Here is a 57,671-nt window from a genome sequence, read left to right as displayed (position 1 = left end):
AGAATGTTATAGCTAAAATAGCTCCTCATGATTCGGTAGAAAGGTTTGAAGGCTTGGGAGTGACTGTAATAAAAGAGTATGCCCAATTAGTCGATAGATATACAGTCAAAGCTGGAGAAACTATAATAAAAGCTAAATATATAGTTTTGGCTACAGGTTCACAAGCTAAGGTGCCCCCTATAAAAGGTCTGGATGAAGTTAATTATTATACAAATGAGAATATTTTTGATATATCAGAGAAACCTCAGAAGTTGATTGTTTTAGGTGGAGGACCTATAGGAGTAGAGCTAGCTCAGGCTCATACTTTATTAGGTTGTGAGGTAACTATTGTTGAAGCTTTTTCTGATATTTTAAGTTTTGCAGATTCAGATTGTCGAAATGTAATCTTAAATGGATTTAAAGAGTTAGGTATAAATGTTGTCACAAACGCTAAGGTACAAGAGATTTATAAGGATAATGACACTATTTATGTAAAAACAGATATTAATGTTTATTCTGGAACACATCTTCTAGTAGCTACAGGTAGAGAGCCAAACATAAAGAAATTAAACCTTGAAGAAATTGGAATTGTTCATACAGAAAAGGGTGTGACGGTAGATTCATCACTAAGAACTAACTATAAAAATATTTATGCTATAGGAGATATTGCTGGTCCATATCAGTTTACACATGCAGCAGGATATCACGCAGGAATAGTTATTCAGAATATGTTGTTTAAGCTTCCTGCAAAGGTTGGTTATAAGAGTTTCCCTTTTGTAGTTTACACGACTCCAGAATTAGCTCAGACAGGTATGTCTATAAGTGAAGCTGAGAAGCAAAGTGCTAAAATTCTTACTATTGATTATGGTAGTAATGATAGAGCACAGGCTAATTTATCGACAGAAGGTTTGGTGAAAGTAGCTGTTGACAAAAAAGGTTATATACTTGGGGCTACAATTGTTGGAGAGAGTGCTGGCGAGCTTATAAATGAATGGACAATAGCTATTAAAAATAAATTTAAAATAAAGCAAATGACTTCACACATAGTGGCTTATCCAACTCTAAGTGAATTAAACAAAAGAGTTGCTGGGAGCTATTTTACTCCTATGCTTTATAGTAAAAAAGTTAAAATAATAGTTAGAATTTTATTAAAGATTTTTGGTAAAAGAATATGATAGAGCAAAAAGTTAGACCATGGTTTCAGAGATATTTTGTTGATATGGTAGCTATGGCTTTATCTAAATATTGTTCTCCAAGTAGTCTAACAATTGCTTCATTTATATTTGGTTTTATAAGTGCAATATTTATATTTATTGATATATATCTAAGCGTCTTTTTTCTTTTACTTTCGGGATATTTTGACATAATAGATGGAAGTGTTGCTAGGATACAAAAAAAATCATCATCATTTGGTACTATGCTAGATATTCTAAGTGATAGATTTGTAGAAGCTTTTATCATTATAGCTATATTTATCCATCAACCACATATTGCTTGGATTGGATTATTTATGATGATGTCAATAATAGTTTGTATTAGCAGCTTTTTATTAGTGGGAATTTTTAGTCAACAACAAAGTCATAAAAGTTTTTACTATAGTCCAGGGCTTATGGAGAGAGCTGAGACATTTATATTTTTTATTGTAATGATTCTTTTGCCTAGTACAGTTTTGTATTTGGGATTGATTTTCACTATATTAGTATTGTGGACAACAGTTTATAGAGCTTATGAGTTTTATTGTTATTCAAGTCAAGAAGGAGACTAATTTATGCAGAAGCATTTGAATAAAGTTTTTATAGCATATATGGGTGGATTAATAAGTGCTTTAATATTGGTATACATTTTTACTTTTATTGCTAAGCAACAGATTCCTATGTCAGAAGATTTTAAATTTAAGCTATATCGTTTAATGATCTGGGGTGGAGTTTGGGGTATTTTATTAGCATTACCTCTGTCTAAAAATATATGGGTTAAAGGCTCTATTGTTGGGCTAGCAGTTATATTTTTTAACTTCTTAGTGAAAATGCCTTTATCTGGTCAAGGTTTCTTTGCACTTAATGCAGGTACGGAAGTCTTTCTTATGAATATTATATTTAACTATTTGTGGGGATTATTGGCAGCTGTGATATATGCTAAGGTTGCCAAGGGATAAGACTCTCAATGGTTTTAGGAGCATAGATTATGCAAAAGTATCTGAATAAAGTTTTTATTGCTTATATGGCTGGGCTAGTAAGTGCATTAGTTATTGAGCTTCTATGGATTTTAGCAACCACACATAATTTAAATTTGACAGAAGAGCTTAAGTTTGAAATCTATCGCATGATGATCTGGGGTGGAGTTTGGGCAATCCTTTTTGTTTTACCTTTATCAAAAAATATATGGGTTAAAAGTGCTATTATTGCTCTAATAGTTATACTTTTTAATTATATGATAAGAATGCCTTATTCAGGAGATGGCTTTTTTGCATCAAATGCTGATAGTGAAGTGTTTTATGCTAATATTATATTTAATTGCCCATGGGCAATTTTAGCAGGCTTTATTTATGCTAAAACTATAGAGAGAGTATAATGAGAAAATATTTTGTAGCTGGTATTTTACTTTTTTGGGCTGTATTGGGTTTTTCGGCACAAAAAGCAGAAGAATGGAAATATTGGGATCATTCAGATAAAGACTCAAAACAAGTTATAGACTTTGATCCATGGCAGCAATTTCTCAATAAATATCTTGTTACTGTAGATGAACAGACATATGTGAAATATGATCAAGTTTCACAGAAAGATCAAGAAAGTTTAGAAAAAGCGATAGATGATTATAGTAAGTTGAATATATTGTCTTACAACACAAATCAGCAATTAGCATATTGGATAAATATGTATAATATGTTAACGGTTGATCTAATTCTAAAAAATAAAGGAATAACTTCAATTCGTCAAATTGATCCTAAATGGTTTGGGGCATCTACAGGAGTTTGGGATAAAACAGTAATTAAAATAGAAGGTAAAGATATTACTTTAAATGATATAGAGCATCGTATTTTAAGACCAATATGGCAAGATCCACGTATTCATGCAACCTTGAATTGTGCATCTATTAGTTGTCCAAATCTATCTACACAAGCATTTGAGGGAAATATAATTGATAAGCAATTATATGATGCTTTTAGTAATTTTATTAATAGTCCTAAAGGTGTAAAAGTTGATGGAACTGGTCTATCTATATCAAAGATTTTTTTCTGGTATCAGACTGATTTCGGAAGTAAAAAGTCAATGGCTGATTATATATATAATTATTCAAAAGATCCAAAAGTGAAAGAGTATGTTCAAAAGGCTCATAAAATCAATTATCAGAATTATAATTGGAATTTAAATATTTATAAAGGTCATTAATTTTTACTATTTATACTCGCCTAAATTCAGTTTTATACTTGTTTTTCTTAATATCGACACTATATGTATATTTGAGAAGGTTCATATAAGATTAATATTTAAAAAAGGTTTATATAAATGGCAGATTATTATTCATTACTAGGTGTCAGTAAGGGTTGTTCTGAGGCAGACCTTAAAAAGGCATATAGACGATTAGCAAAAAAGTATCATCCAGACGTTAATAAAGATGCTGGGGCAGAGGATAAATTTAAAGAAATTCAAACTGCTTATGAGGTTCTAAAAGATCCAGAAAAAAGAAAGCTTTATGATTCTTATGGTGATAATTGGGATAAGGTACAACAGGGAGGCTTTGGCGGAGGCCAAGGAGGCTTCGGTGGAGCAGGTGGTTCTTCGCAGAGTTTTAATTTTGAAGATTTAGGAGATATTTTCGGTGATCTTTTTGGTGGAGGCGGTGGCAGAGCTAGTGGCTTTGGTGGTCGTCAAAGAGCTCAAAAAGGTGAGGATATAACAATTTCTCTAAAATTGACTGTTGATGAAGCTTTAAATGGAGGTAAGAAAAATGTTACCTTTAGCTATCAAGAAGTTGGAGCTAATGGTGCGCCATCAATTAAGCATGAAAACGTTGATGTAACTATTCCAAAAGCGATAGGTAATGGTAAAAAGCTTCGCTTGAAAGGTAAAGGAGCAGCTGGTATAGGTGCAAATGCTCCTGCTGGTGATTTATTTATAAAAATTGAGGTAGCTAGTAGCGGAAACTATAAAGTTGAAGGTAATGACATTTATGAGCATATAAACATAACTCCTTGGGAAGCTACCTTAGGGACTTCATTAGAAATAGATACACCTTTTGGTAAGAAAAAAATGAACGTTCCAGAAAATACTCAGTCTGGACGTAAGATGAGAATAAAAGGTAAAGGTCTTGCAGGAGCTGATTTCTATGTTGTTTATGATGTTAAATTACCAGCAGCAGATACGGATGAAAAGAAAAAGCTTTATAATAAAATGAAAGAATTGATGGATTTTAATCCAAGATAATATTTCTCCTTTAGTCTTAATATGTTAAATTATTTCTTTTAAATAAATCTGTTTCCATGAAAAAAACACATATTCAACTAGTAACTTTAGCCATTATCACTATTATGGGTATGGATCTTATTGATACTACAGTTATGAATAATATTTTACCCAAAATAGCTGAAACTTTTGATGTTACGCCAGTTCATTTAAAGATGGGTATTAGCATATATATGATTGTCATGGGTATGTTTTTACCAATTAGTTCTTGGATTGCAGAGAAAATAGGCTATCGTAAAACTCTAATCTTTGCGGCAAGCGGTTTTGGTTTTTTTTCTATGATGACTGGTTTAGCAACATCTGATATCCAAATGTTTACATACAGAGGTTTTCAAGGTTTATTTGCTGCATTTTCAGCACCTGTTGCAAGCTTAGCGTATCTTAAATTTTCAGAAAATATGTTAGAAGGTACAGCATCATTATCTAACTATACTTTAATAATGGCAGTAGTAGGACAAATACTTGGAGGTATGCTCGCTTCGATCTCACCAGAGTCATGGAGATTAGCATTTTTACTACAAGTTCCTTTTGCGCTGTTTGCCATTTTTATTTTATATAAAATCTTTCCGAAAGAAAATTTACTAAATAAAGATAGGAAGTTTGACTTTTTAGGGCTAACAATAATTGGTTTATCAATCTCATTTTTGTTTATTTTAAGTGAGGTTCTTTTAAAAGATGTGGCAGTTTGGATTAAGATTAGCTTAGCTGTTGGTATATGTCTTTCAGTGTCCTTGTATGCTTTTGTTTATAGAAAAATCAAAGACCCCGTTATAGATTTTAGTATTTTTAAAAACTATGATTTTAAAATACCTTTTTATACAAACTTTCTATGTAGAATAAGTGTTTATTGGGTGTTTTTTGCTTGGCCTGTGGTTCTTTATAACCTAAGTCATTTAAACACAATTTATATATCTATCATGTCAGTATTTCTGATGCTGGGCACTATAGTGTCAAAGCAAGTAACCAAAAAGCTTATATATCATTATGGATATAAGATTTGTATGATAGTAGGTCTTATTGGGATAGCATTTGTTTTATCTTTATCCATAATTTTTGATATTCATTACCATTATTTCACTTTCTGTTTGATGGCTATGGCATATGGCTTTGTGTTGGGGATGTATCAAACTTCGTCTAATGCTGTAATGTACACTGTTATAGACAAAAGTAAGCTAGATAGTGTAAATACCCTTAAGAATTCCAGTAATATGATTTCATCAGCTTTTGCTTTGACTGCATTTACATTAGCATATGATTTCTATCATATGTTGGGTTCAGATCACCATTGGGAAAAAGTTTTCTCAGAAGCTTATTATGCAGTAGTACTTTCAGCAGCAATTATTCAAGTATTACTAGCTCTTTGGATATTTTTTGGAATGAGAAATATTAGAGAAAATTTATAGATAGATTTAATTCTCTGATTTATTTTTTATTATTGTCAAAATGTGCTAAATTAAAATATTAAGTGTTAGCTTTTTATATTTTTAATGCAAGAAGTCTCTTTTATTAAGCAGCTTGGGGGAGTTTCAATTATAGCAGGAACTGCCATTGGTGCGGGAATGTTAGGAATCCCTTTCGCAGTTGCAGCTACTGGATTTTATTTCGCTGTTTTCTTATTACTTATTGTTTGGATAGTCATGTATGCTACTGCGATGCTTCTAGTTGAAATAAGCTCTTCGCAACCCATAGGTGTGGATATGGATTCTATGGCCTATAACTTACTTGGAAAGTGGGGGAAAGCTTTCAATTTAGTGTTTTACTTACTACTTCTATATTCTTTACTTACAGCCTATATATTTATGGGAGGAGAGTTATTTTCGGACTATATTTTAAAACCTATAAGTGATGGTTTGAATGACTGGTCTAAAGTAGTTTTTTGTGTGATGTTTGGTTATTGTATATTTATGGGTACAAAAGCAACTTTTTACGTTAATAAATTTTTCCTATTTTTTAAAATTTTAGCTTTTGTGATGTTTGTTTTATTTATTATTCCAGATGTTAAATCCTCATTTTTAAAAGAAAGTCATTTTGGTTTTAGTTATGGGTGGTTTGCTATTCCTATTCTAGTTACATCCTTTGGTTTTCATATAGTTATTCCAGCTATTAGAAATTATTATAAAAATGACAAGGTCTTTAAGAAGGTAGTCAGTATAGGGGCAGTTACTCCATTTATAGTATATTTAATTTGGGTTTTTGTAACATTGGGCACAATTCCTTTAGCCGGATCTAACGGGTTTGTTGAGCTAGTTGAAAATGGTAGTAGTTTAGCTCAAGGCTATATGGCTCAAGATAAAATGTCTGTAATTCTATTTATTAAGTTTTTTGAAAATTTTGCTATCGTCACATCTTTTCTAGGCGTTGCACTAGCTTTATTTTCTTTTAATAGAGATCTTTATAATATTGAGGCAAAAACTACAGCTAAGAGACTTCTCATTTTATGCATAACTTTAGTACCACCTTTATTTTTTGCTATTTATTTTGTTAATAGTTTTATATCAGCATTAGGGTATGCAAGTATGTTTGTGGCTTTCTTACTAATAATTCAGCCAGCTATGATGGCATGGTCATTAAGAAAAGCTAATAAAACTAATAATCTTGTTAGTAAGCTATATTTATTAGTGATACTCTTAAGCGGAGCTGGTATTATTACATTGCAATTACTAGTTTCATTTGGTAAATTGGCGCATATATAATTTATAATAATTGTTTATTATTTCCTTACAAAATTAGGCTTAATTTTAAATATGAAAAAACCAAATTTCGATTTTAATAAAATAGATTATGATGAGAATTTCACTGCTAAAAAATATGAATTTAGCATCGATCAGTTAAATAAAGAGACAAATGAAATAAAAGACCTTTTTAAACTTATACAGTTAGTCAGGCTAGACAGAATAAAGAATCAAGAAGAATATACTAAACACAGAAGAAAGCTAATTAATGATAGAATGTCTTTAGAAAGACAAGTTATTGAAACAAAGAAATCATATAGCAAGCAGATAATGTCTTTGCATGAAGAATATAATTCTGTAAAATCTAATGTGGAGAAAGAGTTAACAGAGCTAAGGAAGAAGCTAAGTTAATTTTTAAGAGATACAAAGTTAGTCGGACAGTCGCGGTAGCTTTTGCTACTGAGGAAAGTCCGGGCTTTACAGAGCAGGATGCCAGATAACACCTGGAAGGCGTGAGCCTATGGAAAGTGCAACAGAAAATATACCGCCAATCTTTTTAGTTTGGTAAGGGTGAAAAGGTGCGGTAAGAGCGCACCGCATTGGTGGCAACACTCAATGGCATTGTAAACCCCATCTAAAGCAAGACCAAATAGTGCTACTATGATGTTGCTCGCATCGTAGCAGGGTAGGTCGCTTGAGCTTACTGGTGACAGTAGGCCTAGATAAATGACTGTCTATTACAGAACCCGGCTTATAGACTAACTTTGTTTTTTATTTATCTAAAAAGGGAAAAGAAAATAAATGCAAGTTATAGACTCTAAATTACTTGATAGTAATGGTCATATTAATGAGGACTTATTTTTATCTCAACTAAAGAGTTTTTTCCCAACAGATAAGCTATTTCTCATAGAATCAGCTATCAATTTATTAAAGAAAAATAGTAGTCCAACTGTTAGGCATATTACAGGAATAAATGTATACATATATGCCATAGAAATGGCTTATATCTTATTCCAAATAAAAGCTGATGAAGATTCTGTAGCATCAGGGCTTTTATATGATATATACAGTAGATCTGTTATTTCTGACGAAGATGTCGAAAATGCTTGCGGCACTTCAGTTTTGAAAATTCTTCAAGGCTCTAAAAAGATGACTGCAATTAAGATGTATCGTTCAGAAAGTATAAGCTTAGAGCAAATAGATACTTTCAGAAAAATGCTTCTTACTGTAATAGAAGATGTTCGTATAGTTTTAGTAAAAATAGTAGATAAGCTTTGCACTATTAGACATATAAAATCTTTAGAAAGTGAACAAAGGTTAACAATAGCTAGAGAGACTTTAGATATTTATGCCCCGTTAGCAAATAGGTTAGGGCTTTTCCAAATTAAGTGGGAGTTGGAAGACAGAGCTTTCTCATTTTTAAATCCGGAAGATTATAAAAAAATTGCAAAAGCTTTAGGTTCAACAAGATTAGAAAGAGAAAGTAGGCTTGAAAAAGCTAGGCAAGATTTAGTTATAGCTATAAATAAGCAGAATATTCATGCTGAAATAAATGGAAGAATTAAACATATATATAGCATTTGGAAAAAACTAAAAAATAAAGGATACACTGGCTTAGATAGATTGTTTGATATTACTGCTCTAAGAATTGTTGTTGACTCTATTGATCAATGTTATAAAGCTTTAGCTGTAGTTAATGACATATGGGAGCCTATAGCTGAAGAATTTACAGATTATATTGCAAGCCCTAAATCAAATGGTTATAAGTCTATACACACTGTTGTCTATGCATATGGTCAAGTATTAGAAGTTCAGATAAGAACTAAAGAAATGCATGAAGAGTCAGAACTTGGTTTTGCTGCTCACTGGAGATATAAAGAGGGAGTTAAGTTTGATCCAAGTTATGAGGCGAGAGTTATATGGCTAAGATCATTATTAGCATGGGAAAAAGATATCAATCAAGAAGAACAGTCGATATCTCAAGAGCTTAATAAAAGAGTTTATATATTTACTCCAGCTAATGAGCTTGTTGATTTGTCAATAGGTTCTACAGTTCTAGATTTTGCTTATTCTGTTCACACTATGGTTGGGCACAGAACTAGAGGAGCTAAGCTAAATGGTAGAATAGTTCCTCTAACTACAAAACTACAGACTGGTGATAAGGTAGAAATATTAACTAATAAATTACCAAATCCAAGTAAAGACTGGGCTTTAGAAAGTGAAGGATTCTTGTTTTCTCCTAGGCATAGGTCAAGAGTGACTAAATGGTTTAATGAGCAAAATAAGGAAGATAATATAGCTCTAGGCAAAGAGCGATTAACAAAAGAGTTAAAGGGTTATAATTTAAAAGAACCGGACTATACTGAAGTAGCGAAAAAGTTTAATATGCTTGATGCAGATACTCTTTTTGCTAGTGTTGAAAATGGAACTATTAGATTAAAAAGCTTAGTTAATCATATATTAGATAATTATTCAGCCGAAGAAAGAAGTGTCAAAAGAGGCTCTTCTTTTAAAAATGATAAGTCTGTTGATGCAAATAAGCCCAAAAGCATTCTAGTGTCAGGATATTCAGGGATGAAATATGTTTTTGCTAAATGTTGTGAGCCAGAGCCTAATGATGATATAGCTGGTTATATGAGTGTTGGTAAAGGAGTTGTTATCCATACAACAAAATGTCCAAATTTAGACTATTTAAAAGAGAAGAATCCAGAAAGATTTATTGAAGTTAAATGGATAAAGAGTAGTTAAGATTTTTTAGGTATATTTCCAGTATTTTTTGATTGTGTCATCCAGCCAGTAAACACATTAAAGGAAACATTGTTTGTAGAGTTTATATTCTTACCATCTTTAGTTTGTCCACCAACTGATAGTTTATGTTCACCAGGTATCGGTCTAGCTATTGTCCATTTTCCATCTGCATATTTAGCTGCAACAACATCTCCATCTATTATAAATTGTGGTTTATCATCTTTTGATAATACAGGGCTTGTTTTAATCTCTATAACATCCTCTTTAGAGAAGATTCCTTGCCCTTCTGATGGAGAGGTGATAGTGATAGGGTATCTATTAAATTCGTTTTGTAGAGTTTCATTTTGTTGTTTTGCCTGGGGAGAGCTTTCTAACTTAGATAATTTGGATTGATCTATCTCTACATTTTGATTTTCTGTATTAGGGTTTGCTATCTTAGATGCTTGTTGTGGTACATCAACAACAGTTGGCTTACCAACCTCAACTTCTCTATATTCAATATTTGTAGGAGGTTTCTTCTCGGAAAAAACAGTAGTTCCATCTTCACTTACCCAAGAATAAACTGGGTCAGCATATGAGAATGAGCTAAAAATTAGCGTTGCAAAAAATGATATTATGATTTTTTTCATAAAGTTCCTAAGAAAACTAATAAAAAAGTTAATCTAAAAGTGATTATATTATTAAAGTAATGACAAACAAAGTGTAAATGGTAAAATAAATATCTTAATTGATGTACTTAAAGGTTAAATTGTGGTTACTTTAGATTATGTTGTTCTAGAGACTATTGCTAATTTATTTTTATTAATATTTGCAATTCTTTTGCTGAAGGAAAAACGTTCTAGTTGGTTATTTCTACTAGTGCCTACTTTAATGAAAATATATATCTATGGAAAATATAGTGTACTCCTTTCAACAGTGTATTTGTCAGCAGAAATATTAGCAGTTTTATTTGTGGCAACTATTTGGCTTAAGAATAATTACTTCATCAGATTGAATAAAAAAATATTTATAAAAGCTTTATTAATATCAGCTTTATTATTAACTTTATGGATATTTGCAGTTTATAAATTGATAAATCCAGCAATACTCTCTTTTGAAATGCTTTTTGGTTTTGGGTATCTATGTTATATGATTTTTGTTATAGGCTGTGTGTTTTTAGCATTTAGAACTATATATAGTTTACTTATGATTGCTGTAGTATTTATAAGTTATGCTTTGTCATATGGGCAAGTGGCTATGGCGGCTAAAAATATGCCAGTTAATGGAACTTCATTTTCTATATGTTACGGACTATCTGCATTATTTCTTTTTATTGCGGGAATAGTTTTAGTTAGTAAATATACTCAAGTAAATAGATCTTTTAAATAGAGTAAATATCAAATCTATTTGCTTTACCTTTAAGTTGAGAAGTTGGTTGTTTATTCGCTAAAAAATCTGCTTTAATCGGCCTTTTAACGATTATTTTTTTTGCTATTTTTTTAATCAAAACTTTCTCTAAAAGTTCGGAATTATTTTCGTTTTCATTAAAAGCTATTTTATGAAAGATTTGCATTTCTTTTTTAACTTTTGCTGACTTTTTTCTTTCAGGAAACATTGGGTCTAGATATACACAGTCAAAAGAAGTATTTGTTTTAAGTATAAAATCACAACTATCAGTATTTAATAACTCTATTCGATTGGCAATTTTTTCTAGATGAGTATTCTTTTTTATTCTTTCTAATGCGTTATATAGTAATAGAAAAATATAAGTATCTTTTTCTATTGCAATTACTGAGTGGCCTCTTGATGCTAATGTAAAAGCATCTCTTCCAAGCCCTGCGGTTGTATCTAATATTTTGAGGATGCCTTTGCTTCTGCCTTCTACAGCTTGAATGACATTGCATTTTTTAGTTTTTGGATTGATCCTTTCTAAAATGTCAGGACTAGAAAAATCAATAGACAATTTTTGATTCATATTGTGCAAAACTAAAAACTCATTTTCTAAACATAAGAATTTTTCTGAATGATTATTAATACTAATGTCTATATTTTGATTTATATTTTTTATATAGGTCTGAGTTTCTTTATCTAATACTATAATCATTTCAAGATTTCTTTTTTGCTCTTGGGTGTGTTTTATCAAAAACTTCGGCAAGCTGCTGAAAATCTAAATGAGTATATACTTGAGTACTAGATATATCAGAGTGCCCTAGTAGATTTTTTACGGCAAGCAAGTCTTTAGATGATTCTAAAAGGTGTGTGGCAAATGAGTGTCTAAGCATATGGGGGTGAATATGTTTACTAGCATGTTTTTTTGCAAAAATTTCTAATCTTTTTTGTATTGAGCGATTTGATAAATGATCACCTTTATTATTTATAAACAAGTAATCAGTTTTGGGATTATACTCTTCTCTAATGTTAATCCATTTTTTTAATGTATTACTAGTTTTTGCTCCAAAGTAGACAACTCTTTCTTTATTTCCTTTTCCTAATACTCTTAAGCTTTGTTGAGAAAAATCTATTTTTGAGATAGTTAAGTTTGATAGCTCTGACAACCTTATTCCACAACTATAAATCATATCAAAAATAGCGATATCTCGAACCTCTATTTTTGAGCTCGGTTTTATATCTAATAGAAATGCTAGTTCATCAACATTAACGGTTTTTGGTAATGTTTTAGAATCCTTAGGAGCTTTTATGTCAAAAGTAGGATTGTTTTTTATAATATTTAGATCTATTAAAAAGTTAAAGAAGCTGCGAACAGAGCTTATTTTTCTCTGTAGAGTTTTTGATGAATCTCCTTTAGAATGACAGTCTCTTATCCAGCTTGTTATATCTGAAGATGAAGTATCCTTCATGTTATCGCTGTTTAAAAAAACATTTAACTGGTGCAAGTCTTTACAATAGCTTTCAATAGTTCGTGAAGAATAGTTTTTATGATATTTTAGATCGTCTAGAAATTTAGTTATTAAATTATCCACAGAATCTTAAAGTTTAGAATAGAACGCAAAGTATAACAATGATCCCAGAAATCCAGGAAATTATCCAGAGTATTTTAACTTTGCTAATTTTATAATTAAAATTTTCTTTTAAAGAGCTTTTTTTCACAACTATAAGTGAAGGGATAATCATTAACAATATGGCGATACATACTCCAACATAAGTCATAGCATATATAAATATATTTGGGTTCACCTGATTTATTATTAACGGTACAGAGAAGGTTAGAATTATTCCTATAGCTAAAGTAATATACTTGCTCTTTAATTTATCAAGATTATAGCTATCAATATTAAAGTGTAATAAAGATAGATTAACACTTAAAAAAGATGTCATGATAGCAACGTAGGTAAATACATGTAGAACTATATCAGTAGTTTTGGTATGTACCTTACTACCTAATGCTCTAAGAATATCACCTATATTTGCATCTTGGACAGGAGTTGTATCAAAAATTGATTGCATAAAACTTACTGGGCCATGTAATGGAAGAACTCCTAATATAGTTACAATCCAAATTAAATACAATATTAATGGAATAATACTACCTATGATTATCACCTTTCTCATATCTTTATGATTCTTATGTAGATAGTCAGATAAAGCTGGAACGATAATATGAGATGTAAAAGAAGTAGCAAAAATTGGAATAGCAATTAATAAGGAAACGCCTAATTCAACTGGAGATGCTAATAAGTTGGAAGTATCAATGTAATCATTCAAAACAAAACATAATATTATTAAAACTAATATTTTTAAAATAATAAAGAATCTATTCGCATAATCTACAATTCTAGTTCCAAAAGCTACAATACTTCCAAAAACTAACACAAAAATGATTGACCAAGCATTTTCATGTAGTGAAGGAAATGTTGATGTTAAAGAAGATGCTGCAGCTGAAATATATGCAGTACTAATGCAATACATAAGAACAAGGAAAGAAATAGAAGCAACAACCCCTCCGATCTTTCCAAGATAGCGTTCAGCAATGCTTTTAAAACTACTGCCATAAGGCATAGAGCAAGATACATCTGTGATTACTAAAGCAGTGTAAGTCATTATACTCCACATAATAATTATAATGAGAGAGCTTAGTACAAATCCCAGTTTTGCAGTTATAATTGGTAAAGCTAAAATGCCAGCACCAATCATGGTACCAACTATTATCATAATAGAACCAAATATTCTAATTTTGCTATTTTGAGTATTGTACATTTTAGAAATCTCTCTCTATAAAAAAGTATTAATGTGCTGCTGGTGTAGCAGAATTTTTCTTTTGTAAATATATCGCGTCAAAATTTATTGGAGAGAGATTGAGAGGGAGGAAACCGCCACGGTGAATAGAGCTGTCTAAAACTCTTTTTGAATAAGGAAATAAAGTATTAGGGCAGTATGTGTTTAATACTGAGTCTAATTGCTCCTCACTCATTCCAGTAATAGTGAATATTCCAGACTGTGTAACTTCAGCGATATAGGCATTGGCTTCATTGTTTTTAGTATTTACAGTAATTGTTAAATCAACTTCATAATTACTTTCATCTAATTTTTTGAAATTTATGTCTAAGTTGAAATCAACATTTGGACTCCATTGTTGTTTGAATACTTCTGGCGAGTTCATAGACTCAAAAGAAACATCTTTTGTATATATTTTTTGTATCACAAAAGACGGTTGATTTTGATTATCTTCCATTAACTAGATCCTTCAAAATTGATAATTAAATTTTACTTGTTGTAATAATTATAACAAATAAGATAATCATTATGTAGCGTTTAGTTGGAGTAATCCTTTTTGAGCTCATCTAGTATAATCAAGGCTTCTAAGGGGGTTATTTTTCCTATATCAATGTCTTTTAGTTTGTTTTTTATATTTAAAGAATTTTTATCTTGTTCTTGAAATAAGCTTTTTTGAGGAGTTTCTATGATTTTTAAACTAGCTTTATTTTCCAATCCTTTTAATATTTTCTCAGCACTATTTATAACATCTTTTGATATTCCTGCTAGTTTGGCGACTTGGATGCCATAAGATTTTTTAGCAGCACCGGACTTAGCTTGATGCATGAAATATATATTATCTTTATATTCGTTAGCTTCAAAATGAATATTTTTTATATTTTTATGTTTATTCTCTAAGTCTGTAAGCTCAAAGTAGTGAGTAGCAAATAAGGTAAATGAATTCATCTTGCTTAGTTTTTCAGCACATGCTTGGGCAAGTGATAGTCCATCAAAAGTACTTGTACCTCTACCTATCTCATCCATTATAACTAAACTTTGACTAGTCGCTTTATCTAGAATGTAAGCTGTTTCAGTCATTTCAACCATAAATGTAGATCGTCCGCTTGCTATATCATCTGAAGCTCCTACCCGAGTAAATATTGCATCGATGTCGCAAATTTTGGCACTTGAAGCTGGTACAAAACACCCGGTATGTGCTAGAAATATTAGTTGAGCAATCTGTCTCATATATGTTGATTTACCACCCATATTTGGACCTGTTATTATTTCAAGAGTATGAGAATCTCTAGATAGAAGAGTATCGTTAGGAATAAAAGGTTCATCAATGTTTTGTTCAATTGCAAGATGTCTAACTCTTTTTAAATTTAGTAGATTAGAATTATTAAAAGAAGGTTGTACAAGCTTAAGAGTATGTGTCCTCTCAGCAAAATTTGTAAGCACATCTAATTGGGCAATTTGTTCTGATGTTTCTTGAATTTCAGTATAAAATTTTAAAACATCTTTTAGTAGATTTTCATAGATATGCTTTTCTCTTGCTAAAGCTCTTTCTTTACTGGAAAGGATCTCATTTTCAAAATTTTTCAGCTCTTCTGTTACATACCTTTCACTACCTTTTAGTGTTTGGCGCCTAATGTAGTTGCTAGGCACCTTATCAGAGTATTGTTTTGAAAATTCTATATAATATCCATGAACTCTGTTATAACCAATTTTAAGGGCATTTATATTGGTTTTCTTTCTTTCTTCTTGTTCAAGCTTTAATAAAAACTCATAAGCATTTTCTTTTATACCTTTTAATTTATCAAGTTCAGCATCAAAACCATCTTTTATAATCCCGCCATCACGAATTGTTGCTGGTGGAATATCTACAATAGCAATATGTAACTTATTATAAACCTCTTGAAGAGAATGTATTTTTTGATTTATGTTTTCTATTTTCTCATTTTGAAATTGATCTAATTCCTTTTTAAGATTAGGTAAAACCTCGAAAGTTTCTTTTAAAGAAATAAGATCTTTAGGTTTAACTGTTCCTAATGCAATTCTAGAAATAATTCTTTCAATATCAGAAGTATATTGAAGTATATTTTGTACTTTTGAATATTTTTTCTCTTTCAAGAAAGTATTAATAATAGAGTGTCTTGTAGCAATCTCTTCTAAATTTTTTGTAGGGTTTTTAAAATAGTTCTTTAATAATCGACTTCCAACGTTGGTTTTGCATTTATCTATTATGTGTAAAAGAGTATTTTTATTGTTTGGACTATCGATTTCTAAGTTGATCCTACTATTGTAATCAATATTAAGAATATTGGATGAGTCAGCTTCAGATATGGTATGTATGTGACTTGGAGAGTTCTTAACATTATTGTTTAAATATGAAAGTAAAGACCCAACAACAATAATCTTTTCATTAGATGCATTTTCTAGAAACTTATTAGTAACTGATATCGGAAGAGAGTCTTTAATTTTAGTTTTGCAATTATTAGTTTTGTATTCCCATTCTTCTAGGGCTTTAAATGGTATAGCAGTAGGGTTTTCTTCAAATATACTAATATCGTTAGTTATTATTTCTTTAGGATTTAGTCTTAGTATCTCGTTTGTAAGTGCAGCTAAGCTATTTACTGGCTTTAATATAAATATTTTACCTTGAGTATAGTTGGCATAGCCAATATGGAATTTATTTACTTTTTTAAATATAGTTAATAAAAAACTGTCCTCATTGGTGTCTAAAAACATCTCTTCAGAAACCGTCGCAGGAGTTATAATTCTCGTTACAGCTCTTTCAACAGGGCCTTTTGATGTTGCAGGATCACCAATCTGTTCACAGATGGCGATACTTAATCCTTTCTTGATTACTTTTGCTATATAACCCTCTGCAGCATGGTAAGGAACTCCAGCCATTGGAATAGGTTCATCATTTGATTTACCACGTGCTGTTAAAGTTATGTCTAATAAGTCAGCAGCTTTTTTAGCATCATCAAAGAAGAGTTCATAAAAATCACCCATTCTATAAAATAATAAAATATCAGGATACTGAGATTTTATTTTTAGATATTGTTGTATCATTGGGGTGTGCGATTCTATATTTTGCATTTTAGACTTTAAGATTTTCACAAACGTATTATCCATGATTATAGTATAGTTTTAAGTTGGAATAAAAATTTAAAGATGAAATAGGTTTTATAAGAGGTTGTTCGTAGTTAACTAAAGAGTTTTTTGCCACACAAATTTGCTATATTCACTTCCTGGTGTAAAGCCAGATTGATTACACCAACTAACTATTTTACAAGTATATATAGAATTGTCATAAGAGACGGTTGTTCCAATTTCGTAAGTTCCGAGTTTATCAGGATATGAAATTTCTATCTCTTTTATGGGCTTTTTAGCTACTGATGGTTTGTTGATAATATTATCTGAAACTGCTGTAAAGCTTATATTCAAATTATTTTTTTCTAAATATCTAATAGAATTATATATTAAGCTATAAATTAAACCTCTTTGCTCACCATCTCTATTTGCGGGATAAAAATTAGAGAAGCCTAAATTTTTAGTTGTTGCTAATCCAAGCAATTTCTTAGCTTGATCAAAAGCTTTATTAGCTTCATCTTGAGAGATATATTGTAGAACATCTTTATTGTCTTTATATGAGAGTTTACTCATGCTCATACTAAAAACTTGCTTTAATCTATCTAAATCAAAAATGATAAAGTTATCTACTAAATATAAGTTTTTTCCCATATTTACACTGACATTAAGTATTTGACTCATATAGAATGACATTTGTCTAGAATATTCATAGTAATCAGTATTGTTATTATCTATTTTTTTTACTCCTATAGCCTTTTGATATTCATAAGATCCAAGAGTAAGGTCATTCATTGCATTATATGCACTTCTTGCTAAGAATTTATGATTATTGCAAATATTAAGGTAGGGCTCTAAAACTGAACTTTTTGCTCCAGAATCAATGATGATATTCATAATGGTTGGGAAGAAAGTGTTAGGAACTTCACTTTTTCTCATTTTTCCTAAGCATCTATTCCATTGTTTGTTATATTTGTATTGTCCATTTTCTTTTTGTCCCTTTTCACTTGATAATATTTGTATTTCATTAAGTTTATTGAAATTATAGAAAGCTGTTATCATGGGGCTTGCATAAATATTTTCTAGAGTCTCAGGAACTTTACTATTACTTTGTTTTCCATTGTCTTGATCTTCTATAGAGTATCCAAGGACTTTTGCAATAGCATCATAGTTTCTTAGCCCTAAAGCTCCTATAGTATCTTTTTGAGGTAAACGTTTCGCATAATCTTTAAGCTTGTATGGCCCACTTTGTCCTAGGTTTAACAATTGTTTCATGTATGATGGTTCATGTATTGACGCATCAATATCATCTAGTTCAAAATCTTTATTTATTAATTGTTTTTCCAGACCACTTTTTTCTAGAAGGCGTCCTAAAATTGAGATGTATAGATAATCACCATCATATTTAATATCGGGATATTTTTTATTGATTAAATATCCATACATCACGCCAGCTATTATGTTTGACATAATGATAGTGTTTGCAGAGTCTGTGTTTGTAGTAAAATGATCAATACTTAAATCATTGTCTTTTATGGGGAATGATGTGTGATAAATAAGGTCATTGCTTTTCATGGTATTGGCATATAGCGACGGTAGCCAGAAAATAGATATAAAAAAAGTTAATATTTGAATTAGTCGCATATAATATTTTAGTTAAAATATTTAAGTTTTAATTAATTTTAGCATTAGTTAGTTTCAATTATTAGATTGGTTTTACAGCAAAAACTAATTTTTAATAAAGGCGGCATAATTTTTTATACCTACTTTTATTTAAATAACCTTGACGGTATAGCTAAAAATACTTTAAAATCGTTAGAAGAATTTTATTTTTATAACTTATTTGATATTGGGGTACTGTAATGAATTATTTAGACTTTGAATCTAAAATAAAAGAAGTGGAAGAAAAAATAACTTCCCTGTCTCATATGTTTGAGGATGAAAAAGCAGAAGCAGAATTAAAAAAGCTTAATAAAAAAAGATTAGATTTAATGGAATCTATTTACTCTAAGCTTACAGATTGGCAAGTAGTTCAATTATCGCGCCACCCAGATAGACCTTATTTTAAGGATTTATTACCTTTAGTGTTTACTGATTTTCAAGAGCTTCATGGTGATAGGGCTTTTGGTGATGACCTTGCGGTAATAGGAGGCATAGCAAAATTAAATAATAAGCCTGTTATGGTAATCGGTCAGGAAAAAGGTAGAGATACAAAAAGTAAAATTAAACACAATTTTGGGATGATGCATCCAGAAGGCTATAGAAAAGCTCTTAGATTAATGAAACTGGCTGAAAAATTTAATATGCCTATAGTTACATTTATTGATACTCCTGGTGCTTATCCTGGAATTAAAGCTGAAGAAAGAGGTCAGAGTGAAGCTATTGCTAGAAATCTTTTCGAAATGAGTGCACTTAAAGTTCCTGTAATTTGTCTAGTCATCGGAGAAGGTTGTTCAGGTGGTGCATTAGGAATAGGTGTTGGTGATAAACTTCTGATGTTGCAATATAGTTATTTTGCAACAATTTCTCCAGAAGGGTGTGCAACAATATTACACAAAACAGCAGAAAAAGCTTCTGAAGTAACTAAGATGATGAATATTACATCAGGTAGACTGAAAGAGTTAGGTATTGTTGATGATGTTATTTCTGAACCATTAGGTGGGGCGCATAGAGACTTTAATGCTACTGCTGAAAATATTAAAAAAGCATTGTCAAAAGAATTAAATAATTTATGTGGTTTATCAGTAGATCAAAGAAACTCTATTAGATACAAAAAATTAATGTCTTTTGGACAATTTATAGAAGCTTAGTTTCTTAATATATTTATCTTTATTATTTCGTTGTTTACTTTCTGGAAATATCTAAACTAAAAGTTTAATATATGTGATAATTTTCTTTATATTAAATTAACTTATTCATGAAGCTATTGACTGCAAACAAAAACAGAGGTATGGCTTTAATTGAAGCTCTGATTGCTTCATTGATCTTATTATTTGCTTTCTCTGCTGCAATTATGATTGTTGGTAGTATTTTAGCTAGTATGAGTATTGAAAATAAGCGTGATCAGATAGCAGGTGAATTAGATAAAAGAGTGAATGAATATAGATTATCAGGTATTTTTGATCTTAATAAGGATGGCGAAGTTCTTTTTATAAAGAAAAATGTTACTGATCAAGAAATAAAGAAAGCAGAGCAACTTAAAGATGTTAAAATTAATAATAAACAAAATTATCAAATAATTAGATTTTATGCTTTAGATGAAGTGTCAGGCATTAAAGAATCTATTACGGTGGTTGAACAGCCAAAAAATAACAATAAAAATGAAATTAAATCGTAGATTAAAAGGTTTTTCTCTTGTTGAGCTTATGGTTGCTATGGTTGTGGCAGCTATAGTTATGAGTATGGCTATAGGAATATATATATCCATAAAAAAAGAATATAAAAGAATTAATAAAATCCAAGAAGAGAATTCAACACAATTAGTTGTTAAGCAAGTTTTGTATAACACGATAAAGAATAGTGGTTTTAATTTAAGGTTTGGTTATTTATCACATAACTTTGAAGATAAAACAGGAGATTATCTTGATGTCTTTAAGAAATATGGAACCATTACGATAGGGCAGCTTCCAGTTCCTTCCTCAAGTCTTCCAGAGTCTCTCCAATCTGGAGCATGTAGATATGAGCAAGAAAAATGTTTTCAGCCAAGTACAGATTATCTAATGCTTCAAAGAGATGATGGAGATGCTACACTTTCTGAAGCTCCTGAGGCAAATATTTTAAAAATAAGTGAGGAAGTTAAGCAAACATTACAAATAGCTCAAGATAACTATTTACTGATATGTAATGAAGCAGAGTGTGATTTAGCAAAAGTATTTTCAACTGGAAATGAAGGAGAGGTAGCTTTAACTGCGCCACTTACTGGAAACTTCAAAGCTGGTGATTATATTGGTAAATATTCATTAGATATTTACTACATAGCAGACTCAGGTAAAACAGATGAGAATAATGAGCCTATATATTCACTTTATGTATATATAAAGCAAGGGTCTGATGAGGGGACATCTTATGAGCTTGTTAGTGATATTAGTAACTTTACTATAGAGTATGTTCCAAGGAAGTTTATAAAACACGGTCAACAAGTTAGTTGGGAAAAAGTAAAAGAAGCATATGTTGATATTAATTCTAAAAATATAGCTGCCTTGAAATTTTCTTTTAAAATAAAAGACAGAAATTTTGAGCAAATAGTGTTATTGGATAAGGTGTAGTAAGTGAGATTATATAAAGATCAAAAAGGATCCACTTTAGTTATGGCTTTGATTTTCTCATTTGTTGTAATGGCAACTATTGCAGCACTTTTGTACTCAGCTAAAATAGGATTGCTAACTACTAGAAGTATTGTGAAACAAGAAACAAGAGAGTTTTTTGGTGAGACATATTTAAATCAAAATATTAATAACATTGATTTTACAACAACAAATGAACATAGTGTGGTTGGGCATATATACAAAGTTGAGGTAGATGACTCTAAAATGGAATCATTTTTCCATGAAAATAACAACGCTGAATTATACCAGAGCGAAGAATATTATAGCTATTTATCTTTATTTAAAGGATATGATCTTAAAGATGAGCTAGAGTTTTCAAGGAAAATTATTTTTAATAAATTGGCAACCAACTCTTACCTTAAATATGATGAAGAGTATACGCCAATAAATGTTCCTCTTCTTAATGTAGCTAATATAACAGATGCTAATGAAGTAAAATATAGACTTAACGATGATAAAAAAATAGATGATGAAGAAAAAGGTTATATTGGTTATATAAAGAAAAAGAAAGATACACTAAGTTTTAATACGAGCTCTGGTTCGAATGATATAACTGCTCCAAAAGATTTGAGTGAAAAGTATAAAGTTCTATTGGGTTGGAATTTAGAAGATGGAAGGTGGTATATTTTTATTGCGCTTTATGATTCAGAAAAAATATTCATAACTTCGACTTCATTGAGAAATCTCATGGATGATCCATTGGAAACAACTACTGATCTGGAGAAGTGGGATCAGGTGATAAGTGACCCTGATGGTTTTGAGAAAGTAAAAAATAGAATTTTAAAAGATAACATTCTGCAAGCTGTATGGTATTATGATCAACCTGATGAAGCACCAAGCCTTTTAGTTTCTAGAAAAAATGAAAAAACTAAAATGGGAAGCTCAAAGAAAAGTAAAAGTGTCAGTGAGCTTGAATTTTACAATGTCAAATATGATACTCGTAAACAAAAGTATGAAGCTAGTTTTTTAGATTCTTTAAGTTTTAGAAATAGAGAAATAAAAGAAGAAACAACCTATATGCTTGTTCCTGACCTTCAAGCAAATTTAAATGCTAGTACAGCTATATTGTTTTATCCGTATGATTCTAGCCCTGAATTAACTAGTGTAAGTGATTTTAACTATAGTGGTGACTACAAAATAGGCAGAGGTCTTTCTACATATATAGCAGCAAAAGAATTCGGTAAGCCATCTATCGTCTCAAAAAATCAAGCAGATAAAGGTTATATTACTGTATATGATAAAGATACAGTTCATCAGTATGAATATACTGCAGGATTAGCAAACTTAAAAGATAAAAAAGATAAAACTTATTTTGGTGAAAAAATATCGATGGTGGTCCCAAAATTTGGGTATAACTTCGTCTTTACAAATAAGAAAGTGCATCAAAATGATTTTAAGTTAAATGAAATAAGAGCAATTGATGTAGAGGGTGATGTATTAGCTCCACAATTTCTTATGGGGTTGGATAAGGGTGATTCTGCTAATTATGGGAAAGTTTATATTTCACCTAATGGACTTAAACAAAAAGCAGCAGCAACTCTTGAAGAGCAGCCAAGTGAGGAAGGTGATATAGCCTCAGAGAATAAAAAAGAAGACAAAGAAGATGACTCTTTTGGAAATATATATTTAGATATTCGTGATTTATATCCTTTGGGAGTGGTGCGAATATTCTCTAATTAAGGTTTAAAATGTTAGAAAAAATAAATACAGAAAAAAGAAATATTCGTAGCATGAACTTAGACTCAATGAGTGTGCTTGAAGCAGTAAAACTTATGATAGATGAAGAAGTTAATGTTATAAAAGCTTTAGAAAGTCAGCAAGTTAATATTTCGAGTGCTATTGAGAAAACAACAAAAGCACTTAGAAATGGTGGAAGAATTATTTATATTGGTGCGGGTACTAGTGGTCGATTGGGAATATTAGATGCTGTTGAATGCCCTCCAACCTTTGGTGTGGATTATAATACTGTCGTTGGACTAATTGCAGGTGGTGAAGAAGCATTTATAAAAGCTCAAGAGGGCGTTGAAGATATTGTGGAAGCCGCAGAAAAAGATTTAAAAAACATAAATGTAAATAGTAAAGATGTTGTAATAGGATTGGCAGCAAGTGGTAGAACTCCTTATGTTATCGGAGGGCTTAGATATGCTAATAGCATTGGGGCGGATACTGTTGCAATAAGTTGTAGTGGGGATGCTGAGATCTCAAAAGAAGCAAATTTAGCTATAGAGGCTATTTCTGGCCCAGAGGTTTTAACGGGATCTACTAGATTGAAAGCGGGAACAACTCAAAAGCTAATATTAAATATGATTTCTACATTATCTATGGTTTCTATAGGTAAGGTTTATCAAAATTTAATGGTAGATGTAAAGCCAAGTAATAATAAGCTTGTAGAGAGAGCAAAAAGAATAATAATTGAAGCTACAGGAGTGAGTTATAGTACTGCAGAGCAAACTTATGAAAAAGCTGGAAAGTCTGTAAAAACTGCTATAGTAATGATTTTAAATGATTGTGATTATGCTCAAGCTTTGGCAATATTAAGTAAGAATAATAATTTTATAGTTAAGAAGTAAAATATGAAAAAAGTATTTTTTTTGATAATGTTTATGATTTTTTCAACTTCTTTTTCAGAAACTGTTTATGAGTGGGATGATAAAGGAACACCTACTTTCTCAAATAAACAACCAGGTGTTAATAAAGCTAATAATGTAACAAGTGTAAATGTGGATGATCATCCTGCCACGACAATTAGCACAGTTAATGTAAGTAAGAAGATGTTAGATGATGTTAAACGTAGTGCGGAAGGTTATGTTTCAAATGGTAATCCATATACCTTACAAGGAGAGTTTCCAGCAGGATTTACAGATAACTATTTTGATTTCTATGGTAGAAATTTTGGCTATAATCACCTGATGTCTTCCAATATGCAAATGGGTATTATGAACTATAATGCTAGAAATAATGATAAGTTGATGGGAACATCATATTAAGTCTTTAAGCTCAATAAGATTATCTATGAAGGCAAATGGTTTTAGATCTTTTAGGTTAACTCCATTGTTATATCCATGCGAGATTAGAATTGTTTTAACTCCAGCTCCATTAGCGCATAAATAATCATTTATTGAGTCTCCTACCATGATACTTTCTTCTGCTTTTGCATTTAATTCTTTCATAGCATGTAATAGTGGTAATGGATGAGGTTTATAGTATTTGGTAGAATCTCCACCTATAGTGATTTCAAAGAAATCTAAAAGTTTTAAAATTGAAATAATTTTAATAGCTGCTTTTTCGTCTTTATTGGTTACAAGAGCCATTTTTATATTTTTAGATTGAAAATATTTTAATATCTCTAATGCATTAGGAAATAATATTGTATTAGCACCATCTAATTGTTTATAAGTTTTTGAAACTATTTTTATAGCTTTGGGTGCTAGTATTTCAATATGGTTAGAATCTTCTATAAAAAGTGATAAAACTTTTCTAACTGTTGTTGGATAGCCTTTGCCAATGATATTTTCTATAGTTTTTATATCAACTGATGGTAAAGAAAGTGTTTCAAGCATTTTGTTTATTGCTAAAGTAATATCTTTGGATGAATTTATAAGAGTACCATCAAGATCAAAAAAAATATTTTTTACCATATCATCTTTTATTGGATAGAATATGTTTGTTATTATACAAGAATATATAAGTTGAGGTTGATTTGATATGAAAAAGCTATTATTAGGTTCATTGATAGGAGTTTTAGGTATAAGTTTCGCAATCGCAGATGAGTGTCATCCGAAGATTGATGAAAGTCAGGCTAACTTTATAGTTGGTTATGGTAGTTTAATAAATGATAAATCCAGACAAAGAACTAATCCAGAAGCAAAAAATGTATATCCAGTAGAGGTTAAGAATTTTAAGCGAGTATGGGGATTAAGAGCTAGTGAAAGTTTTAGGGGTACATTTTTATTGGCAGTTCCTTCAGAGGGGGATAGCTTTAATGCTGTTTACTATCCTGTAGATACAGATGGTGTTTTAGCAGCAGATGAGAGAGAGCATGATTATTGTAGATATAAACTTGAACCAAAAGATGTTAAGTCACTAGGTTTGAAAAATTTGCCTAAAGGACAGTACTGGATCTATGCTACTAATGCTAAAGAAATACATGAAGCAACAAAAGAGTATCCAATTATTCAATCATATGTTGATCTATTTATGAATGGATGTTTAGAGATTCAGGATCGCTATTTAATAAAAGATTATGCAGAACAATGTATCAAAACAACAGGTCTTTGGAATGAAAACTGGATAAATGACAGGGTGAATCCAAGAAGACCTACTGACTCCACTCCAGGAGCTGTTCAAATAGATAAATTATTAGCTCCTCATTTTAGTAATTACTATAATCACTCGTATGAGTAGAAAATTATAGTTTCTTTATTTCTATTTCATCGTTAGCTGCTTTTATAACTTTCGGTGGATAGATTTTATTTAAAACAATTTTAAGTGTAGATCCTTGTAATAATATAGATAGAACTACTACGATGTAGGTAATGCTTACAATAACGTGCCCCTCATCTGGTAAGGCTAAGGCTAAAGCTAGGGATACACCTCCCTTTATTCCAGACCAGCTTATGAGTAGATTATCTTTTGTGGAAATCTTGGAAAGCGTTTTATCAACTACCGTAATTGGGATTGAAACGCTTATGAATCTAGCAAAAGTTACAATAAATATTCCTATAATTCCTACAATAATTGCGCTATCAGAGAAATTTATACTAGTTAACTCTAGACCTATTAAAATAAAGAGGAATGAGTTAAGCATATTATCTATTAATAGCCAAAAGCGATCTAATTTTTTTACCTGATCAGGACATGATTTTTTGGATTCGACCAGTTGATTACCAATAAATAGTCCCGCAATAACCATGGCAATTGGACCTGATACATTTAAAACATGGGCTATTAAATAACCCATACTAGCCACAGCTAAAGTAATAAATATTGCTACCTCTGTATCATTGCTAGTTTTTAAAAATATTAATGCCACTTGTGCAAATATGTATCCTAAGACAATACCTCCACCAGCTTCAATTAAAATTTGTTTTGTAACTATCCAGATGTATTCAGCGCCATGATATTGAAGTACCGTAGTAGCTTGGCTAAAGAATACAATATTTGATAAAACAACAAATAATACGATACCAGTAGCATCATTAAAAAGGGCTTCCCCAACCACTCTGGTTCTAATGTTTGAAGGTATAGATTTGTTATTTGCTAGTGTACTAATTACAGCTATTGGATCTGTTGGGGAAATTAATGCACCAAATACTAAACAATAACCAAAACTTAATTTCACACCTATCAACAAACACACGAAATAAATTAGAGTACCAGTAAAGAATGTTGAAAGAATCAATCCAATACTTGCCAAGGCAAATATCGCTTTGACCTCTTTTTTGAGATCAATTATATTGAAGTGTAAAGCATTAGCAAAAAGCAGGAATGAGATCATACCTTGTAGAACTGTAGATTGGAAATCGAAACTTGATATTGCAACAACAAACATATTTGTGTCACTAAGAAGCGATACACATAATAATGAAAAGGTTATTGACAATATTGTTAGACCGATAGCTTTTGGTAATTTTAGAAACTTAGTATTTATATAGCTTAATAAAGCAGTAATTACAGTTAATAAACTGAAGAGAAAGTATGCATCCATTTTTTATTCCTTACAGACCGCAAGAATACTCCCAGCTACAAGCTTTTGAGAGTTCTTCTAGTATATTATTATTTTTCTTAAAAAAATCAGACTTCAAAATGTTATCCAGTGTCTGATCACCAAACATGTAAGAATTAATTTCATTTTCTAATTCTATTACTTTTTTTATATCTTTGGTAGCTATTTTACTAGCTTCATTTCTCGTTATATGAATGCATGGTTGACATTCTAAACTTCTCTCAATGTTATGGCAAAAAAGTAGCTCTTTAGTGATGTTGCTAATATCTGCTTTAGAAAAGTTAATAAGAGGATACCATATTTTTCTATAGTCATATTTTTCCTCTTCTTCAATATGTTCTTTTAATAAAGCTGAAGCTCTTGATAAATCTTTTCTATGAGGAAGAAGAATAGTTGCTTCACAGTTGGAATCTAATTCATCAATTTTATTAAGTAAGGTTATGCCTTTTAAAAATCCAGCACACCAGCTAAATTGTTGAGATGGAAATTGTTTCCTAGCTTTTACAAGTGTTGAGAAATCATTTTCTGCAGTTAGATGAAAGTGCTTTATTTTTCTTTTTTCCAACCAATTGAAAACTTCCGTAAGGTATTTATCCCAATTATCAGCTTGAAAACCAGTATTTACTGAAAGAACACAAAAGTCTTCTTCAAGATTATCTTTAGCCCACTCTATGAGAGCTATACTATTTATACTGAAATTTGCAATGATAATATTTTTCATTTATATACCAACGACTTCTTTTACTTTTAGTAAGTTTGCTTTAGCAATAGTTCTAGCTTTTTCAGCTCCTTGTTTAAGAATGTCATCTACCTCTTTAGGATTGTTAAAGTAAAAATCATATTTTTCTCTAGCATCTTTAAGGTACTCATTAATTTTTTCAAAAAGGATTTGTTTAGCATCGCCCCAGCCCATACCACCTTCTAGATATTTTTGCTCTAAGCTAGCTATTTCACTTTGATTAGCAATACTTTTGTGTATCGCAAAAACAGTACATTTACTTGGGTCTTTTTTCTCTTCAGGCAATTGAGAGTTAGTAATTATTTTCATTACCTGTTTTCTAAGTTTTTTCTCAGCTGAAAATATTGGTATGGTGTTGTCATAGCTCTTTGACATTTTACGCCCATCTAGACCTAATATGGTTTGACTCTCTTCATCAGTTAACCATGTAGGGGCTTTTAAAGTAGATGTTTTATAAATGTGGTTAAAGCGGTTACAAATATCTCTAGCTATTTCAATGTGTTGTAATTGATCTTTTCCAACTGGAACTAAGTCTGCATCAAACATCAAGATATCTGCAGCCATTAGTATGGGATAGTTAAAAAGCCCCATAGTTATTCCTTTGTCTGGATCAGCATTTTCCTCAGCTAAATTTTGGTCAACTAGAGCTTTATAAGCATGTGCTCTATTTAATAAACCTTTTGAAGCAACTGTTGATAATATCCAGTTAAGCTCCATAATTTCAGGAATATCAGATTGTCTATAAAATGTAGTCTTATTTGGGTCTAAGCCTAAAGCTAACCATGTTGAAGCTATTTCGTGAGTGTATTGTTGTCTTAATTTTTTGTCCCATAGTTTTATAAGAGAATGATAATCTGCTATAAAATATAAACAGTCAAAATCTTCACTTTTAGACATTTCAATAGCGGGCTTAATAGCGCCAACATAATTCCCTAAATGAGGGGTGCCAGAAGGAGTTATTCCAGTAAGAACAATTTTTTTAGACATCTTTATTATTTGGTTATTTTTTATAAGCAATGATTTTAACATAAATATTATGCTAGTTTTATATGCTATATATCAAAGCTAAGAAATTTCTTGAATTGAAAGCGGATAAGGTTTTTAGCTCTTACGGTCTAAAACATTAAATATTACTAATGACATCATAATTGTAAGTATAAATATAAAAAGTAATAAAAACTTAACTTTATAATAAAAGTGATTCTAAAAATTAATCTATCATAAATAGTAGTGGGCTCACTTTTTTTGTGATGTAGATAGTGAATCCAGTCATGTTGAAACTAAATGCTATATAGATATTACTGTTAACACATATTCCATATTATCTCTTGTTATATCAACATCATTACAAAGAGCGGAAAAAGATACTAGTGTTGCAAAAATAATATATAAAATATTTATTAAAAATGATTTAAAATTCTCGAATCTAAGCTCTTGTTTAGAAATTTATGGCGCACCCAGAAGGACTCGAACCTCCAACCGCTCGGTTCGTAGCCGAGTACTCTATCCAGTTGAGCTATGGGTGCTTAAATTGAGATTTTATTATAGTTTATTTAAGCCTGTTTAGTCAAGCCTTCGATTTCTTTTATTACGTCTTTTAATTTTGTTTCTAGCTCCTCTTCAGATAAGTTTGTATTATCAATAGTGAAGCTTGCTATTTTATCTCTTTGCTCATCAGATATTTGAAGTTTTATGAATGCAACGGCTTGTTGTCTATTTTTACCATCTCTATCCATTAACCTTTTGATTCTTGTTTCTAGCTCAGATTTTACAACAATGACTTTTTTTAGATAGTCATAATGCTTTATGTTGTAAGGGCTTAGAAGGGGAATGTCAACAATAGTTAATTCAGTTTCGGATTCTCTAACTTGTTTTCTTAGTTCTCTATTAATAACAGGATGTAGATAATCTTCTAACCATTTTTTAGCTTCTTTTGAGTTTGTGATAATTTCTCTAAGCTTAGCTCTATTTACTTGTTTATTAATTATTACAGATTCACCAAACTGTTCAGCAATTTTTTTTATTACTGTAGGTTTCTTAGTAATATCTCGACTTATTTGATCTGCACAAACAACAGTTAAGTTGAGTTTTTCTTTAAGTATAGCAGAAGCTGTTGACTTACCACTTGCTATGCCGCCTGTGATACCTATAGGATAAGTGTTAGTTATTGACATTTAATCTTGACAAATTTCATATTCATATCAAAAACAAAATTCTAATATTATTTTCATAGAAAGTCACATATTTTTTGATAAAAAAATTACTTAAGCTTAAAATTGCTATATTAAATAATATATTTTATAAGTAAATTAATGAGAGAAATCTCTTTATTAGATATCGTTAAAAAAGAAATTCATAAGTCTGATGAAAAAATTATTTCATTTAGAGATTTTATGAATATAGCTTTATATTATCCTGGTCTAGGATATTATTCCTCATCAAAAGATAAAGTTTCCGAATATGGTGATTTTATAACGGCAACTTCTCAAACTTCTATTTTTGCCACTGTTTTTGCTAATCAGTTTGCAGATGTTTTAAAAAAGCTCGGTAAAGATTCTAACATTGTTGAGTTTGGTGCTGGAACTGGGAAGTTTGCAGTCGACTGTATGAATGAGTTGAATAGGCTTAAGGTGCTTCCGAAAAAATATTTTATAATTGAGTTAAGCAATGACCTTAAATTTAGGCAACAAGCTTATGTTAAGGAACGTGTACCTGAAAATTTACAAGATAAATTTATTTGGTTAACGGAATTACCGAAAGAGCAGATTAAAGGAGTTGTATTTGCAAATGAGGTTTTGGATGCGATGCCTGTAGATATCTTTAGAAAAAGTGATATGAAAATATTTCAACAAGGAGTAAGTATTTCAGAAGGCGAGCTGAAGCTGATTGATTTGCCAGTAAATGATAAAAGATTTAGTTCTGAAATTGATAAAGTTTTGGCTGATGGGATAACTTTTTCTGAAGGCTACACTAGTGAGTTAAATACTTGGATTAAACCTTGGATTAAGTCTATTTCAGAAACTTTAAAACAAGGGGTCGTTTTTCTATGTGACTATGGTTATCACAGGAGTCTATACTATTTGCCTGAAAGAAATATGGGTACTTTAGCTTGTTATTATAGGCATAAAGTTAATTATGATCCATTTCTAAATATTGGTGAGCAGGATATAACAGCACATGTTGATTTTACATCAGTGGCAGAAGCCGTTAATGATTGTGAATTTGAAATTGAAGGCTATATGACGCAAGCGAATTTTCTTAAAAGAGCAAATGTTTCTGAAATTTTTTTAGAAATTAGAAAGCAACTTGATCAAAAATATTTAGCTAAATACTCCCAAGATTTAAAAGAATTATTGTTGGGAGACAAATTAGCTGAAACATTTAAGGTGTTTTGCTTTTCTAGGGGTATTGATGAAATACTAGAAGTTTTTGATAATGATGATAATTTAGATTACTTGTTATAGTTAAAAATAATAGATAGCTTTCATAGTAGCTATTTGTTGATGTTGTAAAGATGTTATTTTATAATCAACAAATAGTGATTTTACTAAACTTTGATAATCTCGATTATTTCGGAGGATAAAGGATGTCAGATTTGATTAATGATATAGATGCTTTAGAGACTCAAGAATGGCTTGAAGCTTTTGAAGATGTAGTTCAAAGAGAGGGTGTTGAAAGAGCTCGATTTCTTTTTGAAAAATTATTAGATAGAGGAGCTGAATTAGGAATACAAAATACGTATGCTAATACACAGACAAGAAAGTATATAAATACTATAGATGTCAGCGATCAACCTGATTATCCTGGTAACCTTTCTTTAGAAGAGAGAATAGAGTCTATTACTCGTTGGAACTCTGTTGTTATAGTTGCTGAAGCAAATAATATTGATAGTAGTATTGGTGGTCATATTGGTACTGGAGCTGGAGCTTTAACTTTATATGAAGTTGGATATAATCACTTTTTCCAAGCGCCTAATGAAACTCAAGCAGGCGATTTGATTTTTTATCAAGGTCATGCATCTCCTATTATTTATGCTAGATCATACTTAGAGGGAAGATTTACTAAGGCGCAATTAGAGAATTTCAGAAAACAAGCATTTGATCCTAAGAATGCGGTGTCTTCTTATCCACATCCATATTTGCAGCCAACATATTGGCAGTTTCCTACTGTATCTATGGGTCTTGGGCCATTGCAGGCTATTTATCAAGCTAGATTTATGAAATATTTAGAGGCTCGTGGTCTTGCTAAAACAGATGGACGTAAAGTTTGGGCATTCTGTGGTGATGGTGAGATGGATGAACCAGAATCTATTGGTTCTATTACTAGAGCAGGAAGGGAAGGTTTAGACAATCTTATTTTTGTTGTTAACTGTAACCTTCAAAGATTAGATGGTCTTGTAAATGGTAATGGTAATATTGTTGAAGAGTTGGCAGGGGTATTTACTGGTGCTGGTTGGAATGTTATCAAAGTTCTATGGGGAGGTGATTGGGATAAATTGCTTAAAGATCCTGTTGCAGGTAGAAAATTACAAGATAGATTAAGTTCATTAAATGACGGTCAGTTCCATACGATTAAAGCTCATGGTGGCGGAGAGTGTCGTCAAGTTGTATTTAGTGGAGATGAAGATTTAGAGAATCTTGCAAAAGGCATGACAGATGATGATTTGAAAGCACTTCGTCGTGGTGGCCATGATCCTGTGAAAATTTATGCTGCTTATAAAAAAGCAGTTACGCCAAATGGTAAGCCAACTTTAATTCTACCAATGACAGTAAAAGGTTTTGGTTTGGGCGAGTATGGTGAATCTAAAAATATTGCTCATAACGTTAAGAAATTAGATAAAGAAGCTTTAAGATATCTTAGAGATAGATTTAATATTCCTGCTACAGACGAGCAAGTTGAAAATTATAGACTACTTTCTTTAGCTGAAGATTCTCCAGAAATGAAGTATTTAAAGGCTAAAAGGGAATCTTTAGGTGGATATATTCCAGCAAGATTTGAGAATAATGATGCTTTACCTATTCCACATTATACAGACTTTGCAAAAGCATTGTTGGAGTCTAGCGGAGATAGAGATTTTTCTACAACGACAGCTTTTGTTCGTATGTTAACTAATTTGGCAAAGGACAAGCAGTTAGGTAAGCATCTAGTTCCTATTACGGTTGATGAGTCTCGTACTTTTGGTATGGAAGGATTGTTTAGACAGTTGGGTATTTATAATCCTAAAGGTCAACAATATACTCCTGAAGATCAAGGTCAGTTAATGTTCTATAAAGAATCTACAGATGGTCAAATCTTACAAGAAGGGATAAATGAGCAGGGTGGATTCAGTTCATGGTTAGCGGCTGCGACATCTTATTCTGTGCATAGAGTGCCTATGATTCCGTTCATGATTTATTATTCAATGTTTGGTTTCCAAAGATTTGGCGATCTTGCTTGGGCTGCTGGCGACTCTATGGCAAAAGGTTTTGTTATGGGTGGTACATCTGGTCGTACAACTCTTAATGGTGAAGGTCTTCAGCATGAGGATGGTCATAGCCATATTCAAGCGGGCTTAATTCCTAACTGTGTTTCTTATGATCCTACGTATGCTTATGAGCTAGCGGTGATTTTATGGCATGGTATGAAGCGCATGTATGTTGATGGTGATAAAGTTTATTACTACTTAACTATCATGAATGAAAACTATTCTCATAGAGCAATGCCAGAAGGTTCTGAAGAAGGAATTATTAAAGGTCTATATAAGATTGAAGATAATAAACCAGCTGATAAACATGTTCAACTTTTAGGTTCAGGTTCAATTCTTAAAGAAGTTGAAGCTGCTGCTAAGATGTTAAAAGATGAGTATGGTGTTACTTCTAATATTTGGAGCATGACAAGTGCTAATGAACTTTATAGAGAAGCTAAAGATGTGGCTAGATGGAATATGTTACATCCTACAGAATCTAAGAGAGATAGCTATATAGAGAAGTGCTTTAAAGATAATAAAGGTCCTGTTGTTGTATCTACCGATTATATTAAGCTTTACACTGATCAGTTAAGAGAGTTTATGCCTGAGAATTATGTAAACTTAGGTACCGATGGTTTTGGTAGATCTGATACTAGAGCAGCTTTACGTAGCTTCTTTGAAGTCGATAGATATCATGTTGTAGTGGCCGCATTAGGCGCTTTAGTTAAAGATGGTAAAGTTCAAGCTTCTGTTGTTAAAGATGCTATTGAAAAATACGGAATTGATGCAGAGCGTGTAGCTCCTCTGTATAGCTAATTAAAGGAGATATTAATGTCTTTAGAAATAGTTAAGGTACCAGATATAGGTGACTATGATTCAGTTGATGTTATTGAAGTAAACGTTTCTGTGGGAGATGTTGTTTCTGTTGAGGATTCTTTAATAACGTTAGAAACAGATAAAGCTAGTATGGAAGTTCCATCTCCAGTGGCGGGAAAAATATCTAAAATAACTGTTAAAGTTGGAGATAAGGTTTCTGAAGGTGCTGCTATTATGGAAATAGAAGTTGAAGGTGCTGCCTCAACAAAAGAAAGTACAGCTGAAGAAAATAATGCAGCTCCAAAAGCGGCTGATTCTTCAAGTACTGCGGCATCAAAAATAGTTGAAGTAGAAGTTCCAGATATAGGTGACTATGATTCGGTTGATGTTATAGAAGTATCTGTGAAAGCTGGCGATACAGTTGAGAAAGAAGATTCTTTAATAACGTTAGAAACGGATAAAGCTAGTATGGAGGTTCCATCTCCAGTATCTGGTAAAGTCGTAGAAGTTATAGCAAAAGTTGGTGATAAAGTTTCCCAAGGAAGTATTATTCTAAAAATTGAATCTGGTGATTCTGCTTCTTCAGCTCCAGCTAAACAAGAATCAGCTAGTGATAGTTCTTCTAAAGCAGCCTCTTCTGAAGTAGTTGATGTGGAAGTTCCTGATATCGGTGACTATGACTCAGTAGATGTTATAGAGGTATCTGTAAAAGCAGGTGATAAAGTTGAGAAAGAAGATTCTTTAATCACACTAGAAACAGATAAAGCTAGTATGGAAGTTCCGTCTCCAGCATCTGGTGAGGTTGTAGAGGTCATTGCAAAAGTTGGAGATAAAGTTTCTCAAGGTTCATTGATTTTGAAAATTAAAACAGTGGGTTCAGTATCATCTACTGCTACACAATCTCAAGAATCAAAATCTGCACCAGCTAAACAAGAAGCGCCTAAGTCTGTAGATACAGCTCCAGTTGCTTCTAGTGAGATTGTTGATAATTCTAATGCTCATGCATCTCCATCTGTGAGAAAGTTAGCTAGAATCTTAAATGTAGATCTTTCAAAAGTAAAAGCTACTGGTCGTAAAGGAAGAGTTTCAAAAGAAGATTGTTATAATTATATTAAAACTGCTGTTACACAGGTACAAAGTGGTAAAGTTGCATCATCTTCTAATTCTGGCGCTGGCTTAGATTTATTACCTGATCCGGTTGTGGATTTCTCTAAGTTCGGAGAGATAGAGACTCAACCTTTAACTCGTATTAATAAAATTAGTGCAAAAAATCTTCATAGAAACTGGGTTAAGATTCCTCATGTTACATTCTATGATGATGCAGATGTTACTGATTTAGAAGAATTTAGAAAATCTAAGAAAGCATTTTCAGATAAAACTGGAATAAAAATAACTCCTTTATCTTTCTTGATAAAGGCTGCCGCTGTTGCATTAAAAGAGTTTCCTAAATTTAATAGTTCTTTATCTGCTGATGGTGAAAATCTGATTATTAAGAAATATTATAATATTGGTTTTGCTGCAGATACTCCAGCTGGTCTTATGGTTCCAGTTGTTAAAGATGCTGATAAAAAAGGAATTGTTGAGATTTCTAAAGATATTATGGATTTGGCAGGTAAAGCTCGCGATGGTAAGTTAGGTAGTAAAGATATGACTGGTGCTACATTTACTATTTCAAGTATAGGCGTGTTAGGTACAACTTCATTTACTCCTATTATTAATATGCCAGAAGTTGCTATTATGGGTGTTTCGAAAACAGCTGTTAAACCTGTATGGAATGGTAAGGAGTTTGTTCCTAAATCTATGCTTCCTCTATCGTTATCTACAGATCATAGGGTGATAGATGGTGCGTATGCGGCTAAATTCTTAACAAGATATTGTCAGATTCTTTCTGATTTACGTGAAATTATAATGTAACGGGGTTTAATAAAATGAGTGATATTAAAACTGAAGTTGTCGTTTTAGGTAGTGGTCCTGGCGGTTATAGTGCTGCTTTTAGAGCTGCTGATTTAGGTAAAAAAGTTGTATTGATTGAAAAATATGCTGATATTGGTGGTGTTTGTTTAAATGTTGGTTGTATTCCTTCAAAAGCACTTTTACATGTTGCTAAAGTTATTAATGAAGCTAGACATTTAGCGGCAGATGGCATTATTGAAATGGGCGATCTTAAAATTAATAAAGATAAGGTTGTCGAGTATAAGGCTAATGTTGTTAAGAAATTAACTGTTGGTCTAAAAGGAATGGCTAAGCAAAGGGGTGTTGAGATTGTACAAGGTTATGGTAAATTCACTTCTGATAAAGAAATTGCTGTAGAAACTCCAGATGGATCGGTTAAAAAAGTAGCTTTTGAAAACTGTATTATTGCTGCTGGATCTAGTGTAATCAATTTACCTTTTGTGCCAAAAGATGATCGTATTATTGATTCTACTGGTGCTCTTGAAATGAAAGATATCCCAGATACTATGCTTGTAGTTGGTGGTGGTATTATTGGTCTTGAAATGGCTCAAGTTTACTCTGAGTTAGGAACTAAGATTACTGTTGTTGAGTTTGCTGATCAGCTTATGAATGGCGTTGATAAAGATATGGTAAAAGCTTATGAGAAAATGAATTCTCGTTATGACATCCGTTTAAAGACAGGTGTTACAGCTATGGATGCTCGTAAAGATGGCATCTATGTTACTATGGAAGGTCAACATTCAGCTAAAGAAGAAAGATATGATAAGGTATTGATGGCTATTGGACGTAAGCCAAATGGTAAGCTTATTGATGCTGAGAAAGCTGGGGTTAAAGTCGATGAAAGAGGCTTTATTCCGGTAGATAAACAATGTCGTACGAATGTTCCTCATATTTTTGCAATTGGTGATGTTGTTGGTCAACCAATGCTTGCACATAAAGCTGTGCCAGAAGGAAGAACTGCTGCTGAAGTTATTTCTGGTTTAAACCATAGTTTTGATCCTTTAGTGATTCCTGCTGTTGCTTATACAGATCCGGAAGTTGCTTGGGTTGGTGAGACTGAAACTTCTGCTAAAGCTAAAGGTATTAAGTATGAAAAGGGTGTGTTCCCTTGGGCAGCAAGTGGTAGATCTTTAAGTATCGGAAGATCTGAAGGTATGACTAAAGTATTGTTTGATGAAGATCACAGAATTATTGGAGCTTCTATTGTTGGTACTAATGCTGGTGAGCTTATTTCAGAAGCTGCTTTAGCTATTGAAATGGGTTGTGATGCTGAAGATATCGCATTAACAGTTCATCCACATCCAACTTTATCTGAAAGTTTAATGATGGCTACAGAGGTGTTTGAAGGTACCGCAACAGATCTTCCTCCTCAAAAAAAGAAAAAATAATTACTCTCTAAGTTTTTAACCTAAAGCTTTTTATCTTTTTATTTATCCTATTTTGTTATACTTATAAGTAAATAAAGTTCTTTAAATTTTCTATGAAATTCTTTGGAAGAAGTTTTTTACTAGTAATGTTAATTCCAAGTGTTTTGATTGCTGCAACTGATCAAAATAATGAGCTTCCTAAAAATGCAACAGCAGAGCAAGCTCAGCAGTATATTGATACTAGTAAAGATTGTATGATTGTGCAAAATAAGAAGCAAATTGTAATGAAATGTGGTGATAATATGATTTTTGTTACTTCTGAAGGAGTTGGTATTAAGACACCTGGCGTTTCAAAGTTTTGGAGTTAAGATATGATTTGGTCAGATATTTTATCAGAAGAAAAGCAGAAACCTTATTTTAATGAGATATTAAACTTTTTAGCAAATGAGATTAGGCAAGGTAAAACAATATTTCCTATTAAAGAAAATATTTTTAATGCTTTTAAATATACAGAGTTTGAGGATCTAAAGGTTGTTATACTTGGACAGGATCCTTACCATAACTTTAATCAAGCACATGGATTAGCATTCTCCGTTCAAGAGGGAGTTGATGTTCCCCCATCTCTTAAAAATATGTATAAGGAGCTTGCTAGAAGTGTGACTGGTTTTAGTGAGCCAAGCCATGGATGTCTCACGAGTTGGGCAAAACAAGGTGTTTTTTTGCTTAACACAACCCTTACAGTGGAGGCTCATAAAGCAAATTCTCATAAAGATATAGGTTGGGGCATCTTTACTGATACTGTCATAAAGAAAATATCAGATAATAAAGAAAACGTTGTCTTTATGCTTTGGGGTAGTCATGCACGTAAGAAAAAAGATCTGATTGATGACTCTAAGCATCTAATTTTAGAGTCAACGCATCCGTCACCATTATCCGCACATCGAGGTTTTTTAGGATGCAATCATTTTATTAAATGTAATGATTTTTTAATTAAAAAGGGATTGGATCCAATAAATTGGGCTTTATAAGCTTAGCTAGGCTTCCTGTTGGTTCAAAGGATGTATTTTGAGATAGTGTATGTTATAATATTTGCCATGTGACTCTAGTTTTTGAGAAAGTGGTAAATGTCAGCTTTTGGTAAAGAAGTTTCTTCTGTAAATATAGAAAAAGAGCTTAAGCAATCGTATTTAGATTATGCGATGAGTGTAATCGTTGGGAGAGCTCTTCCTGATGTTAGAGATGGTTTAAAGCCAGTTCATCGTCGTGTGCTATTTGCGATGAATGAATTATCTAACTACTATAATAAACCTTACAAAAAGTCTGCTAGGGTTGTCGGTGATGTTATAGGTAAATATCACCCTCATGGGGATACAGCTGTTTATGATACTATAGTCAGAATGGCTCAACCATTTTCTCTTCGTTATACACTTGTTGATGGCCAAGGTAACTTTGGTTCTGTTGATGGTGATGCTCCAGCTGCGATGCGTTATACAGAAATTAGAATGGAAAAGCTTACACATGAGCTTTTAGTGGATATAGATAAAGAAACTGTAGATTTCTCTCCAAACTATGATAATACAGAATTGGTTCCTGACGTTTTGCCAACTAGAGTTCCTAATCTTTTAGTTAATGGCTCTTCTGGTATTGCAGTTGGTATGGCAACAAATATTCCGCCACATAATATGTCAGAAGTTATTAATGGAGTTATGGCATTAATAGATGAACCAAGTTTAGAAACTGAAGATTTAATAAAGTATATTCCGGCCCCTGATTTTCCTACAGGAGCTTTAATTAATGGTACAGATGGTATTTTAGAGGCTTATAAGACTGGTCGTGGTCGTGTAATTATGCGCTCTAGAGCGACTATAGAGGAAGATGAAGCTAGTGGTAGATCTCAGATTATAGTTACAGAAATACCATATCAAGTAAATAAAGCTAAACTAGTAGAAAAAATAGCTGAGCTCGTTAAAGATAAAAAAATTAGCGGTATTTCTGAGTTAAGAGATGAGTCTGATAAAGATGGTATAAGGGTTGTTATAGATGTTAAGAGAGATGATTCTCCTGAAGTTCTTTTGAACAGTCTTTATGCACAAACACAACTACAATGTAGCTTTGGTATAAACATGGTTGCTCTTAGTGACAATAGACCAAAACTCTTAGGTCTTAAAGCAATTTTAGAACAGTTTATAAAGCACAGAAAAGAAGTTGTAACTAGAAGAACAGTTTTTGAGTTGAGAAAGTCAAAAGAAAGAGCGCATATTTTAGAAGGTTTATTATTATCTTTGTCAAATATTGATGAGATGATAGAGCTTATTAAAGCTTCACCAAGTCCAGCAGATGCAAAAGAATCAATGCTTGCTAGATCTTGGAATGGTGCGATAGTTAAGAGTATGTTAGAAGGTGTTGATGTCAAGATGTATAGAAAAGAGACATTGTCATTACACTATGGTATTCAAGAAAGTGCCTTATATAACTTAACAGAAGAGCAGGCAGAGGCAATATTAGCTTTAAGATTGCATAGGTTAACTGGTCTTGAGCAAGATAAGATTGTGTCAGAATTTAAAGAGTTAATTGATAGAATTAAATACTTAATAGGTATTTTAAGTAATGTTGAAGAACTTATTAGGGTTGTAAAAGAAGAGCTTGTTGAGATAAGAGAAAACTTCGGTGATTCAAGAAAGTCAGAGATTATTGAGTCTAGACTAGATCTAACAAGAGAAGATTTGATTGCTGAAGAAGATATGGTTGTAACGCTATCAATGGATGGATACGTTAAGAGTCAGCCATTAAGTTCATATAATGCTCAAAAACGAGGCGGAGTAGGAAAATCTGCAACTAAAACTAAAGAGGAAGACAGTATCTTTAAGTTAATGTTAGCTTCAACTCATGATACTATGCTTTGTTTCTCAAGTTTGGGTAGAGTTTATTGGACTAAGGTTTATGACTTCCCTGTTGCGGGTAGAATATCAAAAGGAAGGCCAATAAATAATATACTTCCTTTAGAAAAAGATGAGAAAATTACTGCTTTAATGCCAGTTTCTGAGTTTACTCCAGGATACTTTATTTTTATGGCTACAAAGCTTGGTAGAGTTAAAAAGGTTGATTTATCTGAGTTTGCACGTCCTAGATCAACTGGTAAGATAGCTATTGGGCTAGTTGAAAAAGATGAGCTTTCATATGTTGCTTTAACTGATGGTAATAAGCAAATAATGATGTTCTCAAATGCTGGTAAAGCTATTAGATTTAATGAGTCTGATGTAAGAGCTATGGGTCGTTCTGCACAAGGTGTGACAGGTATGCGTTTACAAAAAGGACAAAGTATAGTTTCAATGCTTGTTACTAGCCCAGATGAAGGAGTTGTTTTGGCTGCAACAGAAAATGGTTATGGTAAAAGAACTTCGGTATCAGAGTATAGAAAAACTAAACGAGCTAGCCAGGGCGTTATAGCAATTTCTACTTCAGAAAGAAATGGTCAAGTTGTTGTGGCTGTATTGGTTGAGGAAGATGAGGATATAGTGTTAATCACTAATAATGGTACTTTGGTTAGAACATCATCGTCTGAAGTTAGAGAGTGTGGTCGCTCTGCTCAAGGCGTAAGGCTAATTAACTTAAAAAATTCTGAAAAACTCATTAGTTTAAAAGTAGTAAAACAATCTATGGATGAGGACTGTGAAGAGTCTGTGGATGATGAGATAGAAGAAGTTCTTGAGTAATAGAAGTTTATGGTTTCTAAGAGGAAAATAACTATCCTCGGAGCTACTGGCTCTATAGGTGATAGTACACTTGCAATAGTTAGAGAAAAGCAGGACTTCAATGTTTATGCTTTAACTGCTTTTAGTAATATTTCTAAACTAGCAAAACTGTGTATGGAGTTTTCTCCTAAATATGCAGTAGTTCCAACGTTAGAGGCTAAAGATCAATTAAATAGTTTGATTTCAAATATTGAGGTTGAAATTCTTTTTGGAGAAGAGGCTCTAGAAAAAGTATCTAGTGATACTGATGTTGATGTTGTAATGTCAGCAATAGTTGGGATAGCTGGTTTAAAGCCAACTTTTGCGGCAGCCACTTCTGGCAAGACTATTCTTCTGGCGAATAAGGAAGCTTTAATTACAGCTGGGCATTTATTGACAAATGAGGTTAATAATAATTCTGCTAGATTAATTCCTGTAGATAGTGAGCATAATGCTATTTTTCAGTGTTTAGAGACAACAAAGTTTTCTAGAAGTGTAAAAGAAATAATTCTAACTGCTTCAGGTGGGCCCTTTAGGAATAAATCATTAGATGAACTAACTGAAATAACTCCGGAACAGGCTTGCAAGCATCCTAATTGGAGTATGGGTAGAAAGATATCTATAGACTCTTCAACTATGGTAAATAAAGCTTTAGAGGTTGTCGAGGCCTACTGGCTTTTTGATGTTCCTGCTGATAAAATAAGAGTTCTTATTCATCCGCAGAGTGTTATACACTCTATGGTTATGTATGTAGATGGTAGCTATATTGCTCAATTAGGATCTCAGGATATGAGGATTCCTATAGCAAATGCTATGTATTATCCAAATAGAGAAAATGTCAATGTGTCTCCTTTGGATTTTATAAATTTGAAATTAACTTTTGAAAAAGCATGTTTTGATAGGTTTGAGGCTTTAAAAATAGTTTTTGAGAATTTGAGAAAAAAAGATTATGCAGCAAATATTATATTTAATGCTGCTAATGAGGTTTTTGTAGACGCCTTTTTAAACAATAAAATTAAATATTTAGATATAATTGAATATAATAAAGCTATTTTAGAAAAGCTGAGATTTAAAAATCCTAGTGATTTACAAGAAGTTTTTGTTATAGATCAAAAAGCCCGTGAATATAGCAGGGCTTTGCTTGGGGAGAATTAGGTGTCTTTTTTCATTAGAAAGATAATTTTAACAATATTTCTAGTTGTAGGAATAACTTTTATATCTGAGGCTGCGACAGACAGTTTTATATTAGGAGATGTGTCTATAAGTGGTCTAGAAGGTATTAGTAAAGATGTTGTTAAAAGTAGGCTTCGCTATGAAAAAGGAAGTTATATTACTCCGGAAGATACAAATCAAATTATAAATAATTTATATGGAACTGGGTTTTTTGATAGTATAGACCTTTCTCGTAAGGGGAGAGATTTGTTTATCAATGTTAAAGAAAGACCTATCATTGCAGGTTTTTCTTTTAATGGAAATAAAAAAATAACAAAAGAAGAACTTGATAAATTATTTACTGATGCTGGAGTATATGTGGGTAACATATATAGTCCTGATACGATGTTTCTTATAAGGCAATCTCTTTTAACTCAATATTCCATGATGGGATTATATAGTGCAACTATAGATGAAAATGTTAGAGAGTTACCAAATAATAGAGTTAATATTTCTATAGATATAGCAGAAGGTAAATCAGCCACAATAGGAGCTGTAAATATTGTTGGTAATAAAAGCTTTCCTGACTCTGATATTAAAGATAGTGTAGCTTTTCAGGTTCCATCTATTTGGAATTTGTGGGGGTTTTTAGCACCATTTGATAGCTATTCTCCAGCTGGGATGGATCAGTCTATAGAGGGTCTAGCTAACTATTATCTTGATAGAGGGTATTTAGATTTTAAAGTAACATCTAAGCAAGCATCTATGTCAAAAGATAAAGAGCATTCATATGTTGCATTTGATGTTTCTGAGGGAGACATTTATAAAATCTCAGATGTTACTTTTGAAGGGAAGTATATAGTTCCAGAATCTGAGATAGAAGCTCTTATAAAGATACATCAAGGGCAAGTTTTCTCTAAAAAGAATCTAGTTGATACTGTTGAGGCAATAAAAACTTTACTTGGTAGTAAGGGTTATGCTTTTGCAATAGTTAACCCAATTCCAAAAATTAATAAAGATAAAAAAACAGTTTCTTTTAAAATTGTGATTGATGCTGGTAAGAAAGTCTATGTAAATAGAATCAATATTAATGGAAATAATGTTACAAATGACTATGTTTTTCGTAGACAACTACAATATTATGAGCAGAGTCAGTATGATAAGGAGGCTATGGATAAGTCTCAAAGAAGACTTTCTCAATTGCCATATGTGGCTTCCGCGGATATGGAGTTGGTTCCTGTTGAAGGAAGTGATGATTTAGTTGATGTTAATTATAACATAAAAGAAAAAAATGCTAATTCTATTAGTGGAAGTTTAGGCTACTCTGACCTTTATGGGGTTATGATAGGTGGTAAGTTAAATATGCCTAACGTTTTTGGTACTGGCAACACATTTAATATTGATGCACAGCTATCTATACCATTTCAGAACTTATCACTTAGTTATATTGATCCTTATTTTACTACTTCTGGAATAAGTCAAAGTATTTCTGCATATGCTAATAGATCTAATTTTGCAAAAACTGATGCAATCGCAGCTTATCAGCTTGATACCTTTGGTGCAAGATTAATGTATGGAGTTCCTCTTTCGGCTTTTGATAATATAAATTGGGGTATAACTTACGCAAATAATGATATAAAGCAATCTACAGGTTTTAATTCATCAATAGTCGATTATTTTATAGCTCAAAATGGCGGTAAACACCAGTTTAATGAGCCTGCAATTACTGCAGGTTGGAATTATGATTCATCAAATAGATATATGTTTCCAACTGCTGGAGGATCATTTGATTTGAATGGTTCTATTAACCTTCCATATCTTAGTGGGATACAAGCTTATAAAATACAAGCTAGTGGAACTTATAATATAGCTATACCGAATACTGAATTTTCAGCTCTTACAATAAAGGGAGGTGTTGGCTATGGAGGTGGATATGGTGATACAACAAATTTACCATTCTATGAGAACTTCTACGGAGGTGGCTGGGGAAGTGTTAGAGGTTTTCTTCAGGGTTCTTTTGGTCCAAGAGATATAGATTATAAGACAGGTAAATTAGGTAATGCTATTGGTGGTAACTTGAATATTTATAATAACTATGATTTATTATTCCCAGTACCATTTATTAAAGATAGTTCAAACATGAGAGTTGGAGCATTTTTTGATTTAGGGAATACATATACTACTTATGATTTGCCATTAGGGGTTGTTGCACCAACACCTGCTGCATTTGATACAGTCCCTTCATTTGCAAATTTAAAGTATTCTGTTGGTTTAGAGTTTAGGTGGGCGTCTCCAGTGGGTCCATTAGCAGTATCTGTTGCTCAGCCATTTAATGTTAAACCTGGTGATATAGTACAAAGTATTCAAATCTCATTAGGACAAAATTTTTAGTAATAAAAGGAGTATAAAAAATGAAAAAGAAAACACTTTTGGCAATATCGATGATTATAGCAGGTGCTTCAACCTCTTATGCGGAGACAAAAATAGCAGTTGTAAATCCTGTTCAGATCTTTAATGATGCTAATTTAGGATCACTTAGTGTTAAGCAGATTGAAAATGAGATTAAACCAGAAGCAAATAAGCTTAAGCAGGAGCAGGATAAGATAAGTCAACAAGCGCAAGATTTACAGAAAGGCTCTGCTACTATGACTAAAGCAGCGTTGACTAGTAAACAAGAAGAAATTCAGAAAGAGTATCAGCTATTCACAGAAAAAGCCCAAGCTTTGCAGAAAAAAGAATATACTAAAAAAGAAGAACTTTCTAATAAGTTCCAAGCATCTTTTGATGCCGCAGTTAGCAGTGTTGCTAAACAGAAAGGATATAATATGGTTGTTACAACTCAATCATTAGCTTACTCAAATGGTATTGATGATATATCGAGCGATGTAGTTGCTTTAATGAATAAATAGAAAATAAGATTTATAATTATAGTTGGAGAGTTAATGTTTTCATTAAAATTATTGGCTGAAAAGCTTGATGGTGTAGTACATGGGGATGAGAATATAGAGATAGCAAAAATAGCGACGTTATCTCAAGCTAAAGTTGGTGATATTTCCTTTTGCACAAATCCAAAATATTTGAAGGATTTAAAAGAAACTAAAGCTTCTGCTGTATTAGTCACAGAGGAAGCTCTTCCTTATTGTAATACAAATGCAGTTGTATTATCTAATCCTTATATGGCTTTAGCTAAAGTTATGGAGCTTTTTGACAAAAGTCCTAAGCCTAGTGGTAAGATTCATAGTAAAGCTGTAATAGCGGCAAGTGCTATTATTGGCAATAATGTTACTATTGATGCAAATGCTGTTATTGGTGAGGATGTTGTTTTGGCTGACGATGTTGTTATAGGTGCTTGCTGTACAATAGATAATAATACAAAGATAGGCAGAGCAACAGTAATTAAAAGTAATGTTTCAATAGCACATGATGTTGAAATAGGCGCTGAATGCATAATTCATCAAAATACTGCTATAGGTTGTGATGGTTTTGGTAATGCACGTAATGAAGATGGATCTTGGACAAAAATACCTCAGCTTGGAAGAGTTATTGTTGAAGATGATGTTGAGATTGGTGCAGGCACAACTGTTGATAGAGGAGCTATCGATGATACTATTATTAAAAAAGGGGCACGTATTGATAATTTAGTACAGATAGCTCATAATGTAATTATTGGTGAGAATACTGCCCTTGCTGGGTTAACAGCTGTTGCGGGTAGCACTAAGATAGGTAATAATTGCCTGATAGGAGGTCAATCTGCTATTACGGGGCATATTAGCATCTGTGATAATACTGTGATAGGTGGTGCATCTAATATAGGGAAGTCCGTAACTAAACCTGGTATGTATTATGCAGCATTTGAAGCTAAACCCAGAATTGAATGGGGTAGGTTTGTCGCAAGGTTATCTAAGATAGATAAGCTAATGGCTAGAGTTAAAGAGTTGGAAAAGAAGTTTAATAAATAATGAAGGGTTGTTATGAGTCAGTTTAATGAAAATAGTAAACAGATAGATATTATGGGTATAAAGAAAATTTTACCACATAGATATCCTTTTGCACTTTTAGACAAAATTCTTGACTGGGATATTGAAGAAAGGTCAATTATTGCTCAAAAAAATGTGACAGTTAATGAAGAATTTTTTAATGGACATTTTCCTGAATTTCCAGTTATGCCGGGCGTTCTTATCGTTGAGGCAATGGCTCAGGCTACAGCAATTCTAGGAGAATTAATGGCTGAGAAGCTATTTGCTGAAGTAGTTGCAAGAGCTGGTGGTGGAAGAAGAACTTTTATGTTAGCTGGGATAGATAAAGTCCGTGTTAAAAGACCTGTTATGCCAGGTGATGTTTTAATTATTGAATCTAGAATGGTAAAACAAAAGAATATTATTTGCACAGCTCAATCAGTAGCAAAAGTAAATGATCAAATCGTTTGTTCAGCAGAGTTAATGGCGGCTTATAAGGATTATTAATCGTGATACATAGTTCAGCAGTAGTTCATGAAAGTGCTAAAATAGCTGAGAGTGCTAAAATAGGTCCTTTCTGTGTGGTAGGTGAGAATGCAGTTATTGGGGAAGGTACAGAACTACTAAGCCATGTAACTATTGGAAGTGATGCGATTCTTGGTAAGAATAATAAAATATTCCAATTTGCTTCAATAGGGTATGATCCTATTGATTACACCTATAAAGGTGAGTTTTCTCAGGTTATTATAGGTGATAATAATATTATAAGAGAGTGTGCTACTATTCATGGAGGTACTTCTAAAGAAGAACAGATTACTAGAATAGGAAATAATAATCTTATAATGTGTTATGTTCATATAGGACATGATTGTAAAATAGGAAATTATGTATCTTTAGTTAATAACGTTGGCCTAGCTGGGCATGTGAGAGTAGATGATTTTGTAATAATAAGCGCTAATGTAGGAGTACATCAGTTTTGTAGAATTGGAGCTCATTCATTTATTGCTCATGCAGCTTTAATAGGTAAAGATGTTCCCCCTTATATTATGGTTACTGGTAGGGGTGCTCATGCAAGTCCTTGTGGAATAAACTCTGAAGGGCTTAAAAGAAGAGGTTTTGATACAGACCAAATGCGTAAAATAAAAGAAGTTTATCGTTTGTTGTACAGACAAGGATTAACTCTCAAAGAAGCATATCCTTTAATAAAAGATATGGCTGAAGAGCATGCTTATATTAAACCATTTGTGGATGTTATAGAATCAACAGATAGAGGAATACTCAAGTAGTGAGAATAGGAATAGTTGCTGGCGAGCTATCTGGAGATCAGCTTGGAGCAAGTCTAGTAAAAGAGCTTAGGAAAACTTATCCTGATGCTATCATAGAAGGAATAGGTGGTCCAAAAATGGTAGCAAATGGTTTTAATACTTTATATCCAATGGAAGCTCTTTCAGTTATAGGTTTTTTTGAAGTTTTGTCTAAAGGTATTCAAATATTAAATATTAGGAAAAAAGTGATTAATCACTTTAAAGAAAATAAGCCTGATATTTTTATAGGGATAGATGCACCTGATTTTAATTTGACTGTTGAGAAAAAACTACGACAAGCTGGAATAAAAACTGTACATTATGTAAGTCCTAAGATTTGGGCTTGGAGAGAGTATAGAATAAAAAAGATAAAAAAAGCGACAGATACTATATTGGCTATACTACCTTTTGAAGAAGAGTATTATAAAACAAGACATAATTTTAAAGCTGTTTTTGTGGGTCATCCTTTAGCAAAGGCGATACCTTTAGAGGTAGATAAAGAGAAGTATAGAAAAGAGCTTGGTTTAAGTTTAGAAGATACTATATTGGCAGTACTTCCAGGAAGTAGAAAAAGTGAAGTAACAAAGCTTTTACCTGTATTTTTAGATGCATTAGATAAGCTGAAGAAAGATGGATATGCTTATAAAGCAGTTATTCCTATAGCTAAGCCATCATTAAGATCAATATTTGAAGAATATAAAGAAAAAATAAATGCTTTACCGATAATTATATATGAAGGGCATTCTCATGAAATATTAAAAGCATCTGATTTTTGCTTATTATCTTCAGGTACAGCGACTCTAGAGACTATGCTTTATAAATTGCCTATGGTTGTTGGATATAAGCTTTCAAAAATTTCAGCTTTTCTAGCAAGGCTTCTTGTAAAAGGTAAGCATAGTTATTTTGCTTTTCCAAATATTTTATCAGGTAAAGAGATTATTTCAGAGCTAATACAAGAAGATTTCACTGTCGAAAATGTTTTATTTCAATTGAAGAGATTGTTTGATGATGATGCTAGAAATAAGAGAATAATATCAGAGTTTAATGAGATACATAAAAATATGATAGTAGATACGGATATTAAAATAGTAGAAGAGATTCAAAAACTTTTATCATCTACTTGTTAATTTTTTTTAGTAAAAGATATATAATTATTATCTAAATTTAAGTTAGGGTTATCTTATGTTTTTAATTTTAAGTTTATCATTACTTTTAGTTGTACTTATAGTCATAGATTTTTATAGAAAAGGGCTTAGACAAAAGCAATTAAATAAATTAGAGGCTATAAATAGTCAATTAATTAATCTTTCTATAGAAACAGGAAATGTAGACTCTGATGTTGCTGAAATCGTTGAGCATAAAAATGAATATGAATATTTAAAACAAGGTTTTTCTTTATTTTATTTTGAAAGCTTTCAAGAGATGGATCTTAAAGATTTCAATTCATTTTTTAAAGGATATGGTATTAAGCTTGTAGAAGGGATATTCCAAAAAGTTAGTTATAAAGATGTTATATATAGCGTTTTGCCTGATAATGAGTCTCAAACTTTTGAAGGGATTACTAAAGTAAAGTCTATAATAATAGTTATGAATTATCGGAAAGTAGCTTCTGAGGGTTATGATGTTAAGGTTTGCTACGAATCTATGGTTGATATGTTAGATTCATTTGTAAAAACATTTCCTGGTGTGCTAATGAGTGAAAATAAAATTAGATTAACAAATAGAGATAGGCAAAAATATTTAGAATCAGTTGTTTCTTAATTTATCGTTTATATAAAAAAATTCAAATAAAATATATTAGAATAATGGTGGGCCCAGTAGGACTCGAACCTACGACCTACGGATTATGAGTCCGGCGCTCTAACCAACTGAGCTATAGGCCCCTAAAGACAAAGAGAATTATAGGTTATAACTTGTTCTTAGTCAATATCAAAAACAAATTTATTTATATATTTTTGACGAGGATCCTACAATTAATGGATCAGGCTCTATTGCAGTATCTGGACATTTATTATCATAAGGAAGTTTGTTAAGGATGTATCTTATTGCATTTAATCTAGCCCTTTTTTTATCATCAGACTTTATTATGACCCAAGGAGAATATGGTTTATCTGTGTAAATAAACATTCTTTCTTTTGCTTCAGTATATTCATCCCATTTATTTAAGGAGGCTTTATCTATAGGGCTTAGTTTCCATTGTTTAAGTGGATCATTTTCTCTTGCAAAGAATCTTCTTTTCTGTTCCTCTTTACTAACTGAAAACCAGAATTTTATAATTATTGTTCCACTATCATATAGCATCTTTTCTAGTAAAGGTACTTGCTCTAGGAAAGAGAAATATTCTTTTTCGGTACAAAAACCCATTACTCTTTCAACCCCAGCTCTATTGTACCAAGAGCGGTCAAATAAAATAATTTCTCCACCAGAAGGTAAATGTTCTATATATCTTTGAAAGTACCACTGGCTTCTTTCTATCTCGGTAGGTTTTTCTAATGCAACGACATGAGCACCTCTTGGATTGAGATGTTCCATCATTCTTTTTATGGTTCCACCTTTCCCTGCTGCATCGCGTCCTTCAAAGATTATTAGTAATCTTCTATTGTTTTCCTTTATCCATTTTTGTAGCTTTAGTAATTCAATTTGTAGATGATATTTTTGCTTATCATATATTTTTCTAGGAATTTTATGCTTATAGGGATAGATATTTTCAACAAAAAGCTTTTGTCTTTCTTGACTGTTTAGAATTTCCATATTTTAAAAATATTATTTATTCTTAGAATAAAACTATAATTTTATATTAGCATAAATATTAATTCGTTTGATGTTATTTTATTGGTTTTATATTAAGTTTGAAACTGAATATAATATAGAAAATAATAAAAGTAATTATTATAACAAGGAACTCATCAGGAGCCTTTTGCGGAAAAAGATAAATAGCAACTACAGTTATTGAGCTAGCAATAATAGAGTAGCTTAAAGTTATGAATTTAACAATTTTACTTTTACTAATATTATCTAATCTTGATAGATATATATATTTTATAGGGATAAACGAAAAAATAGATAGTACTAAGATTATTGTTTGATTTGCTGTTTGATTTGTTTGAAAACATAACATCAACATAACTATTATATTCCAGTAGCTAGGAAAGCCAACAAAAAAATTATCATTGGTTTTGGCATTTGGTTGGCAAAATTGGTACGATGATGAAATTGTTATTAAAACTATGCTTGGTATTAACCAACTTTCTGAAACAACCCCTGACACATAAATCCATATACAAGGAACGATAGAGTATGTTGTAAAATCTATTATGTTATCTAATAAGGCGCCATCAAAAGGAGCTAGCTTTTTTATATCTACAGTTCTAGCTAGGGTCCCATCTACAGCATCTATAATTATAGCTATTATAACACAATAAAGTGATAGTTTTAGATAGTAGTAATAGCTAGTAAAATCACTTAGAGTCGCAGCTTGTGCCGCTTGAATAGAATAAATAATTGCTAATACCCCTAGAACAGCACCTAGCGCTGTGAATAGGTGTATTGACCATGCATATACTTTTTTTAATATCATATATAAAAAGTTATTTGAACATTTTTTAATCAGATGATTTTATCAGAAATAATCAATAGTTTCTATTAATGACTATTTTTATTAATTTTTCTAAATTGAAACAATTAAAGCCTAATTCTTTTAGCATGGATGTATATTTATTTATATTTTCTAATTCTTTCATTAGTTCTTCTTTTGCGCCATTGATTCCAAGTATTGAAACATAGGTTGATTTTTGGGATGAGGCATCTTTATTTGCTGTTTTTCCTAATGTTTCAGAGCTTTGAGTTACATCAAGAATATCGTCTTTTATTTGAAAACATAACCCTATAGAGATAGCTAATGAATTAAGAATTTTTTCAATATTTGCCTCATTCTTTTTTGAGCTTAATAAAAATGGTAATATGAAACTTGCACAAAACATTTTTGCTGTTTTATTGGTGTGTATGATATTTAGCTCATTTAGAGCAAGTAGTTTATTTTCTCCTTCTATATCTAGCTGTTGGCCAGATACCATCCCTTGAATTCCAGAGCAATTAGCTAAATATTTATTTATTTTTTTAAAATTTTTGATGTCGCTTGTTTCTAAATTCTGTAGAACTTCAAAGGCTAGTGTTTGTAAAGCATCGCCTGCTAATATGGCTGTAGCTTCTCCAAATTTAATATGTGAAGTTGGTTTACCTCTCCGTAAAGAATCATTATCCATAGCTGGTAGATCATCATGTATTAGAGAGTAAGCATGTATAGACTCTATAGCAAGTGCAAGCTTATGACATTCAGAATAATTAACCTTAAACATATCTCCTATTGTATATACAAATTGAGCTCTAATTCTTTTACCACCATTTAATAAGGAATATTTTATTGCTTCAACTAATTTACTAGAGGGGGAATGTATGCTATTTAGGTATGAATCTGAGAATTGTTCAAAGTCTTTTATTATTGATGTTTGAGAAAAATTGTTCATTATAAAAACTTTTGTATTTCTTTAAATTGTTTGTCTACCACATTGTTATTTTGCTTAAATGCTTTGTAAGCAGCAGTTGAGTTCTTTTCTAGTAGGCCTTTATCGTTTAATAGGCTGGTGATTATTTTAAAGAGTTCTTGATCTGTATTTATAATATTTAGAGCATTAAATTTTTTAAAAGATTCAGCAATAGCGCGAAAATTAAAAAGGCTTGGTCCAGTTATTATTGCTTTAGATAAAGCTGCAGGCTCTAAAAAGTTGTGTCCACCATTGTTGACTAGGCTTCCTCCTACAAAAGCTACATCTGAAAGAAAGTATAAATTTAAAAGTTCTCCCATTGTATCACCAAGATAAACCTGTGTTTCATTTGATATGTATGATTTTGACTTGGTTCTTCTTTGTTGGGTTAAGCTGTAATTGTTTATGATTCCGGAAACCTCATTGAATCTTTCTTTATGTCGAGGAACTAATATCAATAAGCAATTTGGAATGATGTTTAAGATATTTTCATGAGCCTTTAGGATTATTTCTTCTTCGCCTCTATGAGTGCTGGCAGCTATCCAAATAGGCCTGTTCTTAATACTTTCTCTTATTTCTTTTGATTCATTTTCTAAGTTGTTCGGCACTTTCAAGCTGTATTTCAAGTTTCCTGTTACAGTTATGTTACTTTTGTCAACTCCAAGTGTTGCAAATCTTTTTGCATCTTTGTGGGTTTGAGCGCTAATGTGAGATATCCTATTAAATAAATTGTCACTAGCAAAGGGAATTTTTATATATCTTCTGAAAGACCTATAAGATAATCGTGCATTAGCAATGATTACAGGTATTTCTTCTTTAAAACACTTGTTTAGTATACTCGGCCAGATTTCTGTTTCTATAATTATAAATACTTTAGGATTTACTCTAGCCATAAATTGAGACACAAAACTTTTAGTGTCATAAGGTATATAAGTGTGATAAACATTTTTATAGTCTTTATATAGTTCTTTTACTATATCGCTGCCAGTAGGCGTAGTTGTTGTGATAATGAAATTTCTATTAGGATTTTTTTCTAAAAGTTTTTTTACTAGCGGTTCAGCAGATAGCGATTCACCAACCGATACTGAGTGGATCCAGATTGAATTTTTTAATCTTAGTTTTGTGTTACCAAATCTTTCTGACCATCGCTTTCGATAAAGTTTATTTTTTAAACTTCTTTTTAGTTTTTTTATATAAATTATAGGAATATAAGCAGTAAATATTCCAGAGTATATATAAATAAATATGTTGTAAAATATCTTTGAAAGTTTACTCAAGATCTAACTACCTTTTTTACAGTTCTAAAATAATCTATAGCTTCGAGACATTTTAGCATATAAAGATTTATTTTTTATAGTTGTTTAATGATTTTTTCTAAAGCTTTAGCTCTATGACTTATTTTGTTTTTGAGTTCTTGAGATATTTGAGCTAAGGTTTTATTTTCTTCAGGGATTTGAAAAATGGGGTCATATCCAAATCCTTTTTTTCCTTTTTCATCGAGAGTAATTATACCACCTAATTTTCCAGTCGATATTAAAGGTGTGGGATCGGATTCATTTTTTACATATGCTATAGCGCATATGAACTCGGCTTTTCTATTACTTTCTTGCGCTAGTTCAGAAAGAAGTTTTTGGTTGTTTGCTTTATCATCTCCATGTGTGCCAGAGTATCTAGCAGAATAAATTCCAGGGTTTCCATTTAGAGCTTCTACGCATAGTCCAGAATCGTCTGCTATAGCAGGTAGATTAGTATATTTTGAACAGTGTCTAGCTTTTATTATTGCATTTTCAATAAAACTAAGACCAGTTTCATCTACATCAGGTACATTGAATTTGGTCTGAGGGACTATCGAAATATTGATTCTATTAAAAATTTCTGAAAATTCTCTAATTTTCCCTTTATTGCTTGAGGCTAAAACTATTTCTTTCATAAGCTTTTAGATAAAAGATAACATCGGGGTTTAAGTAGTATAAAAGTTACTTAATACTTTAGCAATAAGTTAGTATGGATGTTAAAATTTATTCATGTGTAATAAAACAGAAATGTAAATAATTATGGATTTTAAAGTTTGTTTTGTAGGTGGCGGAAATATGGCTGGAAGTATGATTTCTGGGCTTGTTGAAGATGGGTTTTATCCTAGTAATATAACTGTTTTTGATAGAAATCTCGATAAACTTAAAAAGCTTGCGGAAGTATATGGCGTAAGTTTTAGTCAGAACTTAGAAGAAATGGTAAGTAATAATCATGTAGTTGTTTTAGCAGTTAAGCCGCAACAAATGGAAGGTATTGTTTTACAAATTAAAGAAGTTATTAAAGAAAATAATAATTTTATTATTACTGTAGCAGCAGGTATTAGTTCATCAGTTTATAAATCTCTGTTTGGTTTTGATGTATCTCTCGCTAGGGTTATGCCAAATACTCCAGCTAGTATTAGGTGTGGAGCTAGTGGAATATTTTTAAATCTAAATGTTTCTGATAGAGAGAAAGAGATAGTTGAGTATATGATGAGAACTATGGGTGTGATCGTTATTGTCGATGAAGAGTATAAAATAGATGTGGTTACTGCATGCGCAGGATCAGCACCTGCTTATTTTTTATTATTTATGGAGTGTGTCATTGATGAAGCTAGAAGGATGGGGCTCTCATCTGTACAGGCAAAACTTTTGGTAACACAAACAGCTTTAGGAGCTGCTAAAATGGCTATGCGAAGTGATGATGATATAGAAGTTTTGAGAAGTAAAATTACTTCAAAGGGTGGTACAACAGCTGAATCTTTAAGAGTTTTTGAAGATAAGGGTATTAAAAATATAGTAGCAAAGGCAATGCAGGCAAATATTAGAAGATCCAAAGAATTAACGGAAATATTTTCTTCTAAATTGAGTAATTAAATATAGGATAATCCTAAAGTTAATCTCTTGACACATTGGATTATTTATATATAATTGTGTTTCACATGGTGAAGGAGAGGTGGCCGAGAGGCTGAAGGCGCTCCCCTGCTAAGGGAGTATAGGCTTTAAACCCTATCACGGGTTCGAATCCCGTCCTCTCCGCCATTTTCGACTTTAAGAGTCGGGTGCTTAGCTCAGCTGGGAGAGCATCGCCCTTACAAGGCGAGGGTCGGGGGTTCGAACCCCTCAGCACCCACCATGAATTCATATAAAATAGTTCGTGTATTTTATTTCTTGATTAGACTTTTTTATTAGCCTGTACTATTCTTTATATTTAAATAGTTAATTTTTCTATTTTCTTAGGGGAGATGTGTGGATAAGCTAACGTGCATGAGAACGTTTGCTGCAGTTTTCAAAACAGGAAGTTTTACGAAAGCTGCAGAATATCAAGATATATCAATTGGACTGGTAAGTAAGAGGATTAACTATCTCGAAAGTACTTTAAATATTGAATTATTTAATAGAACTACAAGAAGCATTGTTCCAACAGCGGATGGTGAAGAGTATTTTAAACATTGTTGTAATGTATTGAATGAAATTGATATCTTTGAGCATGAGCTTGACGTTAAAAATGATTCGGTCAAAGGGGTTGTTACTATAAGTGCGCCTTTGGCTTTAGGTCTTGTCTATTTGCAAAATTTTGTGCCTTGTTTTCATAATAAGTATCCTAATATAAATCTTCAAATTAACTTAAACGATAGTCTTGAAGACTTCTCAAAAAATCCAAGTGATATAATATTGAGAATATGTAAAGATCTGCCAGATACAGGGCTTCTAGCTAAGCAAATATTAGAGATTAAGAGAGTTGCGGTAGCAAGTCCAGAATTTTGTAAAAAAAATAGAATAAAGAAGCCAGAAGATTTAGCAAGCACGAATTGTTTATTATATAGAAATAATAAAACTTATGATTATTGGGATTTTTTTAAGGATGGTCAAAAAAACAGTGTTTTAGTTAGGGGAAATTTAATTAGTAATAATGGCCAGCTTCTTAAAAGTTCAGCCATTAATGGTTTGGGGGTTATGTTGGGACCAAAATTTGTTGTTCAAGATGCTCTTGACAGTAAGCTTATAACAGAAGTATTACCTGAGTACCAGTTAGAAAGTAAGTTTCTGTATGCTTTGTATTCAGTAAGGTTGAGAAAATCTAATAATATAAAGATTTTTATTGATGAGCTAAAAGATTTTCTAATAGCTAAAGACTAATTTATCTATAGCATCCTTTCTAAGACTGGCTCTTTCTGAGCTATATGTTTTATTACACCAGCTATATGTAAGCCAATACTGATGATTAATATCCATGCTGTAAAAATATGAATATTATCAAATACTGGACCAATATTTTTTATTAAAGGTAAGGGCAGAGCAACATCTATTCCCCAGAAGGGCACTGATTTGTGTAAGAATGAGCTTAAAAGCCAGCCTGATAATATCATAGTAAAGATGCTAGCGTATAGTAAGAAGTGTACTATATTAGCCAATAGCTTTTCATGGGATGGAATTTTAAAAATATATGGTGGTTTTTTCATTCCCGTAAAAAACCAAGTTACGCGAATAAGCATAACTATCAGTAGTGTTATGCCAAAAGATTTATGGTACCACATAATATTGTAATAATATTCATCTATAGGATTATTGTATTTGCCTAAATACCATATACAACCTAGCGTCAACATTGTAAGAATTAGAAATACAGTAGTCCAATGTAGTATTCTCGAAAATAGATCATATTTCATTTTATTCTATGTCCTTATTGTTTTTTAAAATCTTGGTAAAATCTTCTATACATTTATAGAGCTCCTTTTTTAGCAAAGGATCAGTAACTCCTTTGTTTACATCAAAATTTTTATAAAACTCAGGTAAAGAAAAAGAAGTAACTTGACCTTTAGACATTATTCTAAAAGTAGTTTCTGCTGTGGTTATAACAGTTTTTCCTCCTCTTAATCCTGGAGATGTAGACAAAAGTAAGATAGGTTTGTCATGCCATAAGCTCCCATCCTTTATGCGAGATATCCAATCAAAAATATTTTTAAAAGCAGCTGAATAAGAACCATTATGTTCTGCTAATGATATAACTAAAGCGTCAGTATTTTTAATTAGCTCTTTAAACTGGTAAGCTAAGGAGGGTATCCCATCTTTAATTTCTTTGTCTATACTATAAATTGGCATTTCAAAATCATTGAGGTCTAGAAAAGTATTTTTTGTATTAGGTATTAAATCTGATACATATTTGGCAAATTCTTTATTTATAGATTGTTTGCTATTACTAGCTCCGAATGATAAAAGCGATTTCATGAATATTCCTTAGTTTAATAATCTGTGTTATTAAACAATAAAATAAGTGCTAACACCAAGTTAAAAGACTTTTTCTTTTATGGAAAAAGTTAGTAATTCTTTTTTTTGAAAAAAACTAAAAAAAGATAAAAAAGATATTGCAAAAGGTTAATTGAGGGCGTATTATATGTTTTCACCGGCTGACGGATGATGTTAGTTGGAAGGTCCTGAGGGGCTGGATATTTAAA

At 31.7% G+C, this 57,671-nt stretch carries 54 protein-coding genes, 4 tRNA genes and 1 other RNA gene (1 of these 59 running past the window's edge); 38 read left to right on the top strand and 21 right to left on the bottom strand.

The features are described 5' to 3' along the window. From DNK87_RS07155 to DNK87_RS07105, 11 genes are all read left to right on the top strand, one after another. Positions 1 to 1,154: the 3' portion of a dihydrolipoyl dehydrogenase family protein gene (locus tag DNK87_RS07155; RefSeq protein ID WP_119330898.1), read on the top strand. The gene continues 265 nt to the left of window position 1, outside the view; the window shows 1,154 of its 1,419 coding nt (coding positions 266–1,419); the start codon falls outside the window, past its left edge; its stop codon occupies positions 1,152 to 1,154. Continuing rightward, a complete protein-coding gene (locus DNK87_RS07150; protein WP_119330897.1) occupies positions 1,151 to 1,744 on the top strand; it encodes a CDP-alcohol phosphatidyltransferase family protein in 594 nt (197 codons plus the stop codon). The genes DNK87_RS07155 and DNK87_RS07150 overlap by 4 nt, the downstream gene beginning before the upstream one ends. A 3-nt stretch (positions 1,745 to 1,747) precedes the next feature. Continuing rightward, positions 1,748 to 2,131: a membrane lipoprotein gene (locus DNK87_RS07145; protein ID WP_119330896.1), complete on the top strand. Its 384-nt coding sequence runs from the start codon at positions 1,748 to 1,750 to the stop codon at positions 2,129 to 2,131. Between the two features lie 29 nt (positions 2,132 to 2,160). Further along, on the top strand, positions 2,161 to 2,547 hold the full coding sequence (locus DNK87_RS07140) for a membrane lipoprotein (RefSeq protein ID WP_119330895.1): 387 nt from the start codon (positions 2,161 to 2,163) through the stop codon (positions 2,545 to 2,547). Then, entirely contained in the window at positions 2,547 to 3,365 is an 819-nt protein-coding gene (locus DNK87_RS07135) for a DUF547 domain-containing protein (protein ID WP_119330894.1), read from the top strand. Before DNK87_RS07140 ends, DNK87_RS07135 begins: the two co-directional genes overlap by 1 nt. A 117-nt stretch (positions 3,366 to 3,482) precedes the next feature. Further along, on the top strand, positions 3,483 to 4,400 hold the full coding sequence (locus DNK87_RS07130; RefSeq protein ID WP_119330893.1) for a DnaJ C-terminal domain-containing protein: 918 nt from the start codon (positions 3,483 to 3,485) through the stop codon (positions 4,398 to 4,400). A 56-nt stretch (positions 4,401 to 4,456) separates the two neighbouring features. Beyond that, entirely contained in the window at positions 4,457 to 5,842 is a 1,386-nt protein-coding gene (locus DNK87_RS07125) for an MFS transporter (protein ID WP_119330892.1), read from the top strand. 84 nt (positions 5,843 to 5,926) lie between these two features. Beyond that, on the top strand, positions 5,927 to 7,132 hold the full coding sequence (locus DNK87_RS07120) for an amino acid permease (RefSeq protein ID WP_119330891.1): 1,206 nt from the start codon (positions 5,927 to 5,929) through the stop codon (positions 7,130 to 7,132). Between the two features lie 51 nt (positions 7,133 to 7,183). Then, complete coding sequence (locus tag DNK87_RS07115) at positions 7,184 to 7,522, top strand: hypothetical protein (RefSeq protein WP_119330890.1); 339 nt, start codon at positions 7,184 to 7,186, stop codon at positions 7,520 to 7,522. A 14-nt stretch (positions 7,523 to 7,536) separates the two neighbouring features. Then, positions 7,537 to 7,881: RNase P RNA component class A (gene rnpB, locus DNK87_RS07110), an RNA gene on the top strand. 31 nt (positions 7,882 to 7,912) lie between these two features. Beyond that, positions 7,913 to 9,859: a RelA/SpoT family protein gene (locus DNK87_RS07105; protein ID WP_119330889.1), complete on the top strand. Its 1,947-nt coding sequence runs from the start codon at positions 7,913 to 7,915 to the stop codon at positions 9,857 to 9,859. Here the strand turns inward: DNK87_RS07105 and DNK87_RS07100 are convergent. After that, positions 9,856 to 10,488 (bottom strand): DUF4124 domain-containing protein, encoded by a 633-nt coding sequence (locus DNK87_RS07100; RefSeq protein WP_119330888.1) that lies wholly within the window; start codon positions 10,486 to 10,488, stop codon positions 9,856 to 9,858. The two genes, DNK87_RS07105 and DNK87_RS07100, sit on opposite strands and share 4 nt — an antisense overlap. 121 nt (positions 10,489 to 10,609) lie before the next feature. Here DNK87_RS07100 and DNK87_RS07095 point away from each other — a divergent pair, with 121 nt between their 5' ends. After that, entirely contained in the window at positions 10,610 to 11,227 is a 618-nt protein-coding gene (locus DNK87_RS07095; protein WP_119330887.1) for a hypothetical protein, read from the top strand. Here DNK87_RS07095 and DNK87_RS07090 read toward each other — a convergent pair. The 6 genes from DNK87_RS07090 to DNK87_RS07065 form a co-directional block, all read right to left on the bottom strand. Next, on the bottom strand, positions 11,220 to 11,939 hold the full coding sequence (locus DNK87_RS07090; RefSeq protein WP_377655170.1) for a class I SAM-dependent methyltransferase: 720 nt from the start codon (positions 11,937 to 11,939) through the stop codon (positions 11,220 to 11,222). The two genes, DNK87_RS07095 and DNK87_RS07090, sit on opposite strands and share 8 nt — an antisense overlap. A gap of 4 nt (positions 11,940 to 11,943) precedes the next feature. Next, on the bottom strand, positions 11,944 to 12,819 hold the full coding sequence (gene xerA, locus DNK87_RS07085; RefSeq protein ID WP_119330885.1) for a site-specific tyrosine recombinase/integron integrase: 876 nt from the start codon (positions 12,817 to 12,819) through the stop codon (positions 11,944 to 11,946). A gap of 13 nt (positions 12,820 to 12,832) precedes the next feature. Then, positions 12,833 to 14,053 (bottom strand): amino acid permease, encoded by a 1,221-nt coding sequence (locus DNK87_RS07080; RefSeq protein WP_119330884.1) that lies wholly within the window; start codon positions 14,051 to 14,053, stop codon positions 12,833 to 12,835. Positions 14,054 to 14,081: 28 nt separating this feature from the next. Beyond that, entirely contained in the window at positions 14,082 to 14,528 is a 447-nt protein-coding gene (gene secB, locus DNK87_RS07075) for a protein-export chaperone SecB (protein WP_119330883.1), read from the bottom strand. Positions 14,529 to 14,608: 80 nt separating this feature from the next. Further along, a complete protein-coding gene (mutS, locus tag DNK87_RS07070; RefSeq protein WP_119331209.1) occupies positions 14,609 to 17,158 on the bottom strand; it encodes a DNA mismatch repair protein MutS in 2,550 nt (849 codons plus the stop codon). 111 nt (positions 17,159 to 17,269) lie between these two features. Next, positions 17,270 to 18,724, bottom strand: a complete 1,455-nt coding sequence (locus DNK87_RS07065) for a chitin-binding protein (protein WP_159240244.1) — start codon at positions 18,722 to 18,724, stop codon at positions 17,270 to 17,272. Positions 18,725 to 19,011: 287 nt separating this feature from the next. On the opposite strand from DNK87_RS07065, the gene DNK87_RS07060 reads away from it, so the two are divergent. The 6 genes from DNK87_RS07060 to DNK87_RS07035 all read left to right on the top strand — a co-directional run bounded on the left by DNK87_RS07060 (position 19,012) and on the right by DNK87_RS07035 (position 24,461). After that, positions 19,012 to 19,959, top strand: coding sequence for an acetyl-CoA carboxylase carboxyltransferase subunit alpha (locus DNK87_RS07060; protein ID WP_119330881.1), 948 nt, complete (start codon positions 19,012 to 19,014; stop codon positions 19,957 to 19,959). Between the two features lie 107 nt (positions 19,960 to 20,066). Continuing rightward, on the top strand, positions 20,067 to 20,486 hold the full coding sequence (locus DNK87_RS07055; RefSeq protein ID WP_119330880.1) for a type IV pilus modification PilV family protein: 420 nt from the start codon (positions 20,067 to 20,069) through the stop codon (positions 20,484 to 20,486). Further along, complete coding sequence (locus DNK87_RS07050; protein WP_159240242.1) at positions 20,470 to 21,414, top strand: PilW family protein; 945 nt, start codon at positions 20,470 to 20,472, stop codon at positions 21,412 to 21,414. Before DNK87_RS07055 ends, DNK87_RS07050 begins: the two co-directional genes overlap by 17 nt. 3 nt (positions 21,415 to 21,417) lie before the next feature. Continuing rightward, complete coding sequence (locus tag DNK87_RS07045; RefSeq protein WP_119330878.1) at positions 21,418 to 23,154, top strand: hypothetical protein; 1,737 nt, start codon at positions 21,418 to 21,420, stop codon at positions 23,152 to 23,154. 8 nt (positions 23,155 to 23,162) lie between these two features. Further along, entirely contained in the window at positions 23,163 to 24,044 is an 882-nt protein-coding gene (gene murQ, locus DNK87_RS07040) for an N-acetylmuramic acid 6-phosphate etherase (RefSeq protein WP_119330877.1), read from the top strand. 3 nt (positions 24,045 to 24,047) lie between these two features. After that, positions 24,048 to 24,461 (top strand): hypothetical protein, encoded by a 414-nt coding sequence (locus DNK87_RS07035; protein WP_119330876.1) that lies wholly within the window; start codon positions 24,048 to 24,050, stop codon positions 24,459 to 24,461. Here the strand turns inward: DNK87_RS07035 and DNK87_RS07030 are convergent. Next, the gene (locus tag DNK87_RS07030) at positions 24,453 to 25,112 is read right to left on the bottom strand and encodes an HAD-IA family hydrolase (RefSeq protein ID WP_119330875.1); all 660 of its coding nucleotides are present in this window, start codon (positions 25,110 to 25,112) and stop codon (positions 24,453 to 24,455) included. The genes DNK87_RS07035 and DNK87_RS07030 overlap by 9 nt on opposite strands. A 67-nt stretch (positions 25,113 to 25,179) precedes the next feature. On the opposite strand from DNK87_RS07030, the gene DNK87_RS07025 reads away from it, so the two are divergent. Then, a complete protein-coding gene (locus tag DNK87_RS07025; protein WP_119330874.1) occupies positions 25,180 to 25,878 on the top strand; it encodes a gamma-glutamylcyclotransferase family protein in 699 nt (232 codons plus the stop codon). Between the two features lie 4 nt (positions 25,879 to 25,882). Here the strand turns inward: DNK87_RS07025 and DNK87_RS07020 are convergent, their stop codons facing one another. The 5 genes from DNK87_RS07020 to coaE all read right to left on the bottom strand — a co-directional run bounded on the left by DNK87_RS07020 (position 25,883) and on the right by coaE (position 30,112). After that, positions 25,883 to 27,181 carry a cation:proton antiporter gene (locus tag DNK87_RS07020; RefSeq protein WP_119330873.1) on the bottom strand — a complete coding sequence of 433 codons (1,299 nt, stop codon included), beginning with the start codon at positions 27,179 to 27,181 and terminating at the stop codon, positions 25,883 to 25,885. A 10-nt stretch (positions 27,182 to 27,191) separates the two neighbouring features. After that, positions 27,192 to 27,920, bottom strand: a complete 729-nt coding sequence (locus DNK87_RS07015) for a hypothetical protein (RefSeq protein WP_119330872.1) — start codon at positions 27,918 to 27,920, stop codon at positions 27,192 to 27,194. After that, positions 27,921 to 28,925: a tryptophan--tRNA ligase gene (gene trpS / locus DNK87_RS07010; RefSeq protein WP_119331208.1), complete on the bottom strand. Its 1,005-nt coding sequence runs from the start codon at positions 28,923 to 28,925 to the stop codon at positions 27,921 to 27,923. 462 nt (positions 28,926 to 29,387) lie between these two features. Continuing rightward, a tRNA-Arg gene (locus DNK87_RS07005) sits at positions 29,388 to 29,464 on the bottom strand. Between the two features lie 27 nt (positions 29,465 to 29,491). Continuing rightward, positions 29,492 to 30,112 carry a dephospho-CoA kinase gene (gene coaE, locus DNK87_RS07000; RefSeq protein WP_119330871.1) on the bottom strand — a complete coding sequence of 207 codons (621 nt, stop codon included), beginning with the start codon at positions 30,110 to 30,112 and terminating at the stop codon, positions 29,492 to 29,494. A 147-nt stretch (positions 30,113 to 30,259) separates the two neighbouring features. Here coaE and DNK87_RS06995 point away from each other — a divergent pair, with 147 nt between their 5' ends. From DNK87_RS06995 to DNK87_RS06925, 15 genes are all read left to right on the top strand, one after another. Further along, positions 30,260 to 31,402, top strand: a complete 1,143-nt coding sequence (locus DNK87_RS06995) for a class I SAM-dependent methyltransferase (protein ID WP_162523396.1) — start codon at positions 30,260 to 30,262, stop codon at positions 31,400 to 31,402. A gap of 122 nt (positions 31,403 to 31,524) precedes the next feature. Next, entirely contained in the window at positions 31,525 to 34,200 is a 2,676-nt protein-coding gene (aceE, locus tag DNK87_RS06990; protein ID WP_119330870.1) for a pyruvate dehydrogenase (acetyl-transferring), homodimeric type, read from the top strand. A gap of 15 nt (positions 34,201 to 34,215) precedes the next feature. Further along, complete coding sequence (gene aceF / locus DNK87_RS06985) at positions 34,216 to 36,114, top strand: pyruvate dehydrogenase complex dihydrolipoyllysine-residue acetyltransferase (RefSeq protein ID WP_119330869.1); 1,899 nt, start codon at positions 34,216 to 34,218, stop codon at positions 36,112 to 36,114. A gap of 14 nt (positions 36,115 to 36,128) precedes the next feature. Continuing rightward, a complete protein-coding gene (lpdA, locus tag DNK87_RS06980; protein WP_119330868.1) occupies positions 36,129 to 37,541 on the top strand; it encodes a dihydrolipoyl dehydrogenase in 1,413 nt (470 codons plus the stop codon). A 92-nt stretch (positions 37,542 to 37,633) separates the two neighbouring features. Next, positions 37,634 to 37,888 carry a hypothetical protein gene (locus DNK87_RS06975; RefSeq protein ID WP_119330867.1) on the top strand — a complete coding sequence of 85 codons (255 nt, stop codon included), beginning with the start codon at positions 37,634 to 37,636 and terminating at the stop codon, positions 37,886 to 37,888. Between the two features lie 3 nt (positions 37,889 to 37,891). Further along, complete coding sequence (ung, locus tag DNK87_RS06970; RefSeq protein ID WP_119330866.1) at positions 37,892 to 38,548, top strand: uracil-DNA glycosylase; 657 nt, start codon at positions 37,892 to 37,894, stop codon at positions 38,546 to 38,548. Positions 38,549 to 38,644: 96 nt separating this feature from the next. Then, positions 38,645 to 41,233, top strand: a complete 2,589-nt coding sequence (gene gyrA, locus DNK87_RS06965; protein WP_119330865.1) for a DNA gyrase subunit A — start codon at positions 38,645 to 38,647, stop codon at positions 41,231 to 41,233. 9 nt (positions 41,234 to 41,242) lie between these two features. Then, complete coding sequence (gene dxr, locus DNK87_RS06960; protein WP_119330864.1) at positions 41,243 to 42,406, top strand: 1-deoxy-D-xylulose-5-phosphate reductoisomerase; 1,164 nt, start codon at positions 41,243 to 41,245, stop codon at positions 42,404 to 42,406. Then, positions 42,407 to 44,794 carry an outer membrane protein assembly factor BamA gene (gene bamA, locus DNK87_RS06955; RefSeq protein ID WP_119330863.1) on the top strand — a complete coding sequence of 796 codons (2,388 nt, stop codon included), beginning with the start codon at positions 42,407 to 42,409 and terminating at the stop codon, positions 44,792 to 44,794. It begins immediately after the preceding gene. A 20-nt stretch (positions 44,795 to 44,814) separates the two neighbouring features. Then, positions 44,815 to 45,312: an OmpH/Skp family outer membrane protein gene (locus DNK87_RS06950; protein ID WP_119330862.1), complete on the top strand. Its 498-nt coding sequence runs from the start codon at positions 44,815 to 44,817 to the stop codon at positions 45,310 to 45,312. Positions 45,313 to 45,345: 33 nt separating this feature from the next. Then, entirely contained in the window at positions 45,346 to 46,362 is a 1,017-nt protein-coding gene (gene lpxD / locus DNK87_RS06945; protein WP_119330861.1) for a UDP-3-O-(3-hydroxymyristoyl)glucosamine N-acyltransferase, read from the top strand. A gap of 12 nt (positions 46,363 to 46,374) precedes the next feature. Continuing rightward, positions 46,375 to 46,866, top strand: coding sequence for a 3-hydroxyacyl-ACP dehydratase FabZ (gene fabZ, locus DNK87_RS06940; protein WP_119330860.1), 492 nt, complete (start codon positions 46,375 to 46,377; stop codon positions 46,864 to 46,866). Positions 46,867 to 46,868: 2 nt separating this feature from the next. Next, positions 46,869 to 47,645, top strand: coding sequence for an acyl-ACP--UDP-N-acetylglucosamine O-acyltransferase (lpxA, locus tag DNK87_RS06935; protein ID WP_119330859.1), 777 nt, complete (start codon positions 46,869 to 46,871; stop codon positions 47,643 to 47,645). Continuing rightward, entirely contained in the window at positions 47,645 to 48,790 is a 1,146-nt protein-coding gene (gene lpxB / locus DNK87_RS06930; RefSeq protein ID WP_119330858.1) for a lipid-A-disaccharide synthase, read from the top strand. The genes lpxA and lpxB overlap by 1 nt, the downstream gene beginning before the upstream one ends. A 55-nt stretch (positions 48,791 to 48,845) precedes the next feature. Then, on the top strand, positions 48,846 to 49,424 hold the full coding sequence (locus DNK87_RS06925) for a hypothetical protein (RefSeq protein ID WP_119330857.1): 579 nt from the start codon (positions 48,846 to 48,848) through the stop codon (positions 49,422 to 49,424). Between the two features lie 45 nt (positions 49,425 to 49,469). On the opposite strand, the gene DNK87_RS06920 is transcribed toward DNK87_RS06925, so the two are convergent. From DNK87_RS06920 to rdgB, 6 genes are all read right to left on the bottom strand, one after another. Beyond that, positions 49,470 to 49,546: transfer RNA gene (locus DNK87_RS06920), tRNA-Ile, on the bottom strand. Positions 49,547 to 49,604: 58 nt separating this feature from the next. Beyond that, entirely contained in the window at positions 49,605 to 50,414 is an 810-nt protein-coding gene (ppk2, locus tag DNK87_RS06915; protein ID WP_119330856.1) for a polyphosphate kinase 2, read from the bottom strand. A 73-nt stretch (positions 50,415 to 50,487) separates the two neighbouring features. Further along, on the bottom strand, positions 50,488 to 51,240 hold the full coding sequence (locus DNK87_RS06910) for a CDP-alcohol phosphatidyltransferase family protein (RefSeq protein ID WP_119330855.1): 753 nt from the start codon (positions 51,238 to 51,240) through the stop codon (positions 50,488 to 50,490). Positions 51,241 to 51,292: 52 nt separating this feature from the next. Further along, entirely contained in the window at positions 51,293 to 52,186 is an 894-nt protein-coding gene (locus tag DNK87_RS06905; RefSeq protein ID WP_119330854.1) for a polyprenyl synthetase family protein, read from the bottom strand. Then, the gene (gene waaA / locus DNK87_RS06900) at positions 52,186 to 53,481 is read right to left on the bottom strand and encodes a lipid IV(A) 3-deoxy-D-manno-octulosonic acid transferase (RefSeq protein ID WP_119330853.1); all 1,296 of its coding nucleotides are present in this window, start codon (positions 53,479 to 53,481) and stop codon (positions 52,186 to 52,188) included. The genes DNK87_RS06905 and waaA overlap by 1 nt, the downstream gene beginning before the upstream one ends. A gap of 74 nt (positions 53,482 to 53,555) precedes the next feature. Continuing rightward, positions 53,556 to 54,134 carry an RdgB/HAM1 family non-canonical purine NTP pyrophosphatase gene (gene rdgB, locus DNK87_RS06895; RefSeq protein WP_119330852.1) on the bottom strand — a complete coding sequence of 193 codons (579 nt, stop codon included), beginning with the start codon at positions 54,132 to 54,134 and terminating at the stop codon, positions 53,556 to 53,558. Positions 54,135 to 54,258: 124 nt separating this feature from the next. Here rdgB and proC point away from each other — a divergent pair, with 124 nt between their 5' ends. The 4 genes from proC (at position 54,259) to DNK87_RS06875 (ending at position 56,355) form a co-directional block, all read left to right on the top strand. Continuing rightward, positions 54,259 to 55,092, top strand: a complete 834-nt coding sequence (gene proC / locus DNK87_RS06890; protein WP_119330851.1) for a pyrroline-5-carboxylate reductase — start codon at positions 54,259 to 54,261, stop codon at positions 55,090 to 55,092. 73 nt (positions 55,093 to 55,165) lie between these two features. Then, positions 55,166 to 55,257: transfer RNA gene (locus DNK87_RS06885), tRNA-Ser, on the top strand. An 18-nt stretch (positions 55,258 to 55,275) separates the two neighbouring features. Then, positions 55,276 to 55,351 (top strand) — tRNA-Val (locus DNK87_RS06880). A gap of 113 nt (positions 55,352 to 55,464) precedes the next feature. Then, the gene (locus DNK87_RS06875) at positions 55,465 to 56,355 is read left to right on the top strand and encodes a LysR family transcriptional regulator (RefSeq protein ID WP_154401847.1); all 891 of its coding nucleotides are present in this window, start codon (positions 55,465 to 55,467) and stop codon (positions 56,353 to 56,355) included. 5 nt (positions 56,356 to 56,360) lie between these two features. Here the strand turns inward: DNK87_RS06875 and DNK87_RS06870 are convergent, their stop codons facing one another. Together DNK87_RS06870 and DNK87_RS06865 are read right to left on the bottom strand one after the other, a co-directional pair. Then, on the bottom strand, positions 56,361 to 56,885 hold the full coding sequence (locus tag DNK87_RS06870) for a cytochrome b (protein WP_119330849.1): 525 nt from the start codon (positions 56,883 to 56,885) through the stop codon (positions 56,361 to 56,363). 1 nt (position 56,886) lies between these two features. Further along, positions 56,887 to 57,444: an NADPH-dependent FMN reductase gene (locus tag DNK87_RS06865; RefSeq protein ID WP_119330848.1), complete on the bottom strand. Its 558-nt coding sequence runs from the start codon at positions 57,442 to 57,444 to the stop codon at positions 56,887 to 56,889. Positions 57,445 to 57,671: the final 227 nt, after the last annotated feature.

The organism is Pseudofrancisella aestuarii (genome assembly GCF_003574475.2).
In the GTDB taxonomy this organism is placed as follows: domain Bacteria; phylum Pseudomonadota; class Gammaproteobacteria; order Francisellales; family Francisellaceae; genus Francisella; species Francisella aestuarii.
Note: the sequence above shows the minus strand (reverse complement) of the source record. Positions and strands in the feature narration are given on the sequence as shown.

Excerpts from the sequence above, each read along its gene's own strand:
- DNK87_RS07055 (WP_119330880.1), top strand. The coding sequence starts at position 20,067 with ATGAAGCTATTGACTGCAAACAAAAACAGAGGTATGGCTTTAATTGAA.
- DNK87_RS07130 (WP_119330893.1), top strand. The coding sequence starts at position 3,483 with ATGGCAGATTATTATTCATTACTAGGTGTCAGTAAGGGTTGTTCTGAG.
- DNK87_RS06950 (WP_119330862.1), top strand. The coding sequence starts at position 44,815 with ATGAAAAAGAAAACACTTTTGGCAATATCGATGATTATAGCAGGTGCT.
- DNK87_RS06975 (WP_119330867.1), top strand. The coding sequence starts at position 37,634 with ATGAAATTCTTTGGAAGAAGTTTTTTACTAGTAATGTTAATTCCAAGT.
- aceF (WP_119330869.1), top strand. The coding sequence starts at position 34,216 with ATGTCTTTAGAAATAGTTAAGGTACCAGATATAGGTGACTATGATTCA.
- DNK87_RS06905 (WP_119330854.1), bottom strand. The coding sequence starts at position 52,186 with ATGAACAATTTTTCTCAAACATCAATAATAAAAGACTTTGAACAATTC.
- dxr (WP_119330864.1), top strand. The coding sequence starts at position 41,243 with ATGGTTTCTAAGAGGAAAATAACTATCCTCGGAGCTACTGGCTCTATA.
- DNK87_RS07145 (WP_119330896.1), top strand. The coding sequence starts at position 1,748 with ATGCAGAAGCATTTGAATAAAGTTTTTATAGCATATATGGGTGGATTA.
- DNK87_RS07115 (WP_119330890.1), top strand. The coding sequence starts at position 7,184 with ATGAAAAAACCAAATTTCGATTTTAATAAAATAGATTATGATGAGAAT.
- DNK87_RS07020 (WP_119330873.1), bottom strand. The coding sequence starts at position 27,181 with ATGGATGCATACTTTCTCTTCAGTTTATTAACTGTAATTACTGCTTTA.
- aceE (WP_119330870.1), top strand. The coding sequence starts at position 31,525 with ATGTCAGATTTGATTAATGATATAGATGCTTTAGAGACTCAAGAATGG.
- DNK87_RS07100 (WP_119330888.1), bottom strand. The coding sequence starts at position 10,488 with ATGAAAAAAATCATAATATCATTTTTTGCAACGCTAATTTTTAGCTCA.
- DNK87_RS07140 (WP_119330895.1), top strand. The coding sequence starts at position 2,161 with ATGCAAAAGTATCTGAATAAAGTTTTTATTGCTTATATGGCTGGGCTA.
- DNK87_RS07080 (WP_119330884.1), bottom strand. The coding sequence starts at position 14,053 with ATGTACAATACTCAAAATAGCAAAATTAGAATATTTGGTTCTATTATG.
- secB (WP_119330883.1), bottom strand. The coding sequence starts at position 14,528 with ATGGAAGATAATCAAAATCAACCGTCTTTTGTGATACAAAAAATATAT.
- coaE (WP_119330871.1), bottom strand. The coding sequence starts at position 30,112 with ATGTCAATAACTAACACTTATCCTATAGGTATCACAGGCGGCATAGCA.
- DNK87_RS07125 (WP_119330892.1), top strand. The coding sequence starts at position 4,457 with ATGAAAAAAACACATATTCAACTAGTAACTTTAGCCATTATCACTATT.
- DNK87_RS07135 (WP_119330894.1), top strand. The coding sequence starts at position 2,547 with ATGAGAAAATATTTTGTAGCTGGTATTTTACTTTTTTGGGCTGTATTG.
- murQ (WP_119330877.1), top strand. The coding sequence starts at position 23,163 with ATGTTAGAAAAAATAAATACAGAAAAAAGAAATATTCGTAGCATGAAC.
- lpxD (WP_119330861.1), top strand. The coding sequence starts at position 45,346 with ATGTTTTCATTAAAATTATTGGCTGAAAAGCTTGATGGTGTAGTACAT.
- mutS (WP_119331209.1), bottom strand. The coding sequence starts at position 17,158 with ATGCAAAATATAGAATCGCACACCCCAATGATACAACAATATCTAAAA.
- rdgB (WP_119330852.1), bottom strand. The coding sequence starts at position 54,134 with ATGAAAGAAATAGTTTTAGCCTCAAGCAATAAAGGGAAAATTAGAGAA.
- DNK87_RS07015 (WP_119330872.1), bottom strand. The coding sequence starts at position 27,920 with ATGAAAAATATTATCATTGCAAATTTCAGTATAAATAGTATAGCTCTC.
- DNK87_RS06865 (WP_119330848.1), bottom strand. The coding sequence starts at position 57,444 with ATGAAATCGCTTTTATCATTCGGAGCTAGTAATAGCAAACAATCTATA.
- proC (WP_119330851.1), top strand. The coding sequence starts at position 54,259 with ATGGATTTTAAAGTTTGTTTTGTAGGTGGCGGAAATATGGCTGGAAGT.
- DNK87_RS07060 (WP_119330881.1), top strand. The coding sequence starts at position 19,012 with ATGAATTATTTAGACTTTGAATCTAAAATAAAAGAAGTGGAAGAAAAA.
- DNK87_RS07030 (WP_119330875.1), bottom strand. The coding sequence starts at position 25,112 with ATGGTAAAAAATATTTTTTTTGATCTTGATGGTACTCTTATAAATTCA.
- DNK87_RS07120 (WP_119330891.1), top strand. The coding sequence starts at position 5,927 with ATGCAAGAAGTCTCTTTTATTAAGCAGCTTGGGGGAGTTTCAATTATA.
- DNK87_RS06870 (WP_119330849.1), bottom strand. The coding sequence starts at position 56,885 with ATGAAATATGATCTATTTTCGAGAATACTACATTGGACTACTGTATTT.
- DNK87_RS06910 (WP_119330855.1), bottom strand. The coding sequence starts at position 51,240 with ATGATATTAAAAAAAGTATATGCATGGTCAATACACCTATTCACAGCG.
- DNK87_RS06925 (WP_119330857.1), top strand. The coding sequence starts at position 48,846 with ATGTTTTTAATTTTAAGTTTATCATTACTTTTAGTTGTACTTATAGTC.
- DNK87_RS07150 (WP_119330897.1), top strand. The coding sequence starts at position 1,151 with ATGATAGAGCAAAAAGTTAGACCATGGTTTCAGAGATATTTTGTTGAT.
- DNK87_RS07025 (WP_119330874.1), top strand. The coding sequence starts at position 25,180 with ATGAAAAAGCTATTATTAGGTTCATTGATAGGAGTTTTAGGTATAAGT.
- gyrA (WP_119330865.1), top strand. The coding sequence starts at position 38,645 with ATGTCAGCTTTTGGTAAAGAAGTTTCTTCTGTAAATATAGAAAAAGAG.
- DNK87_RS07065 (WP_159240244.1), bottom strand. The coding sequence starts at position 18,724 with ATGAAAAGCAATGACCTTATTTATCACACATCATTCCCCATAAAAGAC.
- DNK87_RS07050 (WP_159240242.1), top strand. The coding sequence starts at position 20,470 with ATGAAATTAAATCGTAGATTAAAAGGTTTTTCTCTTGTTGAGCTTATG.
- DNK87_RS07105 (WP_119330889.1), top strand. The coding sequence starts at position 7,913 with ATGCAAGTTATAGACTCTAAATTACTTGATAGTAATGGTCATATTAAT.
- ppk2 (WP_119330856.1), bottom strand. The coding sequence starts at position 50,414 with ATGGAAATTCTAAACAGTCAAGAAAGACAAAAGCTTTTTGTTGAAAAT.
- lpdA (WP_119330868.1), top strand. The coding sequence starts at position 36,129 with ATGAGTGATATTAAAACTGAAGTTGTCGTTTTAGGTAGTGGTCCTGGC.
- fabZ (WP_119330860.1), top strand. The coding sequence starts at position 46,375 with ATGAGTCAGTTTAATGAAAATAGTAAACAGATAGATATTATGGGTATA.
- trpS (WP_119331208.1), bottom strand. The coding sequence starts at position 28,925 with ATGTCTAAAAAAATTGTTCTTACTGGAATAACTCCTTCTGGCACCCCT.
- ung (WP_119330866.1), top strand. The coding sequence starts at position 37,892 with ATGATTTGGTCAGATATTTTATCAGAAGAAAAGCAGAAACCTTATTTT.
- DNK87_RS07035 (WP_119330876.1), top strand. The coding sequence starts at position 24,048 with ATGAAAAAAGTATTTTTTTTGATAATGTTTATGATTTTTTCAACTTCT.